Here is a 57671-nt window from a genome sequence, read left to right as displayed (position 1 = left end):
GATGATCTAGCGATAGGCGCTATGTTTCTCGGCGATGAAGCCAAGGCTCTACAAAAGCTATTTTCACAAACGATCAGTACCATTAAATCAGGACCTGTGACTTTCATTTATCAAGGCTCGAAAGACAACCGACTATTCGATATATACCCACCTCACAAACGACGGAAGAGCCGAGAATCACTGGTCATTGATAGTGAGTTCTTAGAAAGTTTTGGTTATTTTACTCTCGATGAAAGCCTGTGGGAGTGCTTTAGAATCTACCACTCTTGGATTGAACCACTGGTGGTGAATCAATGGGTCATGGAGATGCAGCGTTTCGAGTTGAACCGACAGCGAAGCATTTCACTACAGACTTATCACGACTGCTTGGTATGGATCGATCAAAACCATGATACTCGCGATGTGCGTAAACGTGTCGAGCAACTTAGATCTGATCGTGCCGACATTGTCAGCGTGTGGAGTGGAAAATCATTAAAAAATGAGTATCACGTTGATCACTGTTTGCCTTTCGCTTACTGGCCAAACAACGATAAGTGGAACCTCTTTCCTACTACAAGCAAAGAGAACTTAAGTAAAAGTGATAAAGTTCCTACGGCTGAAAAGCTGCGCTCGTCTAAGTCGAGGATTCTAGAGTGGTGGCAACTCGCTTGGAACGATTCGGCTCATTTTGAACAACAATTCTTTTCAGAAGCCGCGCTTTCGTTACCTAACATCCCTGTGCAGTGTCGAGACTTTGAAGAGGTGTTCGATGCAATGGGCTTGCAGGTACGTGGTGTAAAAAGCAGACTGCTGATTAGTGAGTGGCACTGATCATTAAGTGGGCTAGTTATCCCAAATAACCCTCAACAAACTAATCATCGAGAACATAATGAAATACATCGGAATTGATGGCTGCAAGTCGGGTTGGATCGCTTGGATTGTCTCTGACAATGAGATACCTGCGTTTAAAGTGGTAAACACCCTCGATGAGCTAGCGAGTGATCTTATCGGTTCAACGGCGCTTATCGATATGCCTATTGGTTTTAGTGATGCACAAACTCCAGATCGCTTGTGTGACAAAGCAGCAAGGCGTTTTCTAACCAGTAAACGTGGTTCTTCGGTGTTTCCGGTTCCGTGTCGTGAGGCGGTTTACCAAACCGATTACATTGCGGCGTGCAGTGCCAATGTGGAGCAGCTTGATAAGAAGTTTTCTAAACAGACTTGGGGAATTGTGCCCAAGATTCGCGAGCTTGATGAGCTCATTGAAACTCATCCCAATCTTTCTATCAGGGAATCACATCCTGAAGTGGTGTTTGCAGCATTGAAAGACGAACCGCTGACGTTTTCAAAACGAACGCAAGAAGGCAAAGAGGAACGGCTTTCTATTATTCATCAGCTATCCCCTCAATGGTGTGACCGCTTGTCGTTGGCCATTTCAAATACCAAACGTAAAGACGCCGCGATAGACGATATTTACGATGCGTTCGTACTTATGTTAGTTGCCTATTACGCTCCGCAATTATCGACCTTACCTGAACTTTCTGATGTTGGTGGAGAAGCTGACAAGGATCAGAACGGACGAGTTAGAGAGATTGTTTACTGGAACAAAACACGCTAACAAAGCGTGCGCTCAACTTGGCTTAATATGCTATTTTCCAACTTCTGCTACTTTTCACTCTTACTATTTTGAGTTTTTGATATGAAACGTTTTATTGTCGGCTGTCTGGCCACTGTGCTCAGTGCAGTGAGTTATGCCCAAGTCGCTCCTATATCTCAATGGCAATGCGACATGATGAAAAAGAACAATGTCTTGAGTAGTGGTGCGCCCGTTGGTTGTGAGCGACTATCCAAAGTGGATTTCGATTTCATTAGTTTCAAAGGGGAAACGCAACAGGGCAATATGATCGTGCTTGATGTTATTGCGCCTGCTGTTGAACAAATCTTTTCAGAGCTCAAACAGCGCAATTTTCCTCTTCATTCCGCTCGCCTAATGCGTGAATTCAGAGGTGATGATAGCGCCTCAATGGATGCGAACAACAGCAGCGCCTTTAACGCTCGTCCTATTACAGGCGGAGGAGGTTGGTCGAAACATGCCTATGGTGTGGCAATCGACATCAACCCAGTTCAAAACCCTTTCTTAGAGTTTGATAGCAACGGAAAAATCACGGTAAAGCCTTCACAATCTGCGACAAGCTATGTGAACCGTACTCGCTTTCGTGCGCGTGATGAAATAGAACGCCGCGGCATGGCTGAAGATGTGGTGGAGCTGTTTGCCCATCACGGATTTATGATCTGGGGAGGGGATTGGAATAGCCCAATCGATACTCAGCATTTTGAGGTTGGATCAAGAAAGTTCGTTAACCAACTGCTCTCTAAACCACAACCTGAAGCCGAGGTGTTATTTGAGCGCTACGTCAAATCTTATCGACAGTGCTATCTCAAAAATAAAGGTGAGGACGCAGAAAAAGCTCGAGCTATCTGTGCAAAGAAAACAGTCGGGACTTTTTAGTGCTATGTTTATCTAGAACCGTTTGTGTTTTAGCAAGTTAAACTCGCTTCAGGTGTGTTTTGAATAGCTAAGGTCAGCGCTCGTCGTTGGCCTTTTTTGTATTAATTTCTTCAATAGAACACCGAGCATTGAAAAGGTTATTGGGTATCCATTAGTCAATAATCGATAAGCGAATGCAGCGCAAAGTCATCGGTTTGTCATTTAAAAACTCATAGCGTTAACGTTATGTGAGAACCATTGCTGGTGGGGGAACTCTTCGCGCAAACGCCAGTATTATTAGTGAACTGATCACAACGGACCAACTAATGAAAAAGATACCTTTGGCTCTAACTCTTTTAAGCACTCTACTTTTTTCACAATACACTTTGGCTACTGACACTTCACCTACCACTCAAAATCCCACTTACGAACTCGATGGTAAGTCGGTATTAGGTCGCACTGAGAACGTGTACCTATCTAGCGTTCAAGGGTTAAAAGACGTTCCTTTCATTGGTAAAATTGATACTGGTGCGGAAACCACTTCTATGCATGCTGAAGACATTCATGTGAAGAGCTCTAATCCCGATTACCAAAATCTCAAAGACCAAGAGTTGATGGCGGCGTTAACCGAAGACCTGTTGAACAATTCCGATGTTGATTACGATGATTGGAATGGCAGTACCTTTGCGAAATATGAAGCTGTGGTCTCTTTTAAGGTTCAAAACCCACGCACGGGAGACATGGTATTAATCGAAGCGCCTTTAGAGCGTGTCAGCATGATACGCAGCCGCACTAGCAGTACGCCTTTACTTCGCCCTACCGTAAAAATGTCGCTCACCATTGCAGACCAAGAGCTAAAAACCGACGTTAACCTGACCGACAGAAGCCACTTCTCTGCGCCAGTGCTGATTGGTAAAACCTTCCTTGCGGATAACGCGCTGGTGTTTGCAGGTTATGACTATTTACAAGAGCAAGAGAACGCGACCGTTGTTGGCCGAAAAGAGGTGGTGTCTATCTCTGGAATGGCGATGAACGCGACCTTCTCATTAAAAAATCGCTACAGCATCCTTCATGCAAAAGACATCGATATAGATAAGAAGAACAGTGAAGTGACGTTTGATATGTTCGACAACGACGGCAAGCAAAAAGAGATGACATTGCCGTTGGTTCGTATGTTAAGCGTGAGCGGTAAGAAGAGACCTTTGGTGTATGTGCCTGTTCAACTCGATGAAAACACGACTAAAGACGTTCTGGTGTACCTACGTGAGCGCTCGAGTAGTGAGTCGCAGTTGAGATTTGGAACCAACACCGCCAGCGAACTCTTCATGATTGACACCAGTGCTGAGAATATTTTATTAGAAGGTTCAGAGAACTTTAGTGATGTGGCTGAGTCTGGTGAGCCTATGATTATCTCGCCGGAAGAGGACATCACCCTAGATGACTTCCCGCTTAAGGCTGTGGCTTCTTTCACTGTCAATACACCTTTGCTGAAGGTCGACAGTTTTGAAATGACAGGTAAAGGCAAAGATGCTTCCGTTGAATTTTATCTTACGGATGTAAATGGTGAGAAGCAGAAGGTGACCAAGCCAATTATTAAGAAGCTTAAAGTCGGGGATGATACTCGCCCTGTTGTAAGTGGTGAGTTTGCGGTGTCTGGAAAAGTGCGTACGCAAGAGTTCGCCATCGACGTGCTCAATACAAATGAGAAAGAAGCGTACTTTATTTTAGGCAAGAAGATGGCAAAAGAGGGCGTTTACGTTAATACGCGTTCTGATTACCTTCTGAAAGCCGAACCACTGTTTAAAGTTGGGCATATTGAAGTAGTAGAAGTGAACGGCATGAAGTTCCCGGCCAAGCTCGACACTGGTGCGGATGTAAGCTCAATGAACGCAGTCAACATCAAACGATTTAAGAAAGATGGCCAAGACATGGTGAGCTTTACCTATCAAAACAACCAAGGCGATAAGCAAGATTTCACCAAGCCAGTGATTGATGTAATGCGTATCAAAGCCAAGAAAGGCGAGAAGGTGAACATTCGCCCTGTGGTAGAAATGAAGGTTAAGCTCGGAGACCTAGAGAAAGAGGTGAGGGTAAACCTTCAAGACCGTTCTCGCTTCGAATACAGCATGATCCTAGGTAAGAACTTCTTGAAGCACGGCGCAGTAGTGAGCAGCGATGAAGATTACTTGTTAGGTGATATGGAGTAACCCCTAAACTTATCTAAGTTCGTAGCAGAACAGATCTAAACAGCCACACATTTCATTAATGGGATGTGTGGCTTTTTGTTGATTGTTAATTGTTGCCGTGACAATATTTCAAGTAATCGTTTGTTTTTACTCAAGAGACAGAACGACTAGACTACAATGAAGTGGAATTCACTTTAATTTTTAAAACATCGTATTCGGCAGGCGAGTAAATCGTGCTGTCGGATCGAGAGAGAGAGCATGTCAAAAGCAGAAAAATCTTCGCGTAAGCTTAGTTTAATTATTATTTCGGTTATTTTAGTAGTGTGGCTTTACAGTTTGTGGGCCGACCGCGTCACACCAATGACGGGGATCGCCCGTGTTCACTCTTATATTGTGCGTATTGCTCCTGAAGTTTCTGGCAATATCACGTCTGTGCAAACTGAAAATAATCAGGTCGTTGAAACGAACCAAGTGTTGTTTGAAATTGATGCTCGAAACTATCAGATCAGTTTGCGTTCCGCTGAAGCGAATCTTGCTCAAGTAGGCCAAAATATTGGCGCAAGCACAGCGGCGGTTAACGTTGCACAAGCGAAAGTGACCGAGGCGGTTGCGGCTCGGGATAATTCTCGAGAGCAAGCGAGTCGAGTGAGTGAACTCGCCAGTAAAGGGCTGGTTAGCCGCTCTGAATTAGACAACGCCATAGAGAATCGTGATCGTGCTGAAGCGTCATTGAAAGCCGCAGAAGCCTCTTTGGTTCAGGCAAAACAAGCGTTAGGGCCAGAAGGGAGTGATAATCCACAAGTGTTGGCGGCGATTGCAGCCCTTGAGCAGGCTCAGCTCAACTTACAGAAAACCCAAGTGATGGCTCCTTCTCATGGCGTGGTGAGTAACCTACAACTGACGGTAGGCCAGCGAGCAACCGCAGGCTCACCTGTTTTGACCTTTGTTGATCCGCGAGAGGTGTGGATATCTGCGTTATACAGAGAAAACTCGCTAGAGCATATACAAGTCGGGCAAAGAGTTGAGATCGTATTGGATGCGTTACCGGGGCGAGTGCTATACGGCACGGTTGATAGCATTGGTTGGGGAACGGGTGGCAGCAATAGCACTGACCAAGAGACTGGCTTTTTAAATTCAGACACCAATTCTATTGCCGCGCAGCGCTACCCAGTCAATATTGTGTTTGATCATGGTGAGGTTCCAAGTAACATTCGTTTTGGTTCACAAGCCACAGTGGCTGTCATGACAGAGCAAAGTACCCCAGGTGAGTGGCTTGCTCAGCTTTGGATGAGAATTCTAAGCGTGTGGACTTATGTTTCATAGCTCAGCTAACTCCATTATTCGATTGGTGTTACTGCCGCTTTCGCTATTGTTCTACCATCAACAAAGTGGGCAGATGCTCGCTGTTTTGTCGCCCATATTTGTTGTGATGTTCATGACATTGATGCCATCCAAACCACCGATTAATTTAATATTAAAGGTGATTGTTGCATTAATCTTAATCAGCTTTGGTGTGGTGTTTTTTGGTAGTGTATTGGTCGATTCGCCAACCGGTTTTGTCCTCTATTGCTGGCTATTGCTGTTCTGGAGTTATCAGCGTAGCCATCAGAATACAAAAGATATCATCGCGACACTGACCATTATCGTGGTCATCGTGATGGTGGTGGTCAACAAGCAGATGCATCTCCCAATGGCGGGATTGCCCCTATTGTTCTTTGAAAAGCTGGTGATAGCTTTGATCGTCACTTACTTGGGGTTCTGGTTGTTCCCGGGGGATGAAGTGAATGTCCTTCCGACTGCGGCCGTTTCCGATGCGCCCACTACTGGTGACTATATCATGGTTGCATTTAAAGCGACCGCGGTTGTGGTTGTGCTGGCGATTTTGGTAGGAAATTCGGTGTCACAAACGATGTTGATTGCGATTACGCTTGGCAGTATGTTGAAAAGCCCATCGAATCACGACCACCGTACATTCAGCCGAAACAAGCTTGTCACCACTGGCGTTGGCATTCTGTTTACGTTACCTGTGATGATCATGATGGTGTCAGGCGCTCCAATCTTGGTTATTTATGGCGTGAGTTTGGTGTGTGGTTTGCAACTTGCGTGTTTTGCTATCAGGCGGCAGGCGAATCTGACGATTTATCAGCTCTTGTTTACTAATTTTACGACCTTGGCTTATCAGATCATCAGCCACCCAGGATCTGCGTCCCTCTCGGCACAAATGACACGTCTATTTGCCATTGTTTGTGCAGTCATGGTTGGCGCAGTGGTACTGGGCTTTCTCAGCAGTAATACTAATCATAGTCATACCGATCACAGTAAGTGATTAATATTTATAAGTAATAATAAGGGGATAGCTCTGCCGAGTTATCCCCTTTTCACAATATGGGTTAACGACTCAAATGCCATCAGTAAAGAGCCATTTGATGAAGTGACGTGTTACTTCAATAGTCTGACTAACAAAGCGCCCGGTTCACGCATCGGATCTTGATTGACACTGAGTACATAGCCATCAGCAGGGGCGTAATAACGTTGTTTTTCAGAACCAAAACTATCATATTGAATTGAAATCAATTGTTTTGATTGTACTGATTCACTGACCTTAACTTGAGGGAGAGCGAAACCACCGACATTGGCTCTAATGGTCACCGTTTCTTTGCCTTCAAAGCAGGCATAGTGAGGCTGATCTATCTTTGTAGAGATGATATTTTCCGAGTGCAGGATATTCATCACGCCATTCACTGAACGCTCAATGAGGTCGGGTTGTAAAACCTTTCCAGAACCAACCTCGACGGTGATAGCGGGCGTACCACTTTTATTGAGCTGCGTTTCTAAAACGCCATCATCACCTGGATCATCAAAAATACAGTCAGGATTGATCAATCGAGCCATTTTGATTGCTGCGGGGATTCGATAATCGGCAAAGACATACAAAGGATACTCTGCTCCGCGAGTTTGGGTATGCAGATCGATAGCAAGATCCGCATTATGGCTGAGTAGGTTCTGCCAAATTGAATGTGTAAAACGTTGTGAGGCATCACCGTTCGGGTTTCCAGGGAATATACGGTTAAGGTTTGCTGGGGATGCATCCGGATCCGATGAAATAAAATCTCGGCTGTGCATCAACATACCTGACACATTAATCATCGGAATAATGATGACTGTGCCGTGTATCTCCTCGTTTACGAGCTTTTGAATGACCTTCTGTGCGGTAATAACTCCATTTAATTCATCACCATGAACGCCTGCCGTTACCATTATTTTGCGAGCATTTTGACTTTGCTCACCGCGATAGACGACCACAGGTAAATGATGATTTTGACCAACACCGTTAGTTTGTGCCTCAAACCAGAAACGATGGCATCCCATCGGTAAGTCATCAACATTGAGTTGAGATATTACAGGGTGTCCATTTAGAACATCATTGGTATAAGTAGTTTTTCTCACACTAGTTTCCTTTGTCTCTGGTTCACAATCTATTCTGAGTCTGTGTTGGATGATTGTTATTGAAAGCTGTGATTAAAAATGGGCAGTAAACTGCCCATTGAGATACACGTAAATATTGAAAGGCGCTGTTATGCAAAACCCAGCAGGTGAGCCGCAACAATAATAACGCTCGACAAGCAGAATAGCAGCACGATAAAGCGCCAGCAGAATTTTGCCCAATCACCCCAGTCAATGCGGCATACACCTAGTGTTGCCATCAAAGAAGCTGATGTTGGGACGATGATATTGGTAAAGCCATCACCTAGCTGGAATGCTAAAACCGCGACTTGACGAGTCACACCTGCTAAATCGGCGAGTGGCGCCATTAATGGCATCGTTAGAGCTGCCTGCCCTGATCCTGACGTTACAAAGAAGTTGAAAATAGCTTGGAAGGCGAACATCAGCCAAGCAGCCATCGCTTCTGGCAATGCACTAATCACACCGCCCGCACTGCTTAAGATTGAATTCAGTACGCTTGGCTCGGTTGCATCGCTGCCGCCGCCTAAAATCAGCAAGATACCTTTAGCACTACCCACAAGAATAGCGGGCGCTAGCATCACACTTGCGCCTTCCTTAAATGAATCGGCCATGTCGTTGATGGTCATATCATTTAATCGGAAAATAACACCGATTAAGCCAGCAACAAATCCCATAGTGAAAAACTGAGAGGCAATTTCAGGAATGTACCATGCGTGAACCACTACACCCCAAATAACCCAGGTCATGCTCGCTATCACGGTGAGAATCACCAACGTATCGCCGATATTCCAACGTGATTGAGTCAAGTCTCCTTGTTGCTTCTTGAAGTAAACATCACCAGCTTTACTGTAAGATTTCGAAGGGTCTTTCTTTACCGAATTCGCATACCACATCGTAAAAGCGATGCCGAGCGCGGTGAAGAAAACCCATAGAGCGATACGCACCGATGCTCCAGATAAGACAGGTACACCAGCAATGCCTTGGGCAACAGCAACAGAAAATGGGTTCATCCAAGAAGCAGCAAAACCAATCTGAGTCGCTACGTACGTCACCATTACCGTAGTAATACCATCATAGCCAATACGTACCATTAGCGGCACGATAATAATGGCAAAGGCGACGGCTTCTTCACCCATACCAAATACAGCCCCACCGAGCGAGAACAGTGCAAATAATACTGGAATGAAAAGAGATTGACTGCCCTTGGTTTTGTCTATGAGACGCAAGATACCGTTATCAATAGTACCTGTGCGCATCACAATGCCGAAAGCACCGCCAATCACAAGCATAAACATGATAACGCCGATTGCTGAACCCCACTTAGATCCAGACACTAAACCTTCAAATACGAAGTTCATTAAGCCGATATCACCACCGCTGGCGAATAGTCCGACAGTATTGTAAATCGGGTTGCCTTGGGGGTCGGTGTGATAGGCAAATGAAGCTGGATCTAGAACGGTACGAGTTTTCTCTGCACCATCAGAAACATAGCTGATGTCTTGTGTTTCAAACATGCCTGCAGGTATGACATATGTCATTGCAGTCGCAAGCAACGCGATAAAGAAAATTAGCACCAGAGTATCTGGCATTTTCCATGTCTTGTTTTGGATGGTATCCGATGTTGTGGTTGTCGTGCTCATTGTCAGTTTTTAGCTATAATTAAGATTGGCATAAAATATCACTAATTAAGCATATAATGTCAATTTTAAGTTGGTTTTTGGCTTGTTTGGTGGTGTTATGTTCTTGTTTTTGCGTGGCATGATGGTTTTTATTTTTAACTTGTTATTGCCTGGTTTTATTTAGAGGTAAAAAGTCCTAGCTCAGGTGCTTTTTAAGCAGTGCGGTAAGTTTCATAGCGCGACTCTGGATATATAAAAAACTATACCTTATGAGACTGTATCTAAGGTTGTCTCAAAAGCATTGACTTAGAGTTTTGATACATGTAATCACTGTAAGTGTTAAGAGGTTTTGAGACACTAGGAGTAAGCATGGCGAACGTAGGTTACATTCGAGTTAGTACAGCAGAGCAGTCCACCAGCAGACAGTTAGCTGATGTGCAGTTGGATAAGGTGTTCGAGGAGAAGGTGTCAGCCAAGACGGTAGACAGACCACAGCTACAGGCATGCTTGGAGTACGTTAGGGATGGAGATGTATTGCATGTTCATAGCCTAGACCGTATTTGTCGTAGCGGTGCTGGTGATGCTGTAGGGTTGGTGGAGCAGATGAATCAGAAAGGTGTATCAGTACAGTTCCACAAGGAAGGAATGAGATTCGATGGTGCTATGAGTGCAGCACAGAAGGGTGTGCTAGGGATACTGGCAGCAGTGGCGCAGATGGAAAGAGAGCTGATTAAAGAACGTCAGGCAGAAGGCATAGCAGCAGCCAAGGCAGCGGGTAAGCACATTGGTAGACCGAAAGCACAGGTGACGAAAGAGGATGTGCAGAAGCTATTGGATAGCGGTGTACCCAAAGCTAAAGCAGCCAAGGAACTAGGGATAGGTAGGGCTACATTGTATAGGCTAATCTCTTGATTAATAACAGCATAAAGCGATTGCTTGTGTGGTAATGTAAAAGGTCAGAGACACAATCCAGAGGTTTGATTAGTGAGCAGCTTGTTGAGTAACCTGTTTATCAAAAAATTAGCAGAAGCCCTGAAAATAAAAACGCCTCAAAGAATACCTAGGTCAGGAGTCGAGGGCGCTAAAGTTAATTGCTACTCAGTTTATGTTACGGATTCGGAAGGTAGCTATCTTGCAAAGGAAATAAAAGGCGAACACTTACATGTTCTAAAGTGGGATGAAGATAAACGAACACATGACAAAGAGAAGCTATTAAAGCTAACTGAAATTGACAATTGGAACTTTGAAATCAGCCACTATCACGGCTTGGTTACTCATACATACAAGTCAATTAACGAGTTCTTGTTAATTGATGCGACAGGTTTCTATAAGGTTCAGTCTAAGCTAGCGTTATGGAAGTATTCCATTCCAAAGTTTATCCATAGCAAGAGGCGACTGAAAAGACCAAGTAGAGAAAAGGCTTTGGAGGCAGCAATAGAACTAGTCAAAGATAATCACAATCTAACGTTTGATAGCTACCGCTTGTTGAACGGAATGTATGGTAGCTACACAATACTACATCCGCTATTTCCGACGTTAAAACAAGGGACGCATTTAGTCTTGATGTCATTGGCAGAGTCCGGTGAGCTACAGCAAGTTAATTCTTTTGACTTTAGGGTTAACGGTAAAGCGCTTTCAACGTTTGAGCATTTGCGAGAAGAGCGTGCTAAAGAGGAGCGTTCTAAAAGACAGGCTTCGATGATGTTGTGGTTAACTGTAGTGCTTGCATTTGCTGCACTGTTTCAATCGGGTCTTGTTAGAACAACACATTTTTCTAGCATCGATTGGCTCATGGAACCGCTGCAAGATTTCATTGGCTTGGTGAAAGAGTGGATAAAAGGTGTGGCACTTTAGTGAGGCACTTATACAAAAACAGCGCTATCCCAAAAGGCGCTAACCTATTGAAATAACGCTGTTTCCAAACGTTTGGTGGAGCTGGCGGGAGTTGAACCCGCGTCCAAAAATCATTCATCATTGGTACTACATGCTTAGTCGATCTTTAATTTCACCAGCAACCTGCGAACCGACACGCTAGTTAAAGGCTAACCTGAATTATAATTCGCGCTTTTCCTCTCAGGTGGGAGAAGCCACGCTAGCTAGTTTGGGTTTGATCTCTTATTGGTCCCCGTCTTACGAGCGGAAGCTAGGGTAAGAGAGCTCTGAGCAGGTTATTAAGCTGCTAGTGCGTAGTTTTCGTCGTTTGCGACTATTTTTTTGCGGCTTTTAACGTGGCCAACCGCCCCACGGCATGCACCTCAGACTTCAAAATTCCTGTCGAATCCTAAATCAGCCCCAAGTGTTATTTGCATAGTACCAGAAAAGCTTACCCTGTCTAGCACTGTGCGTTTAAGTGCTTAAAATTAACGCAAATTACTCTTCATAATTCGTGCTTTATCTCTCGCCCAATCTTTTTCTTTCATATCAGTACGTTTATCGTGCAGCTTTTTACCTTTCGCTACGCCAACTTTAATCTTCGCCCAAGAGCGAGACCAGTAAAGTGCGGTTGCGACAAGCGTCATGCCTTCACGGTTAATACGACCGATAAGGTTATCGAGTTCTTTTCTCGACATTAGTAGTTTACGGATGCGTGTTGGGTTCGCCACGATATGAGTACTCGCTTGAGTTAGCGGAGTGATCGTCATACCACTGATGAATGCTTCGCCATCTCGGATGTAGACGTAGCTTTCTGCGATATTGGTTTTGCCTTCACGTAGGGATTTTACTTCCCAGCCTTGTAGCTCAAGCCCCGCTTCTATCTCATCATCGATGAAATATTCGTGGCGAGCTTTCTTATTAAGCGCAATGGTATTACTACCGGCTTTTGATTTTGATTTATTCTTTGCCATAATGGCCTCATTATACGGATTGCACCCTAGTTGGGGAATCCTTTTTATTTGCGCTCTGGCCCAATACAATTAAAATTGCAGTTTGTGTTAATGTAACGCTGTCTTTAACAGGAGTCTATATGCCAAAGGTTACTCGTTCAGCATTAGTGTCGTTTAGTGCCGACCAGATGTTCAACTTGGTCAATGATGTTGCTCGTTATCACGAGTTTTTGCCAGGGTGTTCTGGTTCACGTGTGATCGAATCTTCAGATTCAACTATGGTGGCTTCGGTTGATGTCTCTAAAGCTGGTATCAGCAAAACATTTACCACATCGAACCGCTTAGCGGATGGTGCTGAGATCTTGATGGAGCTGGTAGATGGCCCGTTTAAGAAGCTGGAGGGGGGCTGGTATTTCACTCCTCTAGACGACCAAGCATGTAAGGTTGAACTTAAACTAGAGTTTGAATTTTCTAGTCGAATGATTGAAATGGCATTTGGCAAGATTTTCAATGAACTGACAAGCAATATGGTCAGTGCATTTACTCAACGAGCGAAACAGGTTTACTAAGCCATGACTATTGAATCAGATATGATCCACGTAGAAGTTGTGTTTGCGCTTCCACATGAGCAGCGTGTATTTACCTTAGTGGTAAATAAGAACGCGACCGTTGAAGAGATTATTGCGCAGTCTGGTGTTTTAGAGTTGTATCCAGAAATCGACTTGGCGAAAAATAAAGTTGGCGTATACAGCCGCAACGTTAAGTTAGATGCAACCGTTCGAGATAAAGATCGTATCGAAATTTATCGAGCACTGTTAGCCGATCCAAAAGAAATTCGCCGTAAGCGTGCTGAACAAGCGAAAGCGGCGGCTAAATCGTAATACCAAACAAATTTGAATGATAAAGAAGCTCGCATTAGCGAGCTTTTTTTCATCTGTTTGTTAGACAATACAGTTTACAGTCTCATTTGTTAGCAGATATTAAAAAGCCTGCTCATATGAGCAGGCTTTTGCGATTCTTGCTTTTGACTGGAAAGCTTTGTTAGTTGAAAGCTAGCGAAGGCTTTCGAAGAATTCATCACTGGCTTCAAAATCACCATTGATCGTCACTAAGGTGCCCGTTGCATCAAAGTTAACAACAAGATTTTTTTGAATCGAGTCTTCATGGCCTTTTGTGTGGTGGTAAATGTAGTACCACGTATCTGGGTAGCCATTTTCGATAAGCATAGGTGAGCCCATAACGTAACGAACTTGTGTTTTTGTCATGCCAAACTTGAGCTGATCGACAGCTTCCTGTTCAACATAGTTACCCTGATCGATGTCAATTCGATAAACCAACTTCTCTAATAGAGAGCAACCGGTCAACATTGTTAGTGCAAGTGGAACTGCAACTAACCACTTTTTAATTCGCATAGTTTGAGATCTTTCTTCGCTAAAATACTGCCTGATAATAAACAAGCTCCAGCAAGAAGTAAAAAGCTCCTTGCGCTTTGAGCTTGTTATGACTGGCAATTTTGAATTAAGTTGCAAAATTGCCAAGAATTTTCGGTAAATTATCAGAAAGTTGCTGAATATGTAACCTATGCTGCGATTAATAACTCTTTTGCATTGGCAAGCGTCGATTCGGTAATCTGGCTGCCACCAAGCAGTCGAGCAAGCTCTGAAACGCGTTGTTGCTCATCAAGCGTGTGCATTTGAGTCTCGGTTTTACCTGATTTCGTGTTCTTCGCTACAAAAAGTTGTTGGTGACCGCAACCGGCAACTTGAGGTAAGTGAGTCACGCACATAACTTGTGTCGATTCGCCCAGCTTACGTAGCATTTTTCCGACAACCGCAGCGGTTGGTCCACTGATACCCACATCGACTTCATCGAAAATCAGGCTTGGTGTATCCACTTTTTGCGCTGTGATCACCTGAATCGCCAGTGAGATTCGTGATAACTCACCACCAGAGGCCACTTTCGCAATCGGCTGCATTGGTTGGCCTGGGTTGGTCGAAACAATGAAGGTCACGTTATCCATACCCAATGGAGAAGGGTGTGTGTTGGTGTTGTTCACTTCAATGGCAAACTGCGCTTTTTCCATGCTCAGTTCGTGCATGCTTTGCGTGATCAGCTTGTTGAGCTCTTTTGCGTAACGAGTTCGAGATTTATGAAGCTTCTCTGATTTAGCAACGAACGATTGGTATTGGTTTTCTACCTCGTTGGCCAGTTCTTCCAATTTTTCATCAGAGCAATCAAGCGCTTCAACTTGTTGTAGTAAGTCTTGATGGTGCTTATACAGCTCTTCAGGTAACACGTGGTGTTTACGAGACATCGACATCACTTTAGAGAAACGCTCCTCAACGTAAGCCATACGACCGGGATCAACATCAATGCTGTCTAGGTAGGTTCTTAACTCGTTGTTGGTCTCTTCGATCTGAATAATGGCTTCAGAAAGCAAGTTCGGTAACTCGGCCAATCTTTCATCTAGCTCAGCTAACTGAATTAAGGAGTTATTGGCCGATTGCAGAATACCAAGCGCATTAACTTCTTCGCCTTCATAAATAAGCTCGATAGCTTGCTGACAGGTTGTGGCCAGTTCTCCGCTATTGGAGAGGCGCTTATGCTCTTGTTCGAGGTCTTCATATTCTTCCTCCCCAATAGACAGCTCATTTAACTCTTTGATTTGGTATTCAAGAAGTTGTTTTTGAGCTTGGTTTTGCTGGCTATTCTCACGTAACTCTTTTAAGTGGTTATCCGCTTGTCGCCATGCTTGGTAAGCATTACGTGTCGATTTCAATAGGTTCAAGTGGCCTGCGTATTGATCAAGCATGGCCATTTGATAATCGCTTTTCATCAACTGGTGATGCGCGTGTTGACCATGGATGTTGATCAACAGTTGTCCAAGTGATTTCAATTGCGAAAGAGGGACAGGGCTACCGTTGATGAATGCACGAGAACGACCTTCTTTTGAGATGGTTCTGCGCAGGATGCACTCACTGCCATCAAGCAATTCGTTGTCTTCTAACCAGCGGGTTGCATGCAGATTGTTCTCAAGTAAAAAAGCGGCACTGACTTCGGTTTTTTCTTCACCTTGTCGAACCATTCCTGCATCGGATCTTCCCCCAAGACATAAGCCTAAAGCATCGATAGCGATAGATTTACCCGCACCAGTTTCCCCGGTGATTGTTGTCATGCCTTTAGATAGTTCTAGCTGTAAAGACTTAACAATAGCGAAATTATTAACACTTAAATGAGCCAGCATTTTTATTTACCTGTATAACTGAACAATACTGTATATAAGCTCAGTATATACTGTTTCTTTATACAGTAAAGTCGACAGGTGAAAATTTTTTGCGATAGATCTCAGAATGGAACTTGTCTGTAGATAACTGAAAGCAATATAGATTCCCAACTCACTCGTTCCTCCCTCTTGGGAATGACTGTGTGATGGGTTGGCGTGAAGATATAGATGGTGGGCTTTTAATCGGCCATAAAAAAGGCTGACGAATGTCGTCAGCCTTTCAAAATTATTCACTATTTACTTAAAACAGCTTACTCGACCAGCCTAGCTTGTTACGTAGGACATGGTAGTAATTGTAGTCTTTAGGGTGGATCAGCTTGAGCACATTTGGGCTTTGGTAAATGTGAATCTCATCGCCAGGAGAAACAGGCAGTGAGATTTGACCATCGCAGCTCACCTCCTGAGTTCCACGGTTATCAGGCGATACGATAAGCTTAATACGACGCTTGCCATCCACCACTAATGGGCGGCTTGAAAGGGTATGCGGGAACATTGGCACGAGTGAGATAGCATTTAGGCTTGATGACAGGATAGGGCCGCCGCCGGAAAGCGAGTAGGCGGTAGAACCTGTCGGTGTTGAGACGATTAAGCCATCAGAGCGCTGTGAGAAGGCGAAGCTGTCATCGATATACACTTCGAACTCGATCATGTGAGCAACTTGGCCGGGGTGCAGTACAGCCTCATTAAGTGCTGCATTGTGGCTTTTTACCTGGCCGTGACGATGAATTTCCGTTTCAAGTAAGAAGCGCTCTTCTTCCATGAACTCGCCTTTGAGTACATCAGTAAGCGCACTCTGGAAGTTTTCAGGGTTGAGATCGGTTAGGAAACCAAGATTGCCTCGGTTAACACCAATCACTGAAATGTCGAAACGTGACAAGATTCTAGCGGCACCGAGCATATTTCCGTCACCACCGACCACAATGGCGAGATCGGCGCGTTTACCTAATTCAATCAGGCTAGAAAAATGTTCTTTTGGGATGTCGTCTAAAATAGTTGCGAGTCTGTCATCAACAAACACTTGATAACCCTCAGCACTTAACCACTGATAGAGCTCTCTATGAGTCTGAATTGCTTGCTGATCTCGAGGTTTACCGATAATGGCGATGACTTCAAATGGCTTTTTCATAACGTTTCCAAACGAATTAGGCTTGAATCAAAATTCTTCATCCCCATAATAAAGGCAAGTTGAACGTCTATGCGAGTGTTTTATATCAATTTGGGGCGCAAACACGCCTGTCACTTGCATTGAAAACGAATTCTGGAGATATCATGAGCAACGAAGAAAACAAAGTAACCGAAGCAGAGCTAGATCAGATCATCGCTGAAGCTGAGAAAGTTGAAGAAGCTGAACTGAATGAAGACGCTGCTGATGAGCAGGAAGCAAAAATCGCTCAACTGGAAGCTGCACTGCTTTCTAGTGAATCTAAAGTGAAAGAGCAGCAAGATTCTGTTCTTCGCGCGAAAGCTGAAGTTGAAAACATGCGTCGCCGTAGCGAACAAGAAATTGATAAAGCGCGTAAATTCGCTTTGAACAAGTTTGCTGAAGGTCTGCTTCCTGTAATCGACAACCTAGAGCGTGCAATGCAAGCAGCAGACGCTGAAAACGAAGTGGTTAAGCCACTGTATGAAGGTGTTGAGCTAACGCACAAAACGTTCGTAGACACAGTTGCTAAGTTTGGTCTTAAAGAGATCAACCCTGAAGGTGAAGCGTTCAACCCTGAATTCCACCAAGCGATGTCTATTCAAGAAAGCCCAGATCACGAATCGAACACGGTTATGTTTGTGATGCAAAAAGGCTACGAACTAAACGGTCGTGTGGTTCGCCCAGCGATGGTTATGGTTGCTAAGTAATGACGAATTACGTTGCCAAGTGATTGACTGGTGCATTGACTGAGTTAGTCGCAGCGACAAAATAAATCACTGGTTTGCGTAAAATAAAAAGAGAGGTATAGGCCTCTCTTTTTTTGTGCCTATAACTTGAGAGTCCACGTAAATAAGCATCAAAACCGCATTAAGAATGTCGTTCTTTTTATTTCATTCAGATCAGCGATTTAGAGTTTTGTGTTATGAAACTTGTTGTGATTGAGTAAATGTTTTGATGTCACATTTGTGATGTTTTTGTAAATAAATACTTTTAATTGTTATCTTTGTATGTAAAATCCACTGCCATATAGCGATTTTGGTCGCATATATAACTATAAAAGTACAAATTTCAAACACAACAAACTGGAGAAGAACGATGGATAAATCGCTCTCAAGTAAAATTTTTGTAGGCTTGTTCGCCGGTCTACTTATTGGTACTGCTATTCAGTACCTATTCAGCGGTATTGCTATTTTTGATACGTATCTACTTGGCGCTGCCGAAGGTGCTGGTGGTATGTTCGTATCACTTATCAAATTGCTTGTAGTTCCTCTTGTTTACGTATCTATTGTTTGCGGTATTGTTGAGCTAAAAGATATTCGTTCATTTGGTCGTCTTGGTGGTAAAACCTTTGGTCTTTACATTATTAACACCATCATCGCGATTTCAGCAGCGCTAACGATTGGTCTTATTTTCCAACCAGGTGCAGGTGCGAACCTTGCGGGTACGGTTTCTGAGACAATTGCGCTTACAACAACTGAAACACCAGACATCTTCTCTCTTGTTGTTAACATCGTTCCTAGCAACCCTGTAGAAGCGTTCGCAAGCGGCGACATGCTACAAATCATCTTCATGGCAATTTTGACAGGTCTTGCTATTCAAGCGCTTGATTCTCGTGGTGGCCCAGCTATCAAGACATTCAAGATGGCTAACGAAATCATGATGAAGCTTATCGGCCTAGTAATGAGCTTGGCGCCTTACGGTGTATTTGCTCTGATGATTCAACTGGGCGCAACACTGGATGCAGACACGCTAATGTCAGTTGCTGGCTATGTGGCGCTTGTGGTTGCAATGCTTGTGTTCTGGATTTTCTTCTTCTATCCAATGATGGTTGGTTCATTCACTGGTATTTCTCCAAAGCAGTTCCTACGTGCAACTCGTGAGCAAGTTCTATTCTCACTATCTACAGCAAGTTCGAATGCAACAATCCCAGTAACAATGCGTACTCTTACTGACAAACTAAACGTATCTAAGTCAGTAGCAGGTTTCGGTGTACCACTAGGTGCAACAATGAACATGTCTGGTGTATCTATCTACATCGCACTAGCAACTATGTTCGTAGCAAACGCGTTTGGTCAGCCAATCAACACTGCTGATATCTTCACTCTTGGTCTAACTATCCTGCTACTGTCTATCGGTGCTGGTGGTGTTCCTGGTGGCGGTGTTGTGATGGTAGGTGTTCTATTGCACCAACTAGGTTTACCACCAGAAGGTCTAGCGATTGTTGCTGCTGTTGACCGTATCTGTGACATGTTCTGTACTTCTTCAAACGTAGTGGGTGACACAGCGGTGAACACTATCGTTGCTAAATCTGAAAACGAAATTGGCGTTGAAGCTAACGAAGAAGCTGAGCTGCAAAAAGCAGAAGTTTAATTCTTAATTAAGACTCAATAACTGCGAAGCCCCGCTCAACCAGAGCGGGGCTTTTTTGTTTCTGATGATAAGTGTTTTGGGCTATCTGATAACTTGGCTAAAAATATCTTTGATTGGTGTTAAGTCTCATTTTTTCTTTTTACTCGTGCCGAATTGGCCATCAGTTTTCAATCTTTAATATAGATCACATATAATAATACAATATTATTTTATTGTTCTGACAACCTACATTATGACGACATAAAGGAAACCCAATAATGAAGCTGTCTTACCTTAGCCTACTGACTGCCAGCCTTTTAGCCGCTCCCGCTCTTGCTTCTAATCACGATATTGGTCAACAGTTCAATCTTGACCCTGCAAAAGCACCAGCACAAAACTTCGATTTATCTAAATGGAAAATTAACTTACCGGAGCTGACGACTGAAGGGTCTAGAAAAGGTAAAACGCTGGAGATTGGTAAAAAGGAACTGTCGAATGTAGACACGCCTTACGTTCACCCTAAATGGTTCTACACGGATGCTGAATCTGGTGCGATGGTGTTTGTGGCTCCGAATACAGCTCCAACGACGCCAAACAGTAAAAACACGCGTAGTGAGCTAAGAGCGATGCTAGCGGATAGCTACTCTGCGCCGAGCAACAACTTCGCGATTTCAAGCCATAAGAACGCGGAAGAGTTTGGCTCTATTGGCGGCCAAATGACGGCGACGCTTTCTGTCGATCAGGTGAGTACCAGTGGTAACTACAATAAAACAGGCGCATTTTCAGTCGTCATCGGGCAAATTCACGGCTCGGACAATGAACCTCTTAAAATTGTTTACCGTAAACTACCAGAGCATGAGCATGGTTCATTAACATGGAACTACGAGCTCAACCCGCCGACAGAGATGAAAAACGCGAAGGATGAAAACGGAAAGAAACTTCGTAAAGACATTCGCCATGATGTATTTGGTCAATACAATCTGAAAAAAGGCAGCTCGGACCCTGCTGATGGCATCAAGCTAGGTGAAGTGTTCTCATACGATGTGAATATCAAAGATAACATCATGCACTTAACCTTTACTAAGAATCCAAACTCAGCCGATCCTATTGTGAAGACGTATGATGTTGATTTGGCCAAGGGTAAGTATCAGGGGCATGATATCGACCTTGGTTATGGACAGGACTGGATGTACTTCAAGGCGGGCGCATACAATCAATGCAACACTAAGAAGTCGAGCTCAGCCTGTGAATGGCGTGGTATGGAAGCGGGTGATTACACTCAAGCGAGCTTCTACCAGTTAGTGCTCAACCAATAATATGGCTGAATCAGTCACCATTTGAACAATATTTAACTGATTAATATCTATTTGAAAAAGACCTTCCACATGAAGGTCTTTTTTTATGGCATCTGGAATAGGGTTGAGGTTTCAATGTGGCGACAAATGCGAGAGTTTCTCAACATTGGAGCCTTAATTGGCAAGGGATCGGTCACTTTTTACCTTTATGTAAAAAGATACGGGAAAAAATAGATTTTTTTTACTTATTCCCTTGAAAACCAGTTTGCAGCCCTTATCTATGGTGCATACGAAAGCAAATTACATTTGCACTTTAATTTTGTGTATTAGGGTTGATTCCCTGATTACCACCCCCACATATGTGGGTATAGCAAAAACTTAATAGAAAATATTTCGGAGATGGCCTGATGGGTAAAATCATTGGTATTGATTTAGGTACTACTAACTCTTGTGTTGCTGTTCTTGACGGCGACAAACCACGCGTAATTGAAAATGCTGAAGGCGAACGCACAACAGCATCAGTAATCGCATACACAGAAGGCGAAACGCTAGTTGGTCAACCTGCAAAACGTCAAGCTGTTACTAACCCTCAAAACACACTGTTCGCTATCAAGCGTCTAATCGGTCGTCGTTTTGAAGATGAAGAAGTTCAACGCGATATCGAAATCATGCCTTTCAACATTGTTAAGGCTGACAACGGTGATGCATGGGTTGAAGCGCAAGGCCAAAAAATGGCTGCTCCTCAAGTATCTGCTGAAGTTCTTAAGAAAATGAAGAAAACAGCTGAAGACTTCCTAGGCGAAGAAGTAACTGGCGCAGTAGTAACTGTTCCTGCTTACTTCAACGATGCTCAACGTCAAGCAACGAAAGATGCTGGCCGTATCGCTGGTCTAGATGTTAAACGTATCATCAACGAACCAACTGCTGCTGCTCTAGCTTACGGCCTAGACAAGCAAGGTGGTGATCGCACTATCGCTGTATACGACCTTGGTGGTGGTACATTCGATATCTCTATCATCGAAATCGATGAAGTAGAAGGCGAGAAGACTTTCGAAGTTCTTTCAACTAACGGTGACACTCACCTTGGTGGTGAAGATTTCGATAACCGCATGATCAACTACCTAGTAGATGAGTTCAAGAAAGAGCAAGGTATCGACCTTAAAGCTGATCCACTAGCAATGCAGCGTGTTAAAGAAGCAGCAGAAAAAGCGAAAATCGAGCTTTCTTCTACTACTCAAACTGACGTAAACCTACCTTACGTTACTGCTGATGCGACTGGTCCTAAGCACATGAACATCAAAGTGACTCGTGCGAAGCTTGAGTCTCTAGTTGAAGACCTAGTTCAACGTTCTCTTGAGCCACTAAAAGTAGCTCTAGCAGATGCTGACCTATCTGTAGGCGAAATCACTGACGTTATCCTAGTTGGTGGTCAAACTCGTATGCCTATGGTTCAAGCTAAAGTAACTGAATTCTTCGGTAAAGAGCCACGTAAAGACGTGAACCCTGACGAAGCTGTTGCAATGGGTGCTGCTGTTCAAGGTGGTGTACTAGCTGGTGACGTTAAAGACGTTCTACTACTAGACGTTACTCCTCTATCTTTCGGTATCGAAACGATGGGCGGCGTGATGACTAAGCTTATCGAGAAAAACACAACTATCCCTACTAAAGCGGATCAAGTGTTCTCTACAGCTGAAGACAACCAAAACGCAGTAACTATCCACGTTCTTCAAGGTGAGCGTAAGCAAGCGACTTACAACAAGTCTCTTGGTCAGTTCAACCTAGAAGGTATCCAACCAGCACCACGTGGCATGCCACAAATCGAAGTAACATTCGACCTAGATGCTGATGGTATCCTGAACGTATCTGCTAAAGATAAAGCAACAGGTAAAGAGCAGAAGATCACTATCCAAGCATCAGGCGGCCTGTCTGAGGAAGAGATCGAAGCAATGGTACAAGAAGCAGAAGCTAACAAAGAAGCGGACAAAAAGTTCGAAGAGCTAGTAACTGCACGTAACCAAGCTGACCAAATGATTCACGGCACTAAGAAGCAAGTAGAAGAAGCTGGTGAAGCTTTACCTGCAGACGAGAAAGCTAAAATCGAAGCGGCTATCACTGCACTAGAAGAAGTTAAGTCTGGTAACGATAAAGAAGCTATCGACGCTAAAGTTCAAGAACTTATGCAAGCAGCTCAAAAGCTAATGGAAATTGCTCAACAGAAAGCTCAAGCTGAACAAGCTGGTGCTGACGCTGGTGAACAACCTAAGCAAGACGACGATGTTGTAGACGCTGAGTTTGAAGAAGTTAAAGAAGACAAAAAATAATTTCGTCGCAGAGTAGCCTGATTTCGTTATCGGAAGTGTCCACCTACTAACGTAGGCTCCGCGCTTCCACTTAGGACTCAAGCTATCTGCTTAGAAATTTGTCTCAAAGACTTATTATTGCGGGCGTCAGAGGTAACTCTCACGCCCGTAAATTTGTATTTAGACTTGTCGATCTAGATAATAGCTTTATTCGGCATTTCAGCCGGCAGAACTTTTATCTAGATTGATACACAGACTACTGAAGTGATCATTCGGTAGTAGCAATTATTTTGGTGACCTAGAACATGTCAAAACGTGATTTTTACGAAGTATTAGGCGTAAGCCGCGATGCATCAGAGCGCGATATTAAAAAAGCGTACAAACGCTTAGCGATGAAATTCCACCCGGACCGTAACCAGGGTGATGAGACCGCAGCAGATAAGTTTAAAGAAGTAAAAGTAGCGTACGAGATCCTAACCGATTCTCAAAAGAAAGCAGCTTACGACCAATACGGTCATGCAGCCTTTGAACAAGGTGGCATGGGCGGCGGCGGTGGTTTCGGCGGCGGTGGCCAAGGTGACTTCGGCGATATCTTCGGTGACGTATTTGGCGACATCTTCGGCGGCGGTCGTCGTGGTGGCGGTCAACAGCGTGCACAACGTGGTTCAGATCTACGTTACAACATGGAACTTTCTCTAGAAGAAGCGGTTCGTGGTGTTTCTAAAGAAATCGAAGTACCAACACTTGTAGAGTGTGATAGTTGTGACGGCAGCGGCGCGAAAGCGGGTTCTTCTGCACAAACGTGTGGCACTTGTCATGGCCACGGCCAAGTACAAATGCGCCAAGGTTTCTTTGCGGTTCAACAGACTTGTCCTACTTGTAACGGTAAAGGCAAGATCATCAAAGACCCATGTAACTCATGTCATGGTCAAGGTCGCAAACAGAAGACGAAAACACTTAACGTTAAGATCCCTGCTGGTGTTGATACTGGCGATCGTATTCGTCTATCTGGCGAAGGCGAAGCGGGAGAGCACGGCGCTCCAGCTGGCGATCTGTACGTACAAGTACACGTAAAAGAGCACAACATCTTCGAACGTGACGGCAACAACCTTTACTGCGAAGTACCAGTAAGCTTCTCTATGGCTGCTCTAGGCGGTGAAGTTGAAGTTCCAACACTGGATGGTCGTGTAAACCTTAAGGTACCAGAAGAGACACAAACGGGCCGTATGTTCCGTATGCGTGGCAAGGGCGTGAAAGGCGTTCGTGGTGGCGGTGTGGGTGATCTAATCGTTAAGCTAGTGGTTGAGACTCCAGTTAAGCTAAGCGCTCGCCAGAAAGAATTACTGCGTGAATTCGAAGAAACCTGTGGTGGTGAAGCGGCAAGCAAGCATAAGCCAAAGTCTGAAGGTTTCTTTAGCGGCGTTAAAAACTTCTTCGATGACCTAACTAAGTAATCAATTTATTGATGTCTTAGGTTATTGATGCCTTGAGTTTTTAATGATTTAAGTTATTGATAAAGTTGGAAAAGCCTGCTCGTTTAGCAGGCTTTTTTGTATCTGTAGATCAGGGGAAAAGAAGCTCGAGAAGAAAGAGTCGAGATTTATCAGATAAATTCTAGAGCCCTTTGGTGGTTGCTCTTGTTACTTCCAACACGTTTCTGGCTCCGAAATGCCCGAGTGGTGCAATTCCAACTTATCGGTATTCGAGTCAAAACATTCATCATTTACTTGCTGCGAAAGCGGTTCCGCTTGAATTGAATAGGTGGTGCTACTCGCAGAGATCGCTAGCGTGTATCGGCTAGTATCGGTATCGCAAAACAAGCATGTCCCTCCTGAAATAATATTCTCCGCTGCCGACGCATAGTTCCCTGTGTATAGAGTTTCTATCTCCAGTTGCATCTTGGTTAAGTCGGCCATCGCTGTAACTCGATGTGCCTTGATAACATGGTTGGTATAACTTGGATACGCAATGGCGCCGAGTATCCCCACGATGGCGACAGCGATCAATAATTCGATCAATGTCATCCCTCTCATGCTTATGTTGTTGCTGTTGCATATATTTTTTCGAATCATCGCGAGTAGTTTCCTTTCATAACCCAGTACATTCTTCTCCGGTGGTAGCATCGCTGCAAGATTAAATACGGTTACGCACTGAATTACATAGGAATTTGGGAAATGACTCGCGGGTTTACGCTTCTAGAGCTGCTGATTACGGTCGTGGTACTTTCAGTACTGCTGGCTGCTGCTGCCCCGAGTTTTAGTTCGGTTACTGAAACCGTAAAGATGCAGCGACTCGCCGGAGAGTTGAATGGTTTTCTCATTCAAGCCAAGTCTGAATCGGTTAAAAGGAACCAAGATCTGTGGATGCATTTCTCTATGGATAAAAATGAGGTGCAATCTACCGGAGAGTGGACTGTGCGGTTAAAGCCTACGGAGGATCTTTCTGGAGAAACATTACTGATGTTGTCAGGCGAACCGTTTCGAGATGTCTCGTTTTCTCATAACTACACAGGCGCAAGAATTAGCTTTGAGAGTGTGAGAGGGCGGCCAGCCAGAGGGACGATTTATCTTTCTCCAAACACAGCGTCCACAGACAGATTGTTGGTTAAATTATCTAGCCCTCCAGGGCGAATTAAGGTGTGCGGTGAGTCGAGTGCGCAGTATGGCTATGATGCGTGTTAGACCGATTGTGGTAGCGCCTAGTAAACAGCAAGGCACATCATTAATTGAGTTAATGGTGGCGTCTGTGATTGGTGTGTTTGTGATTTCGATTATTGGCAGTGTCTTTATAACAGGGCAGAGAATTGCCAAAGACAAAGGCATTGAATTATTGCTGCTACAAAATCTAACAAGCACCATGCAGGTCATGAAAGAGGATATCCAACGAGCGGGTTACGATGGTTCAAACGGTTACTCAATCAAGTTATCTGGCGCGAGTAACACCATCCAAGTGAGTGGCGGTGTGGCGGTGGGTTTTGTTTACTTCCGAGAGGGCTCAAGCGCAAGTAAAGAACATCGAAATATCGTTTACAGAAAAAATGGAACCAAACTGCAAATATGTGAGAAGGGCACCACTGTATCGGAGGCAATTCCTACATTTCATGAGGTTACTGGATGTTACTCACTGTTCGATGACAACCTCATTGATGTTGATGAGTTCAGCATTAATTCCCAAGTATTGGAGCAGAATTCTATCAAGAGCACGCTCACTGATATCAGTATTACGGCGTCAATCCCAACCGCAGGTGTTTCCAAATCTGTTTCGGTTTCCGTTAAGCAGAGGAACTGGCAATGATGATATTTAAAAAGCAGCGTGGTGTGGTGACGTTATTGATTACGTCAGTGCTTTTAATTGGTGCTTTAGTGGTGACATTAGGCACGTATCGCAGTGTATTCCATCAAATTAAAGTCGCACAGAATGAAGTGCAGGGCAGACAAGAACACTGGCGATCGGAAGGAGGCTTGGAGTGTGGCTTCACTTACATCGCTGAAAATGATCTGACAGCTATTCCCAATGATTTAATGGATTATTGTCAGCAGTCGAAAGTCGTTACGTTGGGATCAGAAGCACTCACGCCAAATATATTGGTGTCGAGTTCTGAGTCTTTATCGCTGAACAAAGAGATTAGTTTTGTAGACGCTTCGGGATTAGGAGTAATGCAAACCAATTCGAGTTTAGAATTTATTTCTGATCACAATATCGATATTAATCCTGATATTGCTCTTACTGCTGTTGATGGTATTAACGAGTGTGTATCGGTTCGATTTTTAGATAGTGTTATCTATAAGCAAAAGGGAGGAGGACGTTTGAAGACCATTACTCCAGAGTCACCTCCTTTTTCTACGTTTGAGTCTTGCCAACAAACCACCAATATTAGCAATGATGCAACCATCGACTCCGTTGGGGCGCTGCCTTCAAACTCTTTTCAATCAGATTTCAAATTCGATCCGGATATCGATACGTTCTCTAATTATTTTGGCGTGCCAAAGACGTCAGAGAACATTGACCAAATTAAGCTTGATTATCATGTTATAGACCTTATTGATCGGACAGTTGTCCCCCCTAAGCATATTGACTTGGTTGATGGTGAATATGAAGGAAATAAGTGTAGCAAAGCCATTAATGATGCCTTTTCAAGTGGGGAGAATAAGGTATGGGTTATAGGTGATTGCGTCGTTTATTCACCTGCGATTAATGTAGTTGAACCTATCCCAGGGGTTATTACGCCTCGCTCTTTAGTGATTCAGGACGGCATCGTTGCGAATGGTAACGCGAGCGTATTTGACGGGGCTTTTTATCATCTAAATGATATGACCGTATTCGATAACACTAACTCTCCCGATACTGATACCGACCTACTGAGTGGTTTGTGGGCTAAAGTTCCAGATACAATTCCTATTACTGATTTAGTACAGAGTAATTCGGTTTATATTGGATTTGCTTCTTTTTTCCCTAAAGGAGGGATGTTCTTTGATTCCGTTGGTGGGTTATCGACAATTCAGGGTTCAATCAATTTGGATTATACCGGTGAATACAACCCTCATAGCACTCCTTTAAAAGCGAAGTGGAAGCGAGGATCATGGAATGATTTCTAAGAACTCAGGTTTTAGCTTGATAGAGGTTCTTATCTCTTTTCTGTTGATTGGCGTTGCCTCACTAGGGCTGGTTAAATTGCAGATCTACGCTGAACAAAAATCGGATTTTGCGCTCCACAGCGTAGAGGCGCTGCATTTTGCTGAAAGGCAGATGGAGTATTATCGAACTCGGGCGTCTAATGCGAGTGGGGCGGTAGGTTTAATTCCTTTTTCAGAACTAAATCAGGCGAGTCATTGTCTCAACACAGCAAGTTCAGATCCTTTATCCGGTTTGTCGGGGTCTGCCTATGCCATGACTTGTGAAGTCACTAATGCAAACGGTGCTCTGTCTAGCGCATTAAAAAGCATTACTGTCACAATTGCATGGCAAGATCGTATGAACCACGCACAAAGTATTTACCTCGAAACTATGCTCTCCAAATACAGTGAGTTTGATTGACCCTCAAGCAAACGTTTACTGCATGCCAAGGCTCATGCTACCCCTTTTACTGATAATTTTCACTCCTCGGACATTGTTTACGTGCTAGTTAAAACTCTGTATATGGAGTGGTGTTTTTTATGTTTTTATATTGTTGTGGTTGTATGGTATTTTTGCAAAATATGTCTCCATTTATGGAAAATCAGGTGGAATCTTGTGCTTTTTAACAACGACTTTAATAGAATATGTGCTGTACCAATAGGCCGTGGTCAAAACTTATATTAGGCCTAAACAAAACAACATCACATATGGAGTTACAATGAGTAACCAAGCCGTAAAAAAAGCACCATCGACTGAGAAGATCAGTGGTATGGACCGCTTTCTAAACTTCATTGAACGCGCCGGCAACAAAATTCCAGATCCAGCAATCCTGTTCTTCTGGGCTCTAGTTATTGTATGGGTAGCATCTGCACTTTTATCGAATCTTTCATTCGACTTAATCAACCCTCAAACGGGTGCTGCTCTTGAAGTAAACAACCTACTAACTGGTGAAGCGCTTGCTAGCTTCCTAGCGAATATGGTTACCACGTTCACAGGCTTCGCACCTCTAGGCATCGTACTTGTTGCTATGCTAGGTGTTGGCGTTGCAGACTCTTCAGGCTTCATTACGACTGGCCTTAAGAAGATGCTTAACTTCACGCCAGCTAAGCTACTAACGCCGATGCTAATCTTGGTTGCTATCGTGTCTCACACAGCAGCTGATGCAGGTTACGTTCTAGTAATCCCTCTTGGCGGTATCATCTTCCACGCTGCGGGTCGTCACCCCCTAGCGGGTATTGCAGCAGCGTTTGCTGGTGTATCAGGTGGTTTCTCAGCGAACTTTATCCCTTCAGGTATTGATCCGCTACTAGCTGGTTTCACTCAAACAGCGGCAAACGTTCTTGACCCTGCATATGTGATCAACCCTCTAGCGAACATCTTCTTTACTGGTTTGTCTTCAATTCTAATTGTGGCAATTGGTTGGTACGTTACAGAGAAAATTATCGAGCCTCGTCTTGCTAATACGCCTGTAGATGAAGATGCAGAACAAGCACCTGATCTAGGTACGTTCACAGCCATTGAATCTAAAGCATTCAAATTCGCTGGTTGGGCAATGGTTGCCGGTATTGGTCTGCTTATCGCGGCTCTAATGCCTGAAAACTCAGCACTTCGTTCACCTGAAGGCGAATTAACGGCGTTCTCAGCACCAGTAATGAAGTCTATCGTTCCTCTGATCTTCATCCTGTTTATTATTCCGGGTATCGTCTACGGCCGTGTAGCGGGTACATTCAAGAATAGTAATGATGTTATCAAAGCAATGTCTGAGACGATGGCAACGATGGGCGCATACATTGTAATGTCGTTCTTCTGTGCTCAGTTCCTATCTGCATTCGCTCAATCAAACATCGGTACTATGCTGGCACTTTACGGTGCTGAAGGCTTGAAAGCGATGGACCTTCCAGGTGAAGCAACGGTTGTTGGTATGATTCTACTAACGGCTGCAGTTAACCTTCTTGTTGGTTCTGCTTCAGCTAAGTGGGCACTGATTGGTCCTATCCTAGTTCCAATGCTAATGGTTGTGGGTATCTCTCCTGAGCTATCTCAAGCGGCTTATCGTGTAGGTGACTCAGTGTCTAACATCATCTCTCCACTAATGGTGTTCTTCCCACTGGTTGTTGTTTACTGTCAGCGCTACGTTAAGTCGACAGGTATCGGTACTCTAGCTTCTCTAATGATGCCATTCTCGATTGCGATGTTAATCGGTTGGTCTATCTTCTTGCTAGCTTACTGGGCTCTTGGTATCCCACTAGGTATCCAAGCACCTTACACTTACACAATGTAAGATTGAACTAAGCAAAACTAAGCTTTATTCATTGCTAAGCCCGCACCGAAATGTGCGGGCTTTTTTTCGCTATTTTTTCCGTTTTTTATATCCAAGGTTTTTATATCCAAAACTTTCTATATCCAAAACTTTTTATATTCAAAATAAAGGCACTCAGCTTATACTCCGGATTACGGCTAATTGTTGGCCGGTAAATTTAGGAAATCCAAGCCACATGAAAATTCTGCTTTTAGTAGGGTTAATTGTTTTAAATGGTCTGTTTGCCATGTCTGAGATTGCATTGGTAGCAGCAAAAAATAGTCGGCTGAAACGCTTAGCCGAAAAACACCGCTCCGCTCAGGTTGCTCTTGATCTCAAAGAAAACCCAACCCGCTTCCTCTCTACAATCCAAATCGGTATCACGGTAATCGGCCTACTCAGCGGGATTGTGGGTGAGGCGACGCTATCGGCTCCACTAGCCGTTCAACTTGAACTGTGGGGACTAGACCCAACACAAGCGAACATCTTGTCTACTGCGGTTGTGGTGGTAGGTATTACTTATTTCGCTATCGTTGTCGGTGAGTTGGTACCAAAGCGTTTTGCTCAGTCTCAAGCTGAAAACATTGCTGTGTTAGTCGCGCTGCCAATCTTCTGGTTATCTAAAATCGCGACGCCGTTTGTGTTTGCGTTGTCGGCTTCAACGGAAGGTATTCTTAAGTTGATGGGCCGAGGCGGTGAAGAAGATAGCGTTACCGAAGATGATATCCATGCACTTGTGAAAGAGGGCTCAGAATCGGGTGTGATTGAACGCGGCGAACAAGAGATGATTCGTAATATCTTGCAGCTTGATGATCGTCTTGTGAGCTCATTGATGACTCCGCGTCGAGACATCGACTTTCTGGATGTCGACCAACCCGTTGAGCAGATATTAAAGAAACTGCGTTCATCAAAGCACAGTGTGTTTCCATTGTGCCAAGATCACCTCAATAAAGTGGTGGGTACAGTGTCAGCCAAAGCCTTGCTGAATCAGGCGGGCAATCTAAGCATTCAAGTGATCATGGGGCTGTCTCGCTCGCCGATCTATGTTCCAGAATCGATGAAAGCTCTGCGTTTACTTGGCTACTTTAAAGAGTCGGGCACCGAGATGGCATTCATTGTCGACGAGTATGGCGATGTTCAAGGTCTTGTGACTCATTACGATATTCTTGAGGCGATTGCTGGCGAGCTATCGAATAATCCGAACGATCTTTGGACCGAGCAAGTGGAAGACGGTTTGTTGGTGGATGGATTGATTCCTATCAGTGAACTGAAAAACCGTTTAGAGCTATCGGATTTTGAGGGCGAAAGCGAGAGCTTCCAAACGCTGAATGGCCTTGTGACATGGTTAATAGGGCGCTTACCGGATGCAGGCGAAGTTGTTCAATACCAGCAGTGGCAGTTTGAAATTATCTCTGTTGAGAACAATCGCATTGTGAGTATCAAAGCGACGCCAATAGCCGATGACATAGAAGACGCTAATAGCTAACAGTTCGACCAACCAGCAAGCGGCAATGGTTCATTGTCTGTTGTTGTCTATTACCTCTTTATTGTTCATTATCTCTAAGATTAGGTATGCTTCACCGCATACCTATTTTCGTTTTTATCCTTTGTTTCTGGAGTTCCCTTTGTCAGACCATCAATTCACCCCTCAAGATGAAATCTTCATGCGACGCGCCATCGAGGTGGCTACGCAAGCAGAGAGCGAGGGAGAGGTTCCTGTTGGTGCAGTATTAGTAAAAGATGGGGAGATTATCTCTGAAGGATGGAACCGTTCGATTGGCAGCCACGATGCTACGGCACACGCAGAAATTGAAACCTTGCGTAAAGCCGGTCAAACTTTAGAAAACTATCGGCTACTCGATACCACTTTATACGTTACGCTAGAGCCTTGCCCAATGTGCGCAGGTGCCTTGCTACACAGCCGAGTAAAGCGCATTGTGTTTGGTGCTCCAGACTTAAAAGCAGGCGCTGCAGGTACAGTGTTGAATTTGTTTGAAAGCCAGGCCTCATACCACTATGCCGACGTTGAACATGGTTTGTTAGAGGAAGAGTGCCGTGAGCAATTACAAGCGTTTTTCAAGCGTCGTAGAAAAGAGATAAAAGAGAAGCGAAAGCAAGAACGTCTGTTGGAAGAGCAGCGTTTAGAAGCAGAGATGAAGGCTGGCAATAAGAAATAGCAGCGTACTTTCGGCACTCTCTATCGCAAGAGTGCCAAGCAAACTGACTGAGTAACTACATTTACTCAGCAATCATCTGCATGAAAGCGCGATTGCGCCAAATGATCTTCTTCTTATTATTTGAAAGCATACGCTTACGACGGTTTGCAGCAACGGTCTTATCAAGGCGTTTCGATTTCAGTTTCTTCATCATTTCAATGATTTCCTATTTGTCGTCTGACTTTTTAGTTTGGACTAACGATTTAATTATAGTGTTATTCGTTTGTTTGGCCTGTCGCACGCTTGGCTTAAATAGAAGAGCAGTTCTAGTCTAAAGCCAGCATTGCAGTGCAACAGAGCATAATCTTGATTGTGGTGTGCCGTTATAAGGTTCGATTGTTACTGCAATATGACACTCTAGATCTCATCATCATTTTCTTGCCTGCTTCCCTTATCCCTTAGTGACGAAAGAATAGTCGAAAAAAGACAATAAAAAAGAGCAATGCTAGATGGCATTGCTCTTTTGGGTTTTACTGTGAAGGCTCAGAACTGCTTACTGTCGACTGAGCTGCGCTGATACTCGATTCAGCACCTGAGGTTTCTAAAGGTGGGATCACCACCAAACCTTCAAGGGTCGCTTCTTGTTCTTTATTGCGCTTATTTACATGGCCAATAATGCTTTGGTAATAACGGCGAATGTTTTCAACGTAGTTTCTCGCTTCATCACCACGCGCATACCCATATCGAGTTTGGCTGTAGTACTTCTTCTGTCTTAACAGAGGCAATCTGTCTTTCACATCGCCCCAAGCATCAGGATCTCCTCCTTGTGCCTTCGTGAGGCGACGCGCGTCCATCATGTGCCCGTAACCGACATTGTATGAAGCAAGTGCAAACCAGATCTTTTCGTGTTGAGTGATTGAATCTGGTACTCGGTTCACGATACGACGCAGGTACTCAACACCGCCTTGTACCGACTGGTTCGGGTCGAGACGGTTGGTTACCCCAACACTCTTCGCGGTGGGCAGTGTCAACATCATCATGCCACGAACACCCGTTGGTGAGCGCGCAACAGGGTTCCAGTGTGATTCTTGGTAGGCCAAAGCGGCAATCAAGCGCCAATCAAATTCTTGAGAGTACCTTTGAAATAGCGGCGACCATTTTGGCAACTTGCTGTCCAGTGCGCGGATAAAGGCACGAGTATCAACGTAGTCAAAAGTGCCGATGTGGCCGATGTATTTCTCTTCTAGTGAAGCCAGTTCACCAGACTGTTTTAGGTTACCGAAGAACTCAATCAGCAAAGCATACAGGCTTTCATCTTCCGATCTATTTAGGTACCAAGAGATAGGTTGGTCTTCTGTCAGCTCAAATGCCAAGGCAACATCTGGGTACAAACGTTGCGCCAGTGATAGCTCGATAGAGTCGGCCACTGTGAATAAACGTTCGCCTGTTGATACTTCTTTGAGCAGGTCGTTGATATCAGCATTGCCGACCGCATCATAGATAAAGTCATCGTGTGTTTTCTGCAGCTGCTTTAGTGTTGGCTCAAAGTGTGAGTCTTTCACCACAACCAAAGATGGCGTTAATGTGTCAGTAGACGCCGCCTCTTCTGATTCAGTTTGTGCTTTAACAAAGTCAACCTGACGCTCATTCTCGAAATTGATCAGTTGTTCAAGGTTTCTCGGTCGCCACTGGCCTTTTTTGTATACGACCTGTTGGCTTACATAGTAATAAGCAGGTGCGGCGCGATAAGCTCGTGTCAGTTTGTTGTTTTGCGTTAAGCCGGTCGCGATAAGATCGATTTCGCCTTTCTGCAGTGCAGGGAACAAGCCAGACAAACGGTAAGCGGGTTTAACCTCAAGCTTTACACCAAGCTCCTGCGCAAATTCACGAGCTAATTCGTAATCCAAGCCAGCAGGACCATCAGGACCGATGTAATAAGAGAGTTGGTTATTTAGGGTGCCGACACGAAGAACGCCACGATCTCGTATCTGCTCAAGGACACTTTTAGGTTCAGATTCAATCTGGCATCCAGCCAACCCAAATAGGGCGATGGCGAGCAGAAGGAACTTAGACGAAAAGATGAGCGTAAATTTAGGCATCAAAATGAAATCTCGAAAAGTGGAAGCTCCTTTATACCAAACCCCGCAAGGCTGGCAAAGCAGGTTTAATTAAACAGTTGTAAAAGTGGTGATAAATGCAGCAAAAGTACCATTTACGCAGAAAGATAAAAAAAATCACGCAAACGGTTGCTTTTGGTGTTACGTCACAAAAAGAAATGCTTTATAATGCGCTCGCATTGAAGAGGTGGGATCGGCATAGGTTTTTAAACCTTCGGGAATAGCTTCGAAGAAAACAGTTAGGTTTTTCCTTTAACCCACTGAATTTATTCCAATACTACCTTAATCAACTGCATAAGAGACGTAAGCACATGAGAATTTTGCGTGGCTCCCCAGCTCTATCTGAGTTTCGTGTTAACAAGCTTTTAGAGCTTTGTCGTGAATTAAGCTTACCTGTAACAGGTATTTACGCTGAGTTTGCCCACTTTGCTGATCTAACGGCAGACCTAGATGAGTCTGAAGTTGAGAAGCTAGAAAAGCTACTGACTTACGGTCCAACGATTGAAGAGCATGAACCTGAAGGTTTACTGCTGCTTGCAACGCCACGCCCAGGCACTATCTCGCCTTGGTCTTCAAAATCAACAGATATCGCACACAACTGCGGACTGGCTAAAGTGTCACGTCTAGAGCGCGGTACTGCTTTCTACATTGAAACCTCTGCTGAACTTTCTGAACTTCAACTTGTTGAGCTGAAAGCAATCCTGCACGACCGTATGATGGAAGTGGTTTTCACTGACTTCGAATCAGCGGCGGCACTATTTACCGTTGCTGAGCCTGCTCCTTATGCGGAAGTTGACCTACTAACTGGTGGACGTAAAGCGCTTGAAAAAGCAAACGTTACCCTAGGTCTTGCACTTGCAGAAGATGAGATTGATTACCTTCTTGAAAGCTTCACTGAGAAGCTAGGTCGTAACCCGACGGACATCGAGCTAATGATGTTTGCACAAGCGAACTCAGAGCACTGTCGTCATAAGATCTTTAACGCTGATTGGACTATCGATGGCGTTAAGCAAGAAAAATCATTGTTCAAGATGATTAAGAACACCTTTGAAACGACACCAGAACATGTTCTGTCTGCTTATAAAGATAACGCAGCGGTAATGACAGGTTCTGAAGTTGGTCGTTTCTTCCCAGATCCAGAAACTCGCCAGTACAGCTACCACCAAGAAAAAACACACATCTTGATGAAAGTTGAAACGCACAACCACCCAACGGCAATCTCACCGTGGCCAGGCGCATCGACAGGTTCAGGCGGTGAAATCCGTGATGAAGGCGCAACCGGTATTGGTGGTAAGCCAAAAGCGGGTCTTGTTGCTTTCTCTGTATCTAACCTTAAGATCCCGAACTTCGTTCAACCTTGGGAAACTGACTTTGGTAAGCCAAGCCGTATCGTTACTGCTCTGGATATCATGCTTGAAGGTCCTCTTGGTGGCGCGGCATTCAACAACGAATTTGGTCGTCCAAACCTACTTGGCTACTTCCGTACTTACGAAGAGAAAGTAAACTCTCACGCAGGTGAAGAAGTGCGTGGTTACCACAAACCAATCATGCTAGCTGGTGGTCTTGGCAACATCCGTGATGAGCACGTTCAGAAGAAAGAGATCCCGGTAGGTGCAAGCCTAATCGTTCTAGGTGGTCCTGCGATGAACATCGGCCTTGGCGGCGGTGCGGCATCTTCAATGGATTCTGGTTCTTCTTCTGAAGATCTTGATTTCGCTTCTGTACAACGTGAAAACCCAGAGATGGAGCGTCGTTGTCAGGAAGTTATCGACCGTTGTTGGCAGCTTGGTGATGCGAACCCAATCGCATTTATCCACGATGTGGGCGCGGGCGGTATCTCGAATGCTCTTCCTGAGCTAGTCGACGATGGCGAGCGTGGCGGTATCTTTAATCTACGTGACGTGCCAAACGATGAGCCGGGCATGAGCCCACTTGAGATCTGGTGTAACGAATCTCAAGAGCGTTATGTAATGGCGGTTGCTGATAAAGACATGGCAACGTTCGACGCGATTTGTAAGCGTGAACGTGCACCGTACGCAGTGGTTGGTAAAGCAACTGAAGAACGTGATCTGAAATTAGAAGATTCACACTTCGACAACACGCCAATCGACATGCCAATGGACATCCTATTAGGTAAAACACCTAAGATGCACCGTGACGCGAAAACGCTAAAAGCTAACAACCCTGCGATTGACCGTTCTGGCATCGAGATGAACGAAGCGGTTGACCGTGTTCTTCGCTTGCCAACAGTCGCTGAGAAAACATTCCTTATCACCATCGGTGACCGCTCGGTAACAGGCCTTGTAGCTCGTGACCAAATGGTTGGTCCATGGCAGGTTCCTGTTGCTAACTGCGCAGTAACAGCGGCAAGCTACGACTCTTACCACGGTGAGGCTATGTCTCTTGGTGAGCGTACGCCAGTGGCACTTCTAGACTTCGGCGCATCGGCTCGTCTAGCGGTTGGTGAAGCAATTACTAACATCGCAGCGACCAACATCGGCGATATCAAACACATTAAACTGTCGGCTAACTGGATGTCTCCAGCAGGTCACCCAGGTGAAGATGCAGGTCTTTACGAAGCGGTTAAAGCGGTTGGTGAAGAACTATGTCCAGCTCTGGGTCTAACTATCCCAGTGGGTAAAGACTCAATGTCGATGAAGACCAAGTGGGAAGAGAATGGCGAGCAGAAAGAAGTAACGTCTCCGCTATCTCTTGTTATCACTGCGTTTGCACGTGTTGAAGATGTTCGTAAGACGATTACTCCTCAGCTTCGCACTGACAAAGGTAATACAAGCCTAGTTCTTATCGACCTAGGTAACGGCAAAAACCGTATGGGTGCAACAGCACTTGCACAGGTTTACAAGCAGCTTGGTGACAAGCCAGCAGACGTAGACAACGCAGCGCAACTAAAAGGTTTCTACGAAGGCGTTCAAGCACTTGTAGCGAACGACCAAGTTGTCGCTTACCACGATAAAGGCGATGGTGGTCTATTCGTAACGCTAGCAGAAATGGCATTCGCAGGTCACTGTGGTGTTAATGCAAACATTGAAGCGTTAGGTGAAGACACGCTAGCAGCACTGTTCAACGAAGAGCTAGGTGCAGTAATCCAAGTCCGTAACGACGACCTAGACGCAGTACTTTCTACTCTTGCAGCTAACGGTCTAGAAGCATGTTCTCATGTGATTGGCTGCGTTGTTGGTGAAGGGGAAGCATCAGATGAACTAGTGATTAAGTCTGGCGAGTCTGTAGTGATTGAACGTAACCGTACTGAACTACGTACTATCTGGGCTGAGACAACGCACAAGATGCAAGGTCTGCGTGATAACCCAGTATGTGCTGACCAAGAACATGAAGCGAAGAAAGACAACTCGGACCCAGGTCTGAACGTGAAACTGAGCTTTGACGTAAACGAAGACATCGCAGCACCGTTCATCAACACAGGTGCTAAGCCTAAGATGGCGATTCTACGTGAGCAGGGTGTTAACTCTCACGTTGAAATGGCAGCAGCATTCGACCGTGCAGGCTTCGAAGCAACTGATATTCACATGAGCGACATCCTAACAGGTCAAGCGGTACTAGAAGAATACAACGGCCTTGTGGCATGTGGTGGCTTCTCTTACGGTGATGTACTAGGTGCTGGTGAAGGTTGGGCGAAGTCGGTTTTGTTTAATGACTCTACTCGTGACCAGTTTGAAAACTTCTTCAAGCGTGAAGATACCTTCTCTCTAGGTGTGTGTAACGGTTGTCAGATGCTGTCGAATCTACGTGAACTTATCCCAGGTGCGGAGTACTGGCCACGTTTCGTTCGCAACGAATCTGAGCGCTTTGAAGCACGTTTCAGCCTAGTAGAAGTTCAGAAGTCAGATTCTGTATTCTTCAACGGCATGGAAGGTTCTCGTATGCCAATCGCTGTTTCTCACGGTGAAGGCCGCGTAGAAGTACGTGATAACGACCACCTAAACGCGATTGAAAACTCAGGTACGGTTGCTCTACGTTACGTTGATAACAACGGTAACCAAACGCAGCAATACCCGAATAACCCGAATGGTTCGCCAAACGCTATCACAGGTTTAACAACGACTGACGGCCGCGTGACAATTATGATGCCTCACCCAGAGCGTGTATTCCGTACGGTTGCAAACTCTTGGTCTCCGGAAGGTTGGGGCGAGAATGGCGCTTGGATGCGTATGTTCCAAAACGCACGTAAGAACGTGAGTTAATTGAAAACGATTTAAACAGTGTTATCGGGACAATAACCACAAGCGCAGATCGAAAGGTCTGCGCTTTTTTTGGTGGTGAGTGTGGTGTAGGGATCACCGTATAGTGGATGTGTGTATAACAAACTTTTGGACAATTCCGTGTCAGTGACTTTTCTAAATTAGTATTTAATGAATAACTACAGGTATAACAAAGTAATTGTTGAGCGCTAATGGGAAGAATTGGTTTATGGTGCGAAAGCAACTGAATTCATATAAAATAGCATAACTAATTGATTCCTATATTTATCAGAGGCAAAGATGAAAAAAACTTTAATTGCAATCAGCTGTACAGCGATCATCGGTGGTGGTGCCTTGGTTGCCAATAACATGTTGATTAAGAATGCAGCAGAAACTGTGACCAGTGAAGTTGAAAGCTCACTAATTGGACTAAAAAACCAATTCATTGATGCCCAACTGATCGATACGGAAATCAACAATAACAATATCAAGCAGAATTTCGCTATCTACATAAACAATGGTTCAAAAAGACTTCCTGAACCAATCTACCTAAGCCACACAGCAACGGTTGCGCCATTCGGACTTAGCGTTGAAGGTAATTTTAGTCTCCCGAAGGATAAAGGACTTACCTCAACGTTAATCAGAGAGGTAGCAAGCTTAAATGAAAGCATAAAATACACATTCGATACCAGCAATCAGTCTTTAGATCTACAAAGCAACTTCTCACTTGGAGAAATCAATACAGGCCGCTCAAGCAACTTCAAACTTGGCGATGTTGAGATTCTGTTTAAAGGCAATAAAGAAGCCTTCACTACATCCACAAAAATTGACGGAATTAGAATCTCTGAAAGAAGAGAACAGGCCTATATAAACGGCATTGAGCTTAAGTCAAATATCACTAATGACACCCATAATACTGAAATAATTGCAAATGATGGAGGTTTCAACGATCGATCTGGTGGATTTAGCTTCAAAGACGCGAAGTTGCATTCAGCAATTACAATTGAAGACAATACGAGCCTGAAGCTTGATTGGAAAGTTGACTCACTAGATCTTCAATCTCCAAACATCACCCAACTATCGAACAAACTTGGCTTAAGTGGTGAGATTAAAGGAGTTAATACTCAAGAGCTTAATAGCTTCATCGGTTTGATTGAAAGAAATCCTACAGAGGAAACAATTGAGGCTGCTTTTAAATCCATAATAGGTAATGGGATCAAATTCGAGAATATCAACATCTTCGTTAATGACTCAAGTTCCGATGGAGAAATTGAAATAATGCCTAAAAATTATAAAGGCTTAACTAACCGAGAATCAGAAGAGGCATTTGAGAAGTCCCTTAAAGTTGACTTCAATGTCACTATCACACCAAAGCTAGTTAAATTACTTGAAATCAACCAAAACGCATTGGACAGACTGTGGAACGAAGAAGAGTCAGGTAACTACACCACAACGATCAAGCAATCACTTGGGAAGACATTCATCAATGGCGTCGAAGCGAACTAACATTTCGTTCAAAAGTCTATTGCCGCCTTGCTATTTGAACATGCTAGGCGGCATGAATTCTCAGCTAAAGTACCAAAAGTACTCCATATATAGTAACGCCTTTCTTCACCGCATAAAATTAACTCAAAAGTTTTAAATATCCCTATGGTCGATACTGCATATCTGAGAAATTCTGAAGGGTAGACTCGGTCGGATTACCTCTTATAGGGTTAATATATATAAACACGATATTTACTATCTCGAACTCTAACCAACAATGGGGCGTGCGACGTGAAGTCGTATGAAGCGCTGTTCACCGCTAAACGAGTGAACCATCTGTATCACCAGATGAACCTAGGAGCCTGAATAAAGTAGCGGCTTTGACAATGTAACGAAGGTTGGTATTTTCCAATCGGGATTGAAATCGTGAGAGGACGATCCTCCTGATAACCACAACATCGGGTGAGTGCTAGGTAGTCAGCATGATGAACATAAGTGAATCCGCGTAAGGTGCGTTATGTTGTGAAACAGCGGAAGTGGTTAATACGCTGTAGCCAAAAGGCACGAGAGTCGGAAAGAGATTGCCCCATGCTCTTTCGTGATCATTGAACTCTCTGCACCATAGCGGGCATCTAAACTGACATTGCGTGACATACGGAACACGGTAAGCCTGTATCACTCCCTACGGGAAAGCCTCTGTGGCCGATAGTGATGCGGGTAGAGGAGGTTGGAAAAAGCAAAGGCTGCATTGTAATGACGCAGATACAGGTTTGTGCCTGATCACGAAAGTGAGCCCACTTCCAACTGGTCTCTCGTTGCGAGAGAGTTTGAAGAACTTTATTAAGGAAGAAAAGCAAATGACGATTTCGAATGAGATTAGTGCATCTTCTGACAGTGCACTGTGGCAATCCATTAACTGGAAGGCCGTAGAGGCGAACGTCTTAAAGCTTCAAATGCGTATCGCAAAGGCAACTAGAGACGGTAAACACGGCAAAGCAAAAGCATTGCAGTGGATACTGACTCACTCTCGCTCAGCAAAACTTCTTGCTGTTAAGCGAGTTTCTCAAAATAAAGGCAGTAAAACGCCTGGAATAGACGGCGTTGTCTGGAACACAGACACGCGTCGTATGAAAGCAGTAAATCAACTGAGTCGGAAAGCTTATCAAGCGAAACCACTCAGGCGTATCTATATCCCCAAAAAGAATGGCAAGCTTCGACCTCTGGGCATCCCATGCATGATAGACAGAGCACAACAAGCGCTACACCTATTATCGCTAGAGCCCATATCAGAAACAACTGCCGACCCGAATAGTTATGGCTTTAGAGCAAATCGTAGCACGGCTGACGCTGTCGACCAGTGCTTCAAGTGTTTGGCTTTAAAGAAATCGGCTAAATGGGTTCTTGAAGGAGATATTAAAGCTTGCTTCGACAAAATCGGGCATCAATGGCTTATGGATAACATCGCCATCGATAAACGGATGTTGGAGCAATGGCTAAAGTCAGGCTTTGTAGACAAAGGGCTGTTTTACGACACCGACGAAGGCACTCCTCAAGGCGGAATTATATCCCCCACCTTGATGTTGATGACGTTATCGGGTCTCGAACAGCGCATTAAGTCTACCGCGCTTAAGAAAGGAGCAAGAGCTAACTTTATTGGATATGCCGACGATTTCGTCGTCACTTGCGCTTCAAAGGAAGTGCTCGAGAACGATATCAAACCGTTGATTGCTGATTTCTTAGCGGAAAGAGGCTTAACATTATCCGAAGAGAAAACGCACATTACTCATATCAACGATGGCTTTGATTTTCTTGGGTTCAACCATAGGAAGTACAAAGGGAAACTGCTCATCAAGCCGAGTAAATCCAATACGTTGATGTTCTTAAGCAATCTGCGTGAACTCATCAAAAAGCACGTAACCCTTCCAGTGAATGATCTTATCAAACTGATAAATCCTAAACTCAGGGGATGGTCGAACTATTATCGGCACTGCGTAGCTAAACAGGTATTCGGATATGTAGGTCACAAGTTATTCCATACGTTATGGCACTGGGCTAAAAGGCGTCATCCAACAAAGTCTAAAACTTGGATTGCCCTAAAATACTTCATCAACCGAAAAGGCCAATGGCAGTTTCACGGTTGGCAGAAGATCATGGATATGGATTGCCAGTTCAATCTCTTCCAAATAGCCAAAGTGCCAATAGAAAGGCATGTGAAAATCCGAAGTGCAGCGACACCCTTTGACCCTCTTTACCAAGAATACTTGGTAAAGAGAAAATCTAAAAGGCTAGCTCGTAACTCTTGGAACGAACCTGCTTCGACTGCTTTATAAGTTGCTGGGTATCAAACGATGCCTTCGTGGAGGCTTGAGCCTAGTGCAGTGAAAGTTGCACGCTGGGTTCTTAGGGAGACGGCACTTGGTAACAAGTGTCGTCCACCCGACAATAATGATTCCCAGAACATACAAAAAAGCCGCTGGATTGAACCCCAGCGGCTTATTATTTTCTAGCATCTAGCATCTAGCATCTAGCGCTTAGATTAGTTGTTGCTGTGTAGTTCGCTGTTTAGCTCAACAGCAGACTTGTTCGCAAGACATTCAATTTGGCCAGTGATTGAGTTACGACGGAACAGAAGATCAGAAACGCCAGCTAGATCGCGAGCTTTAATGATCTCTACTTCGTTGCCTTCTTTATCTAACATGCGAACCTTAGTACCCGCAGTCACGTAAAGACCAGACTCAACCGTACAACGGTCGCCCATAGGGAAGCCAAGACCAGCGTTTGCGCCTAGTAGGCAGTTTTCGCCGATAGAGATAACCATCGTACCGCCACCAGACAGAGTACCCATGATAGAAGCGCCGCCGCCGATGTCTGAACCGTTACCTACAACAACACCCGCAGAGATACGACCTTCAACCATGCTCACGCCAGTTGTACCAGCATTGAAGTTGATGAAACCTTCGTGCATTACTGTTGTGCCTTCGCCTACGTGTGCGCCAAGACGAACACGAGAAGTGTCAGCAATACGAATACCTGTTGGTACTACGTAGTCCACCATTTTAGGGAACTTGTCTACGCAATCTACAGACAGAGCACGACCTGCAAGGCGAGCTTCGATTTGACGCTCAGCCAGCTCAGGTAGGTCGATAGGGCCTTCGTTTGTCCATGCGATGTTGTGCAGTAGACCGAAGATGCCGTCCAGTACCGTACCGTGTGGTTGTACTAGGCGGTTAGAGATAAGTTGTAGCTTTAGGAAGCCTTCAGCAACTGATGCTGGCTTCTCGTCAGTAGCAAGAACAACAAGAACAAGTGGCTGTTCAGACGCTGCCGCTTTTTCTGCGAAAGATGCGTTAGCTGCATCATCGTTTGCTGCGAATGCTTTCGCCAGTTCTGCGCTTTGTGCAGCAGAGATTTCGATAGCTTGGTTGCCTTCAGCGTAACCTGACACTTCAGCTACAGCTGCTACAAGAGCGTCGCTTGGGTTTAGAAGCGGGTTAGGGAAGAACGCTTCAATGATTTTATTGTCGCGATTTTTGGTTGCCGTACCGAAGGCTAGTGAAAAATAAGCCATGTTGAATCTCCATGTGTTGAGTCTTGATTTTGCTATTCCAAAACAACGGCTCGAATAACAAGCGCTGCCGTTAGCAAAGTTAATTTAATTGCGTTCATCATAAAGAGAGCGCCCTCGTTATGAAAGGGCGTATCGGGATAAAGTCTGTAAAATGATATTGCTTGTCTTTTGAGAGATAGTTTTCTGCAATGAGAAAACACTGCAGATCAACACAAATTGATTGGTGCGTTAATCAACATTCTCCTGTGAATCCCCTCTTTAGATAAACAGTGCCTTATAAGCTTGCTCAATCCCTTCAATCAACATCTGCATACCGATTACCGCGAGTATCAACCCCATCATTCGAGTAATCACGTTCAGTGCGCTTGGTCCAACGGCTTTAACGAAGCGCTCGCCAAATACGACAGCAGAATGTATTTAATCTTAGATACAAATAATTATTAGAAATAGATAGTAGAGCAAGTGTGAATAAGAAACAGTCAGCATAAGGCTGGCTGTTTGGTTTTAGTGATAGGTGTAGAGTTTTAGTCGTCCGTTATTGCTTGATTCTCAACTAACAGACTCTACATAACAGGCAGATTGTGGGACTCACTTTGTCGTTATGCGTGTTGAGATTCACTCACTGCCACAGCCAATGCAACCGTCGATCCGACCATTGGGTTGTTGCCCATGCCGATGAAGCCCATCATCGCCACGTGAGCAGGAACTGAAGAGCTACCTGCGAACTGAGCATCAGCGTGCATTCTGCCCATGGTATCGGTCATGCCGTAAGACGCTGGGCCTGCTGCTACGTTATCTGGGTGCAATGTTCGACCTGTACCGCCACCTGAAGCAACTGAGAAGTATGGCAAACCTTGGCGAGTGCGTTCTGCTTTGTAGATACCCGCTACTGGGTGTTGGAAGCGTGTTGGGTTGGTTGAGTTACCCGTGATACTCACATCCACTTCTTCTCTGTGCATGATCGCTACACCTTCACGTACGTCATCAGCGCCGTAACACAAGATGTCGCCGCGAGGGCCTTGTGAGAAACGGCGGCGCTCAGTTTCAACAAGTTCACCTGTTTGGTAATCGTATTGAGTGCGCACGTAAGTGAAGCCGTTGATGCGAGAGATAAGATAAGCCGCATCTTTACCTAGGCCATTTAAGATCACTTTCAATGGGTTTTTGCGTGATTTGTTGACGTTTAGCGCAATTTTAATCGCACGTTCTGCTGCAGCAAAAGACTCGTGACCCGCAAGGAAGGCGAAGTAGTGGCTCTCTTCATTGAGAAGACGAGCGGCTAGCGCGCCATGGCCGATCCCGACTTGGCGTTGTTCAGCAACACTGCCGGGTTTGGTGAATGCTTGGAGGCCTTCACCAATAATATTAGCGGCTTGTTCTGCGCTGGTGGCTTTACGAAATAGCGCCAGTGCTGAGCCAAGGATATAGGCATCGGCAGCGCTTTCAAAAGCGATAGGTTGGGTATCCATCACTAGCGCTTTTGGATCAACGTTGTGGGCTTTACAGTATTGGTCAGCTTGCTCTAAAGAGTCGAAGTTCATTTCTGCCAATACGCGAGTTACTGATTCATTAAATTGAGTGTTCATCATATCTTTCCTCTAAATTGGCAAAATTACTGTTGGCGTGGGTTAATGGTGGCAACGGCTTCATCGAAGCGGCCATAGGTCCCTGTCGCAAGGTCGGCCGCTTCATTCGCTGGCACGCCTTGGTTAATCGCCTTCATCATTTTTCCGAGGTTGAGATATTCGTAGCCAATCACTTCGCTGTGATCATCAAGTGCAAGTTTGGTTACGTAACCTTCTGCAAGCTCTAGGTAACGTACGCCTTTTGCAGCGGTTGAGTAACTGGTACCCACTTGGCTGCGCTGTGTTTGACCTAAGTCTTCTAATGCAGCGCCAATTTCTAGACCGCCTTCAGAGAAAGCTGATTGAGTTCGACCGTAAACAAACTGCAGGAAGATTTCACGCATGGCTACGTTAATAGCGTCACACACTAAGTCAGTATTTAGGGCTTCAAGAATGGTTCTTCCGGTGAGGATTTCGGCTGCCATCGCGGCTGATTGAGTCATGCCTGAACAACCAATCGTTTCGATTAGGGCTTCTTCGATGATGCCGTTTTTTACGTTCAGCGTTAGTTTTGCTGCACCTTGTTGTGGTGCACAAGTACCGACGCCATGGCTTAAGCCAGAAATAGCGATGACATCTTTTGGACTAACCATAGCGCCTTCAACTGGAATTGGTGCTGAAGTGTGTAGATCACCCCTTTGGATAGGGCACATTGATTGAATTTCTGAAGAGTAGTGCATAATGTTTTCTCACTTATAGAGCCATTTAAGGCCTAGGGCGTTGAGAAAACAGGACGTGTTGGAAGAGGTGCGGCTAATTCACTACAGATCTTGAGTATCGATAATCCAAAGGTGTCATGGAACTTGGTCTTAATAGACTAAGTCCATTTCAAAATGGAGGAATAGCGATACGTCCAACAGTATTACCTGTTTTCGATTCTGTAGGAGTCATTAGCACTGTTCGGAAAGAACGGGCGGTTGAAGCAAAAGCTTAGGTGGAACCCCATCACCTGATGGCTATAGATTAGATCTTCCTCACACTTTCATGCAAGCGAATGTTTAGAGCGATTTCGACTATAAACAAGCTTCATTATATTTCGATAAGTATAAAAAAACGCCAATAACGAACTCTGATTAGAGGCGTCATTGACGTTTTTTAGAAAGGTATCAGCTAGTTAAGCTGCATCTTCTTCTGCGTCTTCAACAGCTTCAAGCTTCTTAGCTTTTTTCGGAGCTGGCTTACGCTTAGCACCTAATGCGTAAAGAACTTCTTCTTTGTTCTTCGCTAGGTACATTGCAAGTTCTTCTTGCTTGCCTTCATCTTCAACTAAATCGCTTTTGCCTAACAGTTCAAAAAGCTCATCAGCCATATCCAGCATTTTGTCGTATGCGTCAGCTTCGGCTTTAGAGGTAAAAGTCATTTTCTCTTCTCCGTTGCGTTCCACCACGTACTTGACGATAACAGCCATGGTTAATCCTCTAAGTTTGATAAATTTTACTGGCTTTTTATACAGTTTCTGATGTTAAAAGTCCAGTTGGAGCCCGTACTATGCGGCCTCAATCTTGATGTGCCGCCCAGTATTCACAATAACTCATGAAAGATTTCAGCAGTGGGCTTTGATATTTGTCTTTATGGACCAGCATCCAGAATCGGCGTTTCATATCAAGTGGCACATTAAGCGCTTTTACTCGGCCTGAATCGATCGCTCGCTGAGCAGCTAAACGAGACAAACAGGCAAAGCCAAGACCGGCAGAAACAGAGTTGATGATTGCTTCTGTGGTGTTGAGTTCAAAAGATTCATACCAATGTTCGATGCGCGGTGCGACGGCACGAAGGAAAAACTCGCGAGTCCCTGAGCCTGATTCACGTAAAATCCAATGGCTGTCTTCTAAATCGCTTAAAATCACTTTTTCTTTGGCAACGAGAGGATGTTGATTACTAACAATAATGCACATTTCATCGCTGCTAAACTGACTCGAAATGAGTTCAGGGTGTAATGTTTTTCCTTCAATTAGCGCGATATCAAGTTCATAATCCACCAACTTTTGGCAGATCAGTGCACTGTTTGAAATGAACAAGCTTTGATCCTGATGTTGAGTTCGTTCGCGAAAGCCTGACAAAATAAACGGTGCGACCTGATTACCAATCGTGTCACTCGCGCCGACCTTTAGATTGCCACTTAAAGGCTGATCATCACGGAACAAAACATCAATACCAGCAGCACGATGTAATATTTCATCCGCCAATGGAAGTAACTTATGTCCCTCTTGGTTGAGAATTAATCGGTTGTTGACCCGGTCAAATAGAGAGTGGCCGAGTTGTTTCTCCATTTCGCCTAGTGCCATGCTGACCGCAGCTTTAGACAGAAACAGAGCCTCAGAGGCAGCAGTCAATGTCGAGTGCTGAGTAATAGTGACGAACACTTTGAGCTGTTTTATTGAAATATTAGCCATCAGATTCCTAGTTTTACTCTGCTGGTGAAAATGGATTCTGTTCAGTATTGATGAACACTTGTTATATATAATTGGATATTGTTTAACGAAGCGCAAGCGTATTATGGCTTCAACAAGCTGATGAGTTCACAAGTTTAGTGAATTAGGTTTAAGAGAGGCTGACATGATTCAACGTATTAAATATAGATTAACAGGAGCTCCAACACCCATGGCAGGGTTAGCACTCGCAATTGCAAGCTTAGGCTGGTGTTGGGATGGTGTTCTAGTCGCACAAGGTATCTTACACACACCGGGTTTGGTGCAGTGGATCAGTGCTGGCATTGCGGCGGTATTACTTCTTGTTTTAGCTGTGAAATTTTTGATTCATGGTCACCTATTGCGTGAAGATCTTGCTCACCCTGTTGTCGGCAGTGTGGTACCAACATTTGCAATGGGGTGCATGGTGGTGTCAGCATCTTTAGCGCCAATCTCTCAATTCTTACAAGAAGCTATGTGGTTGGCTTCTGTGGCTTTGCATGTTGTGTTTCTAATGAGCTTTTTGTACCACAGAGCTAAAAACTTTGAGATTCACCACATGGTGCCAAGCTGGTTTGTGCCACCGATCGGTATTATCGTCGCTGACGTCTCTTTCTCAGGTAATCCAGTTTTAGAGCCAGTAGCTAACGCGACTTTGGTATTCGGCTTATTGGTTTACGCAGTAATGCTACCAATCATGGTTTACCGTTTGATCTTCTCTCACGAAGTGCCAGATGCTGCAAAACCAACGATTGCGATTATGGCAGCACCGGCAAGCCTATCTTTGGCGGGTTACTTAACCGTTACTGCTAACCCTTCACCTGTGATCATTGGTTTACTATTTGGTATTGCAGTGTTGATGACGTTCATTATCTATATGGCGTTTTTCAAACTACTTCGTCTTCCATTTAGCCCTGGTTATGCAGCGTTTACATTCCCTATCGTGATTGGTGCGACGGCACTGTTTAAATTGGCGGCTTGGATGGAAAGTGTCGACATTGCAAGCCAATACATAACTCAAGTCCATGCTCTTGCAGTACTGGAACTGGTGGTCGCAACATTGGTGGTGAGCTATGTTGTGATCAGGTATTTAGCTTTCTATCGACCTGTCAAAACCATACTGTTTTCAATGCGTTTGTCGATGAAATAGACGATTAGTCTACTTTGTTTTTAATATCAATTAGATGGTTTGAAAAGTATAATTCAAAGAGTGTACATGAATTAATAGCTAAGATTTAATCGATAAGCTTCGAGTTGTCAAATGAAGGTGAATTTATGAAGTTAAGGGCTCTATTATCAGAAATAGCAAGTAACTGGGTGCAAGCAAAGACAGAGCCATTTTCTAGTCACCCTATTGCTAAGTTACTAAGGAAAGATCTAACTTCATGTTTAAAGGCTGAATTGGATCTTGATGAACGATTTCTGATGAAAGCGAGTGCCGGAGCCGGTAATTGGGCCGATGTCGCTTGGTTATCCATCCTCGACTCAAAAATTACAACTTCAACACAATCAGGTGTATATCCTGTTTATTTGTTTCGCTCAGATGGTTCTGGGGTTTACTTGTCGTTAGGTTTCGGAACCACAGAGTTAAAAAGCAAATATGGGACAACCTTAGCGAAGCAAAAAGCAAAAGAGATGCGAGATAGAATACGTACCTCAAACCAACAGCTTATGCAATGGGATCAGACAGTTGAGTTACGATCGAATACTACATTGGGTCAGTCTTATGAGTGGGCTTCTGCCGGTGCTAAGTTTTATCCGACAGACCAGATGCCAGATAATGATGCTTTAATATCTGACATCAAAGAGCTTTTAGAACTATATGCAGGTATTAATACACGTAATGAGCCTGTAGAACCTACAGTTTTCGTAGAGCGGCAATGCTTATCTAAACCATTCCTTCTTTTAGCCGGTATTTCAGGAACGGGTAAGACTCGCTTTGTTCGTAAACAAGTAGAAGCGACTGGCTCTCTAAATGAAACTTATTGCCTTACTTCCGTGCGTCCTGATTGGCATGAACCAAGCGACTTGTTGGGGTATGTCTCGCGCTTATCAAAAGATGGTCAAGCGGAATACATCACCACTGATGTGTTGCAGTTCATCGCAAAAGCTTGGCGTGGAATCTTTGATAGTGGTTTAAGTGTTCAGGTTCACTCTAATGAACAGCGTGGAGAACGTTTGGTGGTCACTGGTGGTAGTCAAACTCAACAAAAAGTACGATCTTATTGGCTCTGTTTGGATGAAATGAATCTTGCTCCAGTCGAGCAATACTTTGCAGATTATTTATCAGTACTAGAGACAAGAAGTTGGAGTTGGGACAACGACCAATTTACCTATTCTAGCGATCCATTGCTGAAGCCATTAGCGTTAGGGTTAGCTGATGAGAACGGTGATACAGATGAAGTTTACGATAGAAAGCTGCGTTCAAGCTTAGGCTTTGATGATGATAAATATGATGAACTATGGCAGTTGTTCTGTCAGTACGGTCTGGGGATTCCATTTAACTTGATTGTAGCCGGAACGGTTAATATGGATGAAACGACTCATGGTTTCTCTCGAAAAGTCATTGATCGTGCATTGAGTATCGATTTTGGAGAATTTTTTCCTAATGACATAGATGAATTTTTTGAAGCGAAGAAACAACCATTAACCTTAGGTTATCCAATATATAGCCAAGCTAAGCTGGATCTGTTCTCTCAAGTTGAGGCTGATTCTACTGCTGAGAAAACGAAAGAGTTCTTTTTGTCAGTAAATGCTGTATTAAAAGGTACCGCATTTGAATTGGCTTACCGCGCATTTAACGAGCTTTGCTTATCAGTCATTAGTTTTTCTCCTAAGGATGAAGATGAATTAGCGGCTGTTTTTGATGACTTTTTAATGTGTAAGATATTACCTCGTGTTGAAGGTGATGAAGATAAGTTGACGACGGAAGATGGCGGTGCACTATTAGAAAAGTTAGTAGAAGTTCTATCAAATCAAAGCACCTTAAAAGCTATTTGGGATGGTGAACGTGCAGATTTATTGCGTCAGAATATTGAAGATAAAGACACACCAATCAAGGTAAGCTGCCGCTCAAAGATTAAGCTTGAGTATATGCAGTCGAAGTTGCAGTCAGGCTTCACCTCATTTTGGCCATAATAATGGTGATAGGGTAGCAGTAAGAAATGGTGAAGAAAAAGCGTGTGACTATCAAAGCTAAACATGATGATTTTACGGTTTATGTTACATGTGATGATATTGATAGCCCTTTAAGTAAACTAGAGCACACTTACAGACAGCGTGATCAGATATTGCCTTCTGGTGATATTGTATTGATTAGTGTGGGGGGAGTAGCGGCTACATTTGATGATGAGGGTGCATCGTCTATCGCTACCCCTTTCTTTTTTGAAAATCGCCAGTATTGGTTTGATATTGAGTTTGAAAGGTCAGTAATTAAGAATACTGCAACAGTTAATCATAAGCATCGTCTAATCGAAGAAGCTTTTCATCTAACCCGAAATGGTGATGGGCTACAAGCTGCTATTAATTTTGGTAATGATGTCGGTAACTGCAGTTTTAATATTGAGTATCAAGTGGGAGATAAGCTTTGTAGTGCTGAAGTTAGCTTTAATATCTTTGCTACAAAGATGGTGATGGATCAAGACCTTCCTTTGATTAATCGTACCATTGATGATATTTATCCTCTTTGGCGCTATAGCTTAAGTAGCAAAACAAATCAGGGTGTGAGTCAATCACAGCGCAGTACTGAAAAGTTTGAACTGTTTTGGCTTGCTCAGTTTCAGCGTTTGGTTGAAGACCTGCAAAGTGGTGTAAAGCAAGTCATTAACTCCCCTCATAATCGACTGCAATCTTTTTCTAAGTATCAAAAGTTAGATCGGGTTAATAAACGATTGAACCCAAAGCAGGCGGAAAAATCTCAACATTTAATCCAAAGCGGAGTGGCGAACCCAAGACTCCCTATTAGCTTTAAAAAACTGCATATTGATACGCCTGAAAATCGTTTTATTAAAATGGTTATTAATAAAGTCGCTAATAATTTACATCATTTAATTTCTACTATTACCCGCACAGAAAAATCTCAATTGTCAGGCTCTTTTATTCAAAAGGTGCAAACGTGGCAGCATACGTTTAACAAAATGTGCAAGCATCAGCTTTGGCGTGAAGTTGGTACCTTCAAAGGGCAAGGTGGTGAGTCGAAGGTATTACAACAGGGCACTGGCTATGCAAAAGCTTATAAAGCATGGCAGCAGTTAAAATATTATTTAAATAATACTAAAAATCAGACGGATATGTCGGTTAAATCGGTCGCTGAGTTATACGAAATTTGGTGTTTTGTTGAAGTTATGGCTGTTATTAAAAGCCTTGGTTTTAAAGAGATAAAGCGAGAGTTAGCTAAGTTAAAACAAGTGCAGTTTGAAAAGCAATTTAGTAAAGATGGAATGGCTGCTGCATTTGAGTTTTCTCGTGATGATGGAGTGATTATCAAGTTAGCTCATGAACCGACCTTTTCACCTAAAGGAGAGAAAGAGCGCACTTGGACAGCAAATCAACGGCCTGATATCGTGCTGCAGGTTACACTAGAAAATCAAGAGTCCTTTCTCATTTTGTTTGATGCTAAATACCGAATCGATAACTATCAAATCAAAGCTCATAACAAGGGATTTGATGCTGTACCTGAAGATGCAATTAACCAGATGCACCGCTACCGTGATGCAATTATTCATCAGCAAAAATTAGAAAATGAAAACCCGATTAAGAGTCGACCAGTAATGGGTGCTTTTGCTTTATATCCAGGTTTTTGTGATCAAGTGAATACTCATAACCCTTACCAAGATGCTATCGAACAAATTGGCATTGGTGCGTTTGCTCTGCTACCAAGTGTTAACAATCAATTGGGTCATAACTTGTGGCTGAAAAACTACTTACAGCAAAAATTAGGAGCGAGTATTACAAGTCGCTCTAGGTTAAGTAACGACTACTATTTCATCGAAGATTCAGCTCGTATTGCACCTTATGGAAGCTGTAGTGCTCGTTATCAAGATCTGACGATGGTAGCTCCATTAAATGAAATCGGTCGTGATGATAGTTACTTGAATCTAGCTCGGAGTGGCAAGCTTAAGGGGTATCATACACAGCTATTAGCGACCAACCGCCAAAATGTGCACCGTAACATTGTTCGTGAAGTTCGTTATTTATTGATCACTGTTCGTAATAAGGTGACTGATAATAGTCAATTTTCAAAGTATCTATATCGTGTGGCTAATGTGAAGTTGCTACCACGAAGTAAAATAAGCCAACAGTTTACGGGTAAAGATAGTCAACAAGATGGCCTATACTGGTTTTTTGAGTTTACTGATGAGCCTATCATATTGAATACGCCAATAGAGAAGTCTTACCAAGAACACTTTAGGTTCAAGTTAACTAAAGCTGAATTATTGCATCAATTGCATCATTGGGATGACATAAAGGGCGATTATCAGCTTTATGCTGACCTAGACAAAACGTGGTAATTGACAATTACAGCTACTGATATTGGGTTTCTGTGCTTAAATAAAATCCAACTTAGCGGCATAACGGTAAGCAGTTAACAGGATTTAGCTTGAGCTACCAATAGATAGTAAGTTTTTGGCATTTCATAAGCTTATATTCCTAATCCAAACACGGCACTTATGCTAATCTGGCTTTATATTGTGGCAAGATTAGCGTGAGTGCACTTTGTTTACTGTTTACCATTCCAATAAAGTTGATACTTTAAAAATCCTTCTCGTTCATTTAATCAAAAGTGATCCTTTAGCCAACCCTTTCGAAAAAGAGCAGATCTTGGTTCAGAGCCCAGGTATGTCTCAATGGCTTAAGATGGAACTCGCCAAAGAGTTTGGTGTAGCAGCAAATATAGACTTTCCTCTTCCAGCAACCTTCATTTGGGATATGTTTACCCAAGTGCTTCCTGATGTACCTAAACGCAGTGCTTTTAACAAGGAAGCGATGACGTGGAAGCTGATGAGTTTGCTACCCGCTAAGCTTGACCACCCTGATTTCTTACCCTTACAACGCTATCTTGAAAACGACGAAGATGATTCGAAGCTGTATCAATTGGCTGAGAAGATTGCCGATATCTTCGATGGATACTTGGTATATCGTCCTGAGTGGATGGCGATGTGGGAAGCGGGCGAGCCCGTTACAGAATTGATTGATGGTGAAGGGCAGCAAGAACACCCTTGGCAGCCAATTTTGTGGAAGGCACTCTACGAGCAAACCCTGTCTCAAGGCCAATCGAAATATCACCGTGGTAACCTGTACCACGACTTCATTGAAGCGCTAGCCAAGCAACAAGGTCAGCTACAACGCTTGCCGAAACGTCTGTTTGTGTTTGGTATATCGTCGCTGCCTCCTCGCTACATGGATGCCTTGAAAGCGCTTGGCGAGCAGATTGATGTCCACCTGATGTTTACCAACCCTTGCCAACATTACTGGGGCGATATTCGTGACCGTAAATACTTGGCGAGAGTGGAAGCGCAGCGTCGTAAGCAGTTTGCGTTGGTTGATGGTTTACCTCAGCTAGAAGGCGAAGTCTCACCATTAAAAGATGGCATTGAAGCCAATATTGAAGACGAACTGCATACCAGCCAAGCGGTCGGTAATAGCTTACTTGCGTCTATGGGTAAACTGGGCAGAGATAACCTGTTCTTGCTGTCTCAATCAGACAGCGAAGAGCATGAGTTCTTTATTGATGTCGAGAGAGACAGCCTGCTGCATCAACTGCAAGCCGATATTCTTGAGTTAGAAGAGCACCAAGACGATCACATCTTAGACTCTAGCAACCATAAACAAGTGGTTGAGCTGGGCGATCGTTCGTTGACGGTACACGCTTGTCACAGCCCAATGCGCGAGGTTGAAGTTCTTCATGATCAGTTGTTAGCAATGTTTGACGCAGACCCAAGCTTAAAGCCACGCGATATCATTGTGATGGTGGCAGACATCAATGCTTACAGCCCTGCTATTCAGGCGGTATTTGGTAATGCTCCGGGTGAGCGTTATATCCCTTACTCGATCTCGGATAGAACCGCAGATCAAGAGAGCCCAATCCTGACCGCGTTCATGCAGTTGGTCGCGCTACCGAACACGCGTTGTCTAGCTTCTGAACTTCTAGAGTTATTAGAAATCCCAGCGATGATGGCACGCTTCGGTATTGATGAATTTCAATTTGAACAAGCTAAGCAGTGGGTTGAAGAAGCAGGTATCCGTTGGGGCGTCGATTCTTCTACGGCAACAGAGTTTGATTTGCCTGCCACCGAGCAAAATACTTGGCTATTTGGTATCCAGCGTATGTTACTGGGTTATGCGATGTCGGATTCCGCAGGTTTGTTTGAAACTGAACACTCTCCAATTGCTGCTTATAACGAAGTTCAGGGTATTAACGCCGAACTTGCTGGTAAGTTAGCGCACTTTATTGATCGTATTGCCCATTACCGTCAACGCCTTGCCAAGACGCAATCCATCGATATGTGGCGTGAAACCTTGCTGCAAATGATTGATGACTTCTTTGCCGTTGAACTAGAAGGCGAGGTGGTGCTTAAGTCGATTCGCGATGCACTTTCTCAACTCAATGAACAGCTTGATGATGCCTTGTACGAACAAGAGCTATCGCCAAGCATTATCTATCAGTACTTGAATAATAAACTGTCGGGTGCGCGTATCAGTCAGCGTTTCTTAGCGGGGCAAGTTAACTTCTGTACCTTGATGCCGATGCGTTCTATCCCTTTCAAAACCGTTTGTTTGTTAGGTATGAATGATGGTGTTTACCCTCCCTCTAATCCTGTCGAGAGCTTTAATTTGTTAGAAGGCAGGGCTCGTCCCGGAGACCGATCTAGGAGAGAAGATAGTCGTTACTTATTCTTAGAGGCGATGCTGTCAGCGCAAGAATGTTTATACATCAGCTATGTCGGTCGTTCGATTCAAGATAATACTGAGCGAGTGCCGTCGGTATTGGTTTCTGAGTTGATTGAGTACTGCCAGCAGAACTACTGCCTAAGTGAAGACCAAGCGCTACCAAGTGATGATTCTGGTATCAAGTTGACTCAAGTAATCAGCTTTGAGCACACCATGACACCATTTAGCCCAGCAGCCTTTACGCAAGGTGATGCAGGTCATGTATTGAGCTACGCCAAAGAATGGCTTCCTGCGGCAAATCGTTCTGGTGAGCGCAGTGGTGAATTCAATCGCGCTTTGGATGACTATTTGCTTGGTGCGAGCTATCCGTTAGAACTCGATTTGGTTGAGCTACAGCGTTTCTGGCGTTTGCCAGTGCAATACTTCTTTAATCGTCGCCTAAAGGTACTGTTTGAGCCACCGCTTCCGGTAATGGAAGACGACGAGCCGTTCGTGCTTAATGGCTTAGAAAGCTTCCAGCTTAAAGATGCGCTGCTGCAGGTACTGTTGGATCACCCAGAAGGAGCAGATGAAGCGGTTCTCTTGTTTGTTTCTGAGCAAAAAGCCCAAGGTCGATTACCGGTTGGTGCTTTTGGTGATATCGAGTTTGAAACCAACCGTGTTCAAGCAGAAGACTTAGCCAAAGAGATTCGATTTGTAAGTGGGCAGCCACAGCAAGATCTTGAGGTAAATATTGAATTTGACGTGCTAGGTGAAGGCAAACCGGTTCGTTTGATGGGCTGGCTTACTCAAAACTATCAATCGGGTTTAGTGCGTTTTCGTAGTGGCAAAATACGCTCTCAAGATTACTTGGCTGCGTGGATTGATCATCTATCCTGCGCTGTTATGGGACACGGAAAAACGACCCATATTATTGGCTATGACAGAAAAGAGGGCGTGGTTCACCAAACGCTACAACCTATCGGCGATGCGCAGCAAGCGAAGAGTATATTAGCTGAGTTAGTACGACTGTTTTATCAAGGTATGACTGCACCATTGCCATACTTCCCGAAAACGGCATTAGCTGGTGTTGAAGCGGGCTTTAGCCGTGGTAAGTGGGTCGATGATGAAGAAAAGTCACTCAAGAAAATGGCCGATACCTTTAATGACAGCTTCGCCTTCACGGGCGAGGGTAGAGATACCTACATCTCACGAATCTGGTCTAAATGGGACGATGAATTGGCTACTGAGTCGCGTATGTATTCAACGCTTGTGCTACAGGCGGCAAGGTTGGCTGCTGCCGATCTGGAAGATCAGGAGTAGGTGGCTGTGATCGACAAGATCAATAGCGAGTGCGCTGAATTAATGAAAGACAAAAGAGAGTCGCTGGTAAGCGTTTGGTACGCTTGCTTTCAAGATGAAGGGAATCAAGGTGAATAGAAGCAAGGTACAGGAAATAAAGTGGCCGCCAGTAAATCATTATTAGTGTAGGGCGTTCGCTGTACGGCCACAGGTCAGAGGGACCATTATTCTGTGGTTCAAAGTAACGCCGTAAAGTACAAAACTCGTACGTGCTCCTGAACTCGTGGGCGCATAGTAGCGAGGCGATCCGAATTGATCCGTGAGAGAGATCGCACTAACTATTAACAAATTAGCGTAGGACGTAAATTGAATGACGTTTTCCACGCTAGGTCACATTTGTAACAACACATTTATCAGAAGGCAGTAAGGCATGACGACCACAAGCAGTGTTCAGGTAATCGCTCCACAGACACTCGATACCATGACGTTTCCACTTCATGGCGCGCGTTTAATTGAAGCATCAGCGGGTACAGGTAAAACATTTACCATCGCTGGCTTGTACTTACGCCTACTGCTCGGGCATGGCACGGCCGCTCCACAAGGTGATCTGACTGAAGCCACTCGACACCATGAGCCGCTAACCGTAGACCAAATTCTGGTCGTGACTTTTACCGAAGCGGCAACCGCAGAGCTGCGAGATCGTATCCGTGCACGAATCCATGATGCACGCATTGCGTTTGCTCGCGGGCAAAGTGATGACCCAGTGATTGCGCCTCTGTTGCAAGAGATCGAAGACCACGCAGGCGCTGCGAAAACACTGCTCAATGCCGAAAGGCAAATGGATGAAGCGGCGGTCTACACCATTCACGGCTTCTGTCAGCGTATGTTGACTCAAAATGCCTTCGAGTCTGGAAGCCGCTTTGATAATGAATTTGTGACCGATGAAAGTCACCTAAAAGCGCAAGTGGTTGCTGACTACTGGCGTAAGCAGTTTTACCCGCTGCCGACTCAACTGGCTGGTGAGGTTCGTAATATTTGGGGTTCACCGGCTGCGTTATTAGCAGACGTAAATCGTTAT

The 57671-nt window shown here is 44.3% G+C and carries 43 protein-coding genes, 1 other RNA gene, 2 pseudogenes and 1 riboswitch (2 of these 47 cut by a window edge); of the genes and pseudogenes, 30 read left to right on the top strand and 16 right to left on the bottom strand.

What is annotated here, in order from left to right:
- The 6 genes from AB4583_RS15230 to AB4583_RS15205 all read left to right on the top strand — a co-directional run.
- Positions 1–810 carry the 3' portion of a class I SAM-dependent methyltransferase gene (locus tag AB4583_RS15230; protein ID WP_372118096.1) on the top strand. The gene continues 903 nt to the left of window position 1, outside the view, so 810 of the gene's 1713 nt are visible here — the last part of the coding sequence; the start codon falls outside the window, past its left edge; it ends in the stop codon at positions 808–810.
- A 58-nt stretch (positions 811–868) separates the two neighbouring features.
- Positions 869–1597 carry a DUF429 domain-containing protein gene (locus AB4583_RS15225; RefSeq protein WP_372118094.1) on the top strand — a complete coding sequence of 243 codons (729 nt, stop codon included), beginning with the start codon at positions 869–871 and terminating at the stop codon, positions 1595–1597.
- An 81-nt stretch (positions 1598–1678) separates the two neighbouring features.
- Positions 1679–2488, top strand: a complete 810-nt coding sequence (locus tag AB4583_RS15220; protein ID WP_372118091.1) for a M15 family metallopeptidase — start codon at positions 1679–1681, stop codon at positions 2486–2488.
- Positions 2489–2793: 305 nt separating this feature from the next.
- The gene (locus AB4583_RS15215) at positions 2794–4674 is read left to right on the top strand and encodes an ATP-dependent zinc protease (RefSeq protein WP_372118088.1); all 1881 of its coding nucleotides are present in this window, start codon (positions 2794–2796) and stop codon (positions 4672–4674) included.
- A gap of 237 nt (positions 4675–4911) precedes the next feature.
- On the top strand, positions 4912–5976 hold the full coding sequence (locus tag AB4583_RS15210; protein ID WP_017059741.1) for an HlyD family secretion protein: 1065 nt from the start codon (positions 4912–4914) through the stop codon (positions 5974–5976).
- Positions 5966–6979 carry a DUF2955 domain-containing protein gene (locus tag AB4583_RS15205; protein ID WP_017059742.1) on the top strand — a complete coding sequence of 338 codons (1014 nt, stop codon included), beginning with the start codon at positions 5966–5968 and terminating at the stop codon, positions 6977–6979. The genes AB4583_RS15210 and AB4583_RS15205 overlap by 11 nt, the downstream gene beginning before the upstream one ends.
- Positions 6980–7092: 113 nt before the next feature.
- Here the strand turns inward: AB4583_RS15205 and AB4583_RS15200 are convergent, their stop codons facing one another.
- Positions 7093–8100, bottom strand: a complete 1008-nt coding sequence (locus AB4583_RS15200; protein WP_017059743.1) for a succinylglutamate desuccinylase/aspartoacylase family protein — start codon at positions 8098–8100, stop codon at positions 7093–7095.
- A 128-nt stretch (positions 8101–8228) separates the two neighbouring features.
- Positions 8229–9707 carry a putative basic amino acid antiporter YfcC gene (gene yfcC, locus AB4583_RS15195; protein ID WP_017071864.1) on the bottom strand — a complete coding sequence of 493 codons (1479 nt, stop codon included), beginning with the start codon at positions 9705–9707 and terminating at the stop codon, positions 8229–8231.
- 399 nt (positions 9708–10106) lie between these two features.
- On the opposite strand from yfcC, the gene AB4583_RS15190 reads away from it, so the two are divergent.
- On the top strand, positions 10107–10649 hold the full coding sequence (locus AB4583_RS15190; RefSeq protein ID WP_372118083.1) for a recombinase family protein: 543 nt from the start codon (positions 10107–10109) through the stop codon (positions 10647–10649).
- Positions 10650–10733: 84 nt separating this feature from the next.
- Positions 10734–11591, top strand: coding sequence for a hypothetical protein (locus AB4583_RS15185; RefSeq protein WP_372118080.1), 858 nt, complete (start codon positions 10734–10736; stop codon positions 11589–11591).
- Between the two features lie 73 nt (positions 11592–11664).
- Here the strand turns inward: AB4583_RS15185 and ssrA are convergent.
- Both ssrA and smpB read right to left on the bottom strand, forming a co-directional pair.
- Positions 11665–12031, bottom strand: a transfer-messenger RNA (tmRNA) gene (gene ssrA / locus AB4583_RS15180).
- A 66-nt stretch (positions 12032–12097) separates the two neighbouring features.
- Entirely contained in the window at positions 12098–12583 is a 486-nt protein-coding gene (gene smpB, locus AB4583_RS15175; RefSeq protein WP_004735156.1) for an SsrA-binding protein SmpB, read from the bottom strand.
- 119 nt (positions 12584–12702) lie between these two features.
- On the opposite strand from smpB, the gene AB4583_RS15170 reads away from it, so the two are divergent.
- Together AB4583_RS15170 and AB4583_RS15165 are read left to right on the top strand one after the other, a co-directional pair.
- A complete protein-coding gene (locus tag AB4583_RS15170) occupies positions 12703–13131 on the top strand; it encodes an SRPBCC family protein (RefSeq protein ID WP_017069540.1) in 429 nt (142 codons plus the stop codon).
- A 3-nt stretch (positions 13132–13134) separates the two neighbouring features.
- Positions 13135–13443, top strand: coding sequence for an RnfH family protein (locus AB4583_RS15165; protein WP_016796754.1), 309 nt, complete (start codon positions 13135–13137; stop codon positions 13441–13443).
- A gap of 171 nt (positions 13444–13614) precedes the next feature.
- On the opposite strand, the gene bamE is transcribed toward AB4583_RS15165, so the two are convergent.
- From bamE to nadK, 3 genes are all read right to left on the bottom strand, one after another.
- The gene (gene bamE, locus AB4583_RS15160) at positions 13615–13974 is read right to left on the bottom strand and encodes an outer membrane protein assembly factor BamE (protein ID WP_017069542.1); all 360 of its coding nucleotides are present in this window, start codon (positions 13972–13974) and stop codon (positions 13615–13617) included.
- 167 nt (positions 13975–14141) lie between these two features.
- Positions 14142–15806, bottom strand: coding sequence for a DNA repair protein RecN (gene recN, locus AB4583_RS15155; protein ID WP_017059862.1), 1665 nt, complete (start codon positions 15804–15806; stop codon positions 14142–14144).
- A 280-nt stretch (positions 15807–16086) separates the two neighbouring features.
- A complete protein-coding gene (nadK, locus tag AB4583_RS15150; RefSeq protein WP_136974100.1) occupies positions 16087–16971 on the bottom strand; it encodes an NAD(+) kinase in 885 nt (294 codons plus the stop codon).
- A gap of 143 nt (positions 16972–17114) precedes the next feature.
- Between nadK and grpE the strand changes: the two genes are divergently transcribed.
- From grpE to dnaJ, 5 genes are all read left to right on the top strand, one after another.
- Positions 17115–17696, top strand: coding sequence for a nucleotide exchange factor GrpE (grpE, locus tag AB4583_RS15145; RefSeq protein WP_017069543.1), 582 nt, complete (start codon positions 17115–17117; stop codon positions 17694–17696).
- A gap of 388 nt (positions 17697–18084) precedes the next feature.
- Complete coding sequence (locus AB4583_RS15140; RefSeq protein ID WP_371722135.1) at positions 18085–19359, top strand: dicarboxylate/amino acid:cation symporter; 1275 nt, start codon at positions 18085–18087, stop codon at positions 19357–19359.
- Between the two features lie 257 nt (positions 19360–19616).
- Complete coding sequence (locus tag AB4583_RS15135) at positions 19617–20654, top strand: polysaccharide lyase family 7 protein (protein WP_017072010.1); 1038 nt, start codon at positions 19617–19619, stop codon at positions 20652–20654.
- A 386-nt stretch (positions 20655–21040) separates the two neighbouring features.
- Complete coding sequence (gene dnaK, locus AB4583_RS15130; protein ID WP_017067645.1) at positions 21041–22954, top strand: molecular chaperone DnaK; 1914 nt, start codon at positions 21041–21043, stop codon at positions 22952–22954.
- 284 nt (positions 22955–23238) lie between these two features.
- Entirely contained in the window at positions 23239–24387 is a 1149-nt protein-coding gene (gene dnaJ, locus AB4583_RS15125) for a molecular chaperone DnaJ (RefSeq protein ID WP_372118074.1), read from the top strand.
- A 186-nt stretch (positions 24388–24573) separates the two neighbouring features.
- On the opposite strand, the gene AB4583_RS15120 is transcribed toward dnaJ, so the two are convergent.
- The gene (locus AB4583_RS15120; RefSeq protein ID WP_017068545.1) at positions 24574–25005 is read right to left on the bottom strand and encodes a type IV pilin protein; all 432 of its coding nucleotides are present in this window, start codon (positions 25003–25005) and stop codon (positions 24574–24576) included.
- A 102-nt stretch (positions 25006–25107) separates the two neighbouring features.
- On the opposite strand from AB4583_RS15120, the gene AB4583_RS15115 reads away from it, so the two are divergent.
- From AB4583_RS15115 to tadA, 7 genes and pseudogenes are all read left to right on the top strand, one after another.
- On the top strand, positions 25108–25614 hold the full coding sequence (locus AB4583_RS15115) for a GspH/FimT family pseudopilin (protein WP_372118071.1): 507 nt from the start codon (positions 25108–25110) through the stop codon (positions 25612–25614).
- Positions 25595–26227 (top strand): PilW family protein, encoded by a 633-nt coding sequence (locus AB4583_RS15110; RefSeq protein WP_372118116.1) that lies wholly within the window; start codon positions 25595–25597, stop codon positions 26225–26227. The genes AB4583_RS15115 and AB4583_RS15110 overlap by 20 nt, the downstream gene beginning before the upstream one ends.
- Positions 26224–27528, top strand: coding sequence for a hypothetical protein (locus AB4583_RS15105; RefSeq protein WP_017062784.1), 1305 nt, complete (start codon positions 26224–26226; stop codon positions 27526–27528). The genes AB4583_RS15110 and AB4583_RS15105 overlap by 4 nt, the downstream gene beginning before the upstream one ends.
- A complete protein-coding gene (locus tag AB4583_RS15100) occupies positions 27518–27967 on the top strand; it encodes a prepilin-type N-terminal cleavage/methylation domain-containing protein (RefSeq protein ID WP_017068542.1) in 450 nt (149 codons plus the stop codon). Before AB4583_RS15105 ends, AB4583_RS15100 begins: the two co-directional genes overlap by 11 nt.
- Positions 27968–28265: 298 nt before the next feature.
- The gene (locus AB4583_RS15095) at positions 28266–29828 is read left to right on the top strand and encodes an AbgT family transporter (RefSeq protein ID WP_017059875.1); all 1563 of its coding nucleotides are present in this window, start codon (positions 28266–28268) and stop codon (positions 29826–29828) included.
- A gap of 214 nt (positions 29829–30042) precedes the next feature.
- Positions 30043–31332, top strand: a complete 1290-nt coding sequence (locus tag AB4583_RS15090; protein WP_017067641.1) for a hemolysin family protein — start codon at positions 30043–30045, stop codon at positions 31330–31332.
- Between the two features lie 86 nt (positions 31333–31418).
- Positions 31419–32023, top strand: a pseudogene (gene tadA / locus AB4583_RS15085) (tRNA adenosine(34) deaminase TadA).
- 61 nt (positions 32024–32084) lie between these two features.
- Here tadA and AB4583_RS15080 read toward each other — a convergent pair.
- Both AB4583_RS15080 and mltF read right to left on the bottom strand, forming a co-directional pair.
- Entirely contained in the window at positions 32085–32216 is a 132-nt protein-coding gene (locus AB4583_RS15080; protein WP_017059878.1) for a hypothetical protein, read from the bottom strand.
- Positions 32217–32532: 316 nt separating this feature from the next.
- A complete protein-coding gene (mltF, locus tag AB4583_RS15075) occupies positions 32533–34101 on the bottom strand; it encodes a membrane-bound lytic murein transglycosylase MltF (RefSeq protein WP_102394075.1) in 1569 nt (522 codons plus the stop codon).
- A gap of 329 nt (positions 34102–34430) precedes the next feature.
- On the opposite strand from mltF, the gene purL reads away from it, so the two are divergent.
- The 3 genes from purL (at position 34431) to ltrA (ending at position 42151) form a co-directional block, all read left to right on the top strand.
- On the top strand, positions 34431–38339 hold the full coding sequence (gene purL / locus AB4583_RS15070; RefSeq protein ID WP_372118066.1) for a phosphoribosylformylglycinamidine synthase: 3909 nt from the start codon (positions 34431–34433) through the stop codon (positions 38337–38339).
- A 297-nt stretch (positions 38340–38636) separates the two neighbouring features.
- Entirely contained in the window at positions 38637–39842 is a 1206-nt protein-coding gene (locus AB4583_RS15065) for a hypothetical protein (protein ID WP_372050917.1), read from the top strand.
- A gap of 836 nt (positions 39843–40678) precedes the next feature.
- Complete coding sequence (ltrA, locus tag AB4583_RS15060) at positions 40679–42151, top strand: group II intron reverse transcriptase/maturase (protein WP_029626754.1); 1473 nt, start codon at positions 40679–40681, stop codon at positions 42149–42151.
- A gap of 206 nt (positions 42152–42357) precedes the next feature.
- Here the strand turns inward: ltrA and dapD are convergent, their stop codons facing one another.
- The 6 genes and pseudogenes from dapD to AB4583_RS15030 all read right to left on the bottom strand — a co-directional run bounded on the left by dapD (position 42358) and on the right by AB4583_RS15030 (position 47407).
- Positions 42358–43389 (bottom strand): 2,3,4,5-tetrahydropyridine-2,6-dicarboxylate N-succinyltransferase, encoded by a 1032-nt coding sequence (gene dapD, locus AB4583_RS15055; protein WP_017059885.1) that lies wholly within the window; start codon positions 43387–43389, stop codon positions 42358–42360.
- Between the two features lie 258 nt (positions 43390–43647).
- A pseudogene (locus AB4583_RS15050) lies at positions 43648–43791 on the bottom strand (MarC family protein); the annotation flags it as partial.
- Positions 43792–43988: 197 nt separating this feature from the next.
- Complete coding sequence (locus tag AB4583_RS15045; protein WP_372050916.1) at positions 43989–44978, bottom strand: GGGtGRT protein; 990 nt, start codon at positions 44976–44978, stop codon at positions 43989–43991.
- 23 nt (positions 44979–45001) lie between these two features.
- A complete protein-coding gene (locus AB4583_RS15040; protein WP_372118061.1) occupies positions 45002–45694 on the bottom strand; it encodes an iron-sulfur cluster assembly scaffold protein in 693 nt (230 codons plus the stop codon).
- Positions 45695–45888: 194 nt separating this feature from the next.
- Positions 45889–45973, bottom strand: a riboswitch (Fluoride riboswitch).
- A 155-nt stretch (positions 45974–46128) separates the two neighbouring features.
- Complete coding sequence (locus AB4583_RS15035; RefSeq protein ID WP_008223840.1) at positions 46129–46422, bottom strand: YebG family protein; 294 nt, start codon at positions 46420–46422, stop codon at positions 46129–46131.
- A gap of 88 nt (positions 46423–46510) precedes the next feature.
- Positions 46511–47407: a LysR family transcriptional regulator gene (locus AB4583_RS15030; protein WP_136978973.1), complete on the bottom strand. Its 897-nt coding sequence runs from the start codon at positions 47405–47407 to the stop codon at positions 46511–46513.
- A 208-nt stretch (positions 47408–47615) separates the two neighbouring features.
- Here AB4583_RS15030 and AB4583_RS15025 point away from each other — a divergent pair, with 208 nt between their 5' ends.
- The 5 genes from AB4583_RS15025 to recB all read left to right on the top strand — a co-directional run.
- A complete protein-coding gene (locus tag AB4583_RS15025; protein ID WP_102394077.1) occupies positions 47616–48572 on the top strand; it encodes a TDT family transporter in 957 nt (318 codons plus the stop codon).
- Between the two features lie 125 nt (positions 48573–48697).
- Positions 48698–50560, top strand: coding sequence for an MrcB family domain-containing protein (locus tag AB4583_RS15020; protein ID WP_102394078.1), 1863 nt, complete (start codon positions 48698–48700; stop codon positions 50558–50560).
- 26 nt (positions 50561–50586) lie between these two features.
- Positions 50587–52932, top strand: a complete 2346-nt coding sequence (locus AB4583_RS15015; RefSeq protein ID WP_102394079.1) for a DUF2357 domain-containing protein — start codon at positions 50587–50589, stop codon at positions 52930–52932.
- A gap of 205 nt (positions 52933–53137) precedes the next feature.
- The gene (recC, locus tag AB4583_RS15010; RefSeq protein ID WP_372118057.1) at positions 53138–56614 is read left to right on the top strand and encodes an exodeoxyribonuclease V subunit gamma; all 3477 of its coding nucleotides are present in this window, start codon (positions 53138–53140) and stop codon (positions 56612–56614) included.
- Between the two features lie 409 nt (positions 56615–57023).
- Positions 57024–57671, top strand: partial view of an exodeoxyribonuclease V subunit beta gene (gene recB, locus AB4583_RS15005; protein WP_372118054.1) — the 5' portion only. It continues 3027 nt past the right edge of the window; the window shows 648 of its 3675 coding nt (coding positions 1–648); the start codon lies at positions 57024–57026; its stop codon lies beyond the right edge, outside the window.

This window comes from Vibrio sp. 10N.222.49.C12 (assembly GCF_041475025.1).
GTDB lineage: Bacteria > Pseudomonadota > Gammaproteobacteria > Enterobacterales > Vibrionaceae > Vibrio > Vibrio crassostreae_C.
Note: the sequence above shows the minus strand (reverse complement) of the source record. Positions and strands in the feature narration are given on the sequence as shown.

Coding starts and splice junctions, on each gene's coding strand:
- AB4583_RS15090 (WP_017067641.1), top strand. CDS start 30,043: ATGAAAATTCTGCTTTTAGTAGGGTTAATTGTTTTAAATGGTCTGTTT.
- AB4583_RS15105 (WP_017062784.1), top strand. CDS start 26,224: ATGATGATATTTAAAAAGCAGCGTGGTGTGGTGACGTTATTGATTACG.
- AB4583_RS15035 (WP_008223840.1), bottom strand. CDS start 46,422: ATGGCTGTTATCGTCAAGTACGTGGTGGAACGCAACGGAGAAGAGAAA.
- AB4583_RS15045 (WP_372050916.1), bottom strand. CDS start 44,978: ATGATGAACACTCAATTTAATGAATCAGTAACTCGCGTATTGGCAGAA.
- AB4583_RS15020 (WP_102394078.1), top strand. CDS start 48,698: ATGAAGTTAAGGGCTCTATTATCAGAAATAGCAAGTAACTGGGTGCAA.
- AB4583_RS15140 (WP_371722135.1), top strand. CDS start 18,085: ATGGATAAATCGCTCTCAAGTAAAATTTTTGTAGGCTTGTTCGCCGGT.
- AB4583_RS15095 (WP_017059875.1), top strand. CDS start 28,266: ATGAGTAACCAAGCCGTAAAAAAAGCACCATCGACTGAGAAGATCAGT.
- AB4583_RS15135 (WP_017072010.1), top strand. CDS start 19,617: ATGAAGCTGTCTTACCTTAGCCTACTGACTGCCAGCCTTTTAGCCGCT.
- recN (WP_017059862.1), bottom strand. CDS start 15,806: ATGCTGGCTCATTTAAGTGTTAATAATTTCGCTATTGTTAAGTCTTTA.
- mltF (WP_102394075.1), bottom strand. CDS start 34,101: ATGCCTAAATTTACGCTCATCTTTTCGTCTAAGTTCCTTCTGCTCGCC.
- nadK (WP_136974100.1), bottom strand. CDS start 16,971: ATGAAAAAGCCATTTGAAGTCATCGCCATTATCGGTAAACCTCGAGAT.
- AB4583_RS15165 (WP_016796754.1), top strand. CDS start 13,135: ATGACTATTGAATCAGATATGATCCACGTAGAAGTTGTGTTTGCGCTT.
- AB4583_RS15065 (WP_372050917.1), top strand. CDS start 38,637: ATGAAAAAAACTTTAATTGCAATCAGCTGTACAGCGATCATCGGTGGT.
- ltrA (WP_029626754.1), top strand. CDS start 40,679: ATGACGATTTCGAATGAGATTAGTGCATCTTCTGACAGTGCACTGTGG.
- AB4583_RS15225 (WP_372118094.1), top strand. CDS start 869: ATGAAATACATCGGAATTGATGGCTGCAAGTCGGGTTGGATCGCTTGG.
- AB4583_RS15210 (WP_017059741.1), top strand. CDS start 4,912: ATGTCAAAAGCAGAAAAATCTTCGCGTAAGCTTAGTTTAATTATTATT.
- AB4583_RS15040 (WP_372118061.1), bottom strand. CDS start 45,694: ATGCACTACTCTTCAGAAATTCAATCAATGTGCCCTATCCAAAGGGGT.
- dapD (WP_017059885.1), bottom strand. CDS start 43,389: ATGGCTTATTTTTCACTAGCCTTCGGTACGGCAACCAAAAATCGCGAC.
- bamE (WP_017069542.1), bottom strand. CDS start 13,974: ATGCGAATTAAAAAGTGGTTAGTTGCAGTTCCACTTGCACTAACAATG.
- AB4583_RS15190 (WP_372118083.1), top strand. CDS start 10,107: ATGGCGAACGTAGGTTACATTCGAGTTAGTACAGCAGAGCAGTCCACC.
- AB4583_RS15215 (WP_372118088.1), top strand. CDS start 2,794: ATGAAAAAGATACCTTTGGCTCTAACTCTTTTAAGCACTCTACTTTTT.
- AB4583_RS15080 (WP_017059878.1), bottom strand. CDS start 32,216: ATGATGAAGAAACTGAAATCGAAACGCCTTGATAAGACCGTTGCTGCA.
- smpB (WP_004735156.1), bottom strand. CDS start 12,583: ATGGCAAAGAATAAATCAAAATCAAAAGCCGGTAGTAATACCATTGCG.
- AB4583_RS15030 (WP_136978973.1), bottom strand. CDS start 47,407: ATGGCTAATATTTCAATAAAACAGCTCAAAGTGTTCGTCACTATTACT.
- AB4583_RS15205 (WP_017059742.1), top strand. CDS start 5,966: ATGTTTCATAGCTCAGCTAACTCCATTATTCGATTGGTGTTACTGCCG.
- AB4583_RS15220 (WP_372118091.1), top strand. CDS start 1,679: ATGAAACGTTTTATTGTCGGCTGTCTGGCCACTGTGCTCAGTGCAGTG.
- AB4583_RS15120 (WP_017068545.1), bottom strand. CDS start 25,005: ATGATTCGAAAAAATATATGCAACAGCAACAACATAAGCATGAGAGGG.
- purL (WP_372118066.1), top strand. CDS start 34,431: ATGAGAATTTTGCGTGGCTCCCCAGCTCTATCTGAGTTTCGTGTTAAC.
- yfcC (WP_017071864.1), bottom strand. CDS start 9,707: ATGCCAGATACTCTGGTGCTAATTTTCTTTATCGCGTTGCTTGCGACT.
- AB4583_RS15025 (WP_102394077.1), top strand. CDS start 47,616: ATGGCAGGGTTAGCACTCGCAATTGCAAGCTTAGGCTGGTGTTGGGAT.
- dnaJ (WP_372118074.1), top strand. CDS start 23,239: ATGTCAAAACGTGATTTTTACGAAGTATTAGGCGTAAGCCGCGATGCA.
- AB4583_RS15110 (WP_372118116.1), top strand. CDS start 25,595: ATGGCTATGATGCGTGTTAGACCGATTGTGGTAGCGCCTAGTAAACAG.
- AB4583_RS15015 (WP_102394079.1), top strand. CDS start 50,587: ATGGTGAAGAAAAAGCGTGTGACTATCAAAGCTAAACATGATGATTTT.
- AB4583_RS15100 (WP_017068542.1), top strand. CDS start 27,518: ATGATTTCTAAGAACTCAGGTTTTAGCTTGATAGAGGTTCTTATCTCT.
- dnaK (WP_017067645.1), top strand. CDS start 21,041: ATGGGTAAAATCATTGGTATTGATTTAGGTACTACTAACTCTTGTGTT.
- AB4583_RS15170 (WP_017069540.1), top strand. CDS start 12,703: ATGCCAAAGGTTACTCGTTCAGCATTAGTGTCGTTTAGTGCCGACCAG.
- AB4583_RS15115 (WP_372118071.1), top strand. CDS start 25,108: ATGACTCGCGGGTTTACGCTTCTAGAGCTGCTGATTACGGTCGTGGTA.
- grpE (WP_017069543.1), top strand. CDS start 17,115: ATGAGCAACGAAGAAAACAAAGTAACCGAAGCAGAGCTAGATCAGATC.